Origin of the sequence: Methylobacterium sp. E-005, assembly GCF_022829725.1 — a bacterium.
Classification (GTDB): domain Bacteria; phylum Pseudomonadota; class Alphaproteobacteria; order Rhizobiales; family Beijerinckiaceae; genus Methylobacterium.
The window spans coordinates 1-49,561 of the sequence record NZ_JAKSYG010000116.1 but is presented as its reverse complement, the minus strand read 5'-3'; the positions used below and the strand labels follow the sequence as shown (position 1 = coordinate 49,561).

The 49,561-nt window shown below is 67.9% G+C and carries 50 protein-coding genes; 17 read left to right on the top strand and 33 right to left on the bottom strand.

Going from position 1 to position 49,561, the window contains the following annotated elements:
- Nucleotides 1–285 precede the first annotated feature (285 nt).
- From MKK88_RS14115 to MKK88_RS14100, 4 genes are all read right to left on the bottom strand, one after another.
- Nucleotides 286–1,890, bottom strand: coding sequence for a sulfite reductase subunit alpha (locus MKK88_RS14115; RefSeq protein WP_244000671.1), 1,605 nt, complete (start codon nt 1,888–1,890; stop codon nt 286–288).
- Nucleotides 1,887–3,701: a NirA family protein gene (locus MKK88_RS14110; protein ID WP_244000670.1), complete on the bottom strand. Its 1,815-nt coding sequence runs from the start codon at nt 3,699–3,701 to the stop codon at nt 1,887–1,889. Before MKK88_RS14110 ends, MKK88_RS14115 begins: the two co-directional genes overlap by 4 nt.
- An 11-nt stretch (nt 3,702–3,712) precedes the next feature.
- Nucleotides 3,713–4,981, bottom strand: coding sequence for an NAD(P)/FAD-dependent oxidoreductase (locus MKK88_RS14105; RefSeq protein WP_244000668.1), 1,269 nt, complete (start codon nt 4,979–4,981; stop codon nt 3,713–3,715).
- A 331-nt stretch (nt 4,982–5,312) separates the two neighbouring features.
- The gene (locus tag MKK88_RS14100; RefSeq protein WP_244000666.1) at nt 5,313–6,071 is read right to left on the bottom strand and encodes a DUF429 domain-containing protein; all 759 of its coding nucleotides are present in this window, start codon (nt 6,069–6,071) and stop codon (nt 5,313–5,315) included.
- A 104-nt stretch (nt 6,072–6,175) separates the two neighbouring features.
- On the opposite strand from MKK88_RS14100, the gene MKK88_RS14095 reads away from it, so the two are divergent.
- The 4 genes from MKK88_RS14095 (at nt 6,176) to MKK88_RS14080 (ending at nt 10,098) form a co-directional block, all read left to right on the top strand.
- Nucleotides 6,176–7,057, top strand: a complete 882-nt coding sequence (locus tag MKK88_RS14095; protein WP_244000665.1) for an HpcH/HpaI aldolase/citrate lyase family protein — start codon at nt 6,176–6,178, stop codon at nt 7,055–7,057.
- On the top strand, nt 7,054–7,524 hold the full coding sequence (gene dut, locus MKK88_RS14090; RefSeq protein WP_244000663.1) for a dUTP diphosphatase: 471 nt from the start codon (nt 7,054–7,056) through the stop codon (nt 7,522–7,524). The genes MKK88_RS14095 and dut overlap by 4 nt, the downstream gene beginning before the upstream one ends.
- 441 nt (nt 7,525–7,965) lie before the next feature.
- Nucleotides 7,966–8,583, top strand: a complete 618-nt coding sequence (locus MKK88_RS14085) for a TonB-dependent receptor plug domain-containing protein (RefSeq protein WP_244000661.1) — start codon at nt 7,966–7,968, stop codon at nt 8,581–8,583.
- A gap of 6 nt (nt 8,584–8,589) precedes the next feature.
- Nucleotides 8,590–10,098: a TonB-dependent receptor gene (locus tag MKK88_RS14080; RefSeq protein ID WP_244000659.1), complete on the top strand. Its 1,509-nt coding sequence runs from the start codon at nt 8,590–8,592 to the stop codon at nt 10,096–10,098.
- A 157-nt stretch (nt 10,099–10,255) separates the two neighbouring features.
- Here the strand turns inward: MKK88_RS14080 and MKK88_RS14075 are convergent, their stop codons facing one another.
- The gene (locus MKK88_RS14075; protein ID WP_244000657.1) at nt 10,256–11,932 is read right to left on the bottom strand and encodes a glycosyltransferase; all 1,677 of its coding nucleotides are present in this window, start codon (nt 11,930–11,932) and stop codon (nt 10,256–10,258) included.
- 1,209 nt (nt 11,933–13,141) lie between these two features.
- Nucleotides 13,142–14,017: an ATP-binding protein gene (locus MKK88_RS14070; RefSeq protein ID WP_244000655.1), complete on the bottom strand. Its 876-nt coding sequence runs from the start codon at nt 14,015–14,017 to the stop codon at nt 13,142–13,144.
- Nucleotides 14,018–14,184: 167 nt separating this feature from the next.
- Between MKK88_RS14070 and MKK88_RS14065 the strand changes: the two genes are divergently transcribed.
- The 5 genes from MKK88_RS14065 to MKK88_RS14045 all read left to right on the top strand — a co-directional run bounded on the left by MKK88_RS14065 (nt 14,185) and on the right by MKK88_RS14045 (nt 17,920).
- On the top strand, nt 14,185–14,628 hold the full coding sequence (locus tag MKK88_RS14065) for an OsmC family protein (RefSeq protein WP_244000653.1): 444 nt from the start codon (nt 14,185–14,187) through the stop codon (nt 14,626–14,628).
- Nucleotides 14,629–14,706: 78 nt separating this feature from the next.
- Nucleotides 14,707–15,069 (top strand): YybH family protein, encoded by a 363-nt coding sequence (locus MKK88_RS14060; protein WP_244000651.1) that lies wholly within the window; start codon nt 14,707–14,709, stop codon nt 15,067–15,069.
- Nucleotides 15,070–15,150: 81 nt separating this feature from the next.
- Nucleotides 15,151–16,497 (top strand): serine--tRNA ligase, encoded by a 1,347-nt coding sequence (serS, locus tag MKK88_RS14055; protein WP_244000649.1) that lies wholly within the window; start codon nt 15,151–15,153, stop codon nt 16,495–16,497.
- Nucleotides 16,497–17,261: a 5'/3'-nucleotidase SurE gene (surE, locus tag MKK88_RS14050; protein WP_244000647.1), complete on the top strand. Its 765-nt coding sequence runs from the start codon at nt 16,497–16,499 to the stop codon at nt 17,259–17,261. The genes serS and surE overlap by 1 nt, the downstream gene beginning before the upstream one ends.
- A 62-nt stretch (nt 17,262–17,323) precedes the next feature.
- On the top strand, nt 17,324–17,920 hold the full coding sequence (locus MKK88_RS14045) for a protein-L-isoaspartate O-methyltransferase family protein (protein ID WP_244000679.1): 597 nt from the start codon (nt 17,324–17,326) through the stop codon (nt 17,918–17,920).
- Here MKK88_RS14045 and MKK88_RS14040 read toward each other — a convergent pair whose 3' ends face one another.
- From MKK88_RS14040 to MKK88_RS14015, 6 genes are all read right to left on the bottom strand, one after another.
- Nucleotides 17,921–18,799 carry a phytoene/squalene synthase family protein gene (locus MKK88_RS14040; protein WP_244000645.1) on the bottom strand — a complete coding sequence of 293 codons (879 nt, stop codon included), beginning with the start codon at nt 18,797–18,799 and terminating at the stop codon, nt 17,921–17,923. It lies immediately after the preceding gene.
- Nucleotides 18,799–19,197 carry an Mth938-like domain-containing protein gene (locus MKK88_RS14035; protein ID WP_244000643.1) on the bottom strand — a complete coding sequence of 133 codons (399 nt, stop codon included), beginning with the start codon at nt 19,195–19,197 and terminating at the stop codon, nt 18,799–18,801. The genes MKK88_RS14040 and MKK88_RS14035 overlap by 1 nt, the downstream gene beginning before the upstream one ends.
- A 13-nt stretch (nt 19,198–19,210) precedes the next feature.
- Nucleotides 19,211–20,152 (bottom strand): protein translocase subunit SecF, encoded by a 942-nt coding sequence (secF, locus tag MKK88_RS14030; protein WP_244000641.1) that lies wholly within the window; start codon nt 20,150–20,152, stop codon nt 19,211–19,213.
- 234 nt (nt 20,153–20,386) lie between these two features.
- Nucleotides 20,387–21,991 (bottom strand): protein translocase subunit SecD, encoded by a 1,605-nt coding sequence (gene secD, locus MKK88_RS14025; RefSeq protein ID WP_244000640.1) that lies wholly within the window; start codon nt 21,989–21,991, stop codon nt 20,387–20,389.
- Nucleotides 21,992–22,048: 57 nt separating this feature from the next.
- Complete coding sequence (gene yajC, locus MKK88_RS14020) at nt 22,049–22,381, bottom strand: preprotein translocase subunit YajC (RefSeq protein WP_091719421.1); 333 nt, start codon at nt 22,379–22,381, stop codon at nt 22,049–22,051.
- Nucleotides 22,382–22,513: 132 nt separating this feature from the next.
- The gene (locus MKK88_RS14015) at nt 22,514–23,395 is read right to left on the bottom strand and encodes an alpha/beta fold hydrolase (RefSeq protein WP_244000638.1); all 882 of its coding nucleotides are present in this window, start codon (nt 23,393–23,395) and stop codon (nt 22,514–22,516) included.
- Between the two features lie 123 nt (nt 23,396–23,518).
- On the opposite strand from MKK88_RS14015, the gene MKK88_RS14010 reads away from it, so the two are divergent.
- Complete coding sequence (locus MKK88_RS14010; protein WP_244000636.1) at nt 23,519–23,923, top strand: YidB family protein; 405 nt, start codon at nt 23,519–23,521, stop codon at nt 23,921–23,923.
- 1 nt (nt 23,924) lies between these two features.
- On the opposite strand, the gene MKK88_RS14005 is transcribed toward MKK88_RS14010, so the two are convergent.
- Entirely contained in the window at nt 23,925–24,185 is a 261-nt protein-coding gene (locus MKK88_RS14005) for a hypothetical protein (protein ID WP_244000634.1), read from the bottom strand.
- A 152-nt stretch (nt 24,186–24,337) separates the two neighbouring features.
- Between MKK88_RS14005 and MKK88_RS14000 the strand changes: the two genes are divergently transcribed.
- The gene (locus MKK88_RS14000) at nt 24,338–24,691 is read left to right on the top strand and encodes a YidB family protein (RefSeq protein WP_244000632.1); all 354 of its coding nucleotides are present in this window, start codon (nt 24,338–24,340) and stop codon (nt 24,689–24,691) included.
- Nucleotides 24,692–24,753: 62 nt separating this feature from the next.
- Here MKK88_RS14000 and MKK88_RS13995 read toward each other — a convergent pair whose 3' ends face one another.
- The gene (locus tag MKK88_RS13995) at nt 24,754–26,280 is read right to left on the bottom strand and encodes a peptidoglycan DD-metalloendopeptidase family protein (RefSeq protein WP_244000630.1); all 1,527 of its coding nucleotides are present in this window, start codon (nt 26,278–26,280) and stop codon (nt 24,754–24,756) included.
- Between the two features lie 191 nt (nt 26,281–26,471).
- On the opposite strand from MKK88_RS13995, the gene MKK88_RS13990 reads away from it, so the two are divergent.
- Nucleotides 26,472–27,020 (top strand): GNAT family N-acetyltransferase, encoded by a 549-nt coding sequence (locus MKK88_RS13990; protein ID WP_244000628.1) that lies wholly within the window; start codon nt 26,472–26,474, stop codon nt 27,018–27,020.
- A 314-nt stretch (nt 27,021–27,334) separates the two neighbouring features.
- On the opposite strand, the gene MKK88_RS13985 is transcribed toward MKK88_RS13990, so the two are convergent.
- The 7 genes from MKK88_RS13985 to MKK88_RS13955 all read right to left on the bottom strand — a co-directional run bounded on the left by MKK88_RS13985 (nt 27,335) and on the right by MKK88_RS13955 (nt 33,307).
- Complete coding sequence (locus MKK88_RS13985) at nt 27,335–27,646, bottom strand: hypothetical protein (RefSeq protein ID WP_244000626.1); 312 nt, start codon at nt 27,644–27,646, stop codon at nt 27,335–27,337.
- Nucleotides 27,647–27,920: 274 nt separating this feature from the next.
- Entirely contained in the window at nt 27,921–29,198 is a 1,278-nt protein-coding gene (locus MKK88_RS13980) for a porin (RefSeq protein WP_244000625.1), read from the bottom strand.
- Between the two features lie 223 nt (nt 29,199–29,421).
- On the bottom strand, nt 29,422–30,270 hold the full coding sequence (locus MKK88_RS13975; protein WP_244000623.1) for a 23S rRNA (adenine(2030)-N(6))-methyltransferase RlmJ: 849 nt from the start codon (nt 30,268–30,270) through the stop codon (nt 29,422–29,424).
- Between the two features lie 57 nt (nt 30,271–30,327).
- Complete coding sequence (locus MKK88_RS13970) at nt 30,328–30,990, bottom strand: ribonuclease T2 (protein WP_244000620.1); 663 nt, start codon at nt 30,988–30,990, stop codon at nt 30,328–30,330.
- Nucleotides 30,991–30,992: 2 nt separating this feature from the next.
- The gene (locus tag MKK88_RS13965) at nt 30,993–31,454 is read right to left on the bottom strand and encodes a hypothetical protein (protein WP_244000619.1); all 462 of its coding nucleotides are present in this window, start codon (nt 31,452–31,454) and stop codon (nt 30,993–30,995) included.
- Nucleotides 31,455–31,951: 497 nt separating this feature from the next.
- A complete protein-coding gene (locus MKK88_RS13960; protein WP_244000617.1) occupies nt 31,952–32,215 on the bottom strand; it encodes a type II toxin-antitoxin system ParD family antitoxin in 264 nt (87 codons plus the stop codon).
- A gap of 102 nt (nt 32,216–32,317) precedes the next feature.
- On the bottom strand, nt 32,318–33,307 hold the full coding sequence (locus MKK88_RS13955; protein WP_244000677.1) for an extensin family protein: 990 nt from the start codon (nt 33,305–33,307) through the stop codon (nt 32,318–32,320).
- A 109-nt stretch (nt 33,308–33,416) separates the two neighbouring features.
- Here MKK88_RS13955 and MKK88_RS13950 point away from each other — a divergent pair, with 109 nt between their 5' ends.
- Entirely contained in the window at nt 33,417–34,649 is a 1,233-nt protein-coding gene (locus MKK88_RS13950; protein WP_244000615.1) for an amidase, read from the top strand.
- Between the two features lie 95 nt (nt 34,650–34,744).
- Here the strand turns inward: MKK88_RS13950 and MKK88_RS13945 are convergent, their stop codons facing one another.
- Nucleotides 34,745–35,890, bottom strand: a complete 1,146-nt coding sequence (locus tag MKK88_RS13945; RefSeq protein WP_244000614.1) for an AI-2E family transporter — start codon at nt 35,888–35,890, stop codon at nt 34,745–34,747.
- 203 nt (nt 35,891–36,093) lie between these two features.
- Here MKK88_RS13945 and MKK88_RS13940 point away from each other — a divergent pair, with 203 nt between their 5' ends.
- Nucleotides 36,094–36,243, top strand: coding sequence for a hypothetical protein (locus tag MKK88_RS13940; RefSeq protein WP_244000612.1), 150 nt, complete (start codon nt 36,094–36,096; stop codon nt 36,241–36,243).
- Between the two features lie 6 nt (nt 36,244–36,249).
- Here MKK88_RS13940 and MKK88_RS13935 read toward each other — a convergent pair whose 3' ends face one another.
- Nucleotides 36,250–36,717 carry a molybdenum cofactor biosynthesis protein MoaE gene (locus MKK88_RS13935; protein WP_244000611.1) on the bottom strand — a complete coding sequence of 156 codons (468 nt, stop codon included), beginning with the start codon at nt 36,715–36,717 and terminating at the stop codon, nt 36,250–36,252.
- Nucleotides 36,718–36,860: 143 nt separating this feature from the next.
- Between MKK88_RS13935 and MKK88_RS13930 the strand changes: the two genes are divergently transcribed.
- Nucleotides 36,861–37,880, top strand: a complete 1,020-nt coding sequence (locus MKK88_RS13930; RefSeq protein WP_244000609.1) for a gamma carbonic anhydrase family protein — start codon at nt 36,861–36,863, stop codon at nt 37,878–37,880.
- Nucleotides 37,881–37,889: 9 nt separating this feature from the next.
- Here the strand turns inward: MKK88_RS13930 and MKK88_RS13925 are convergent, their stop codons facing one another.
- The 10 genes from MKK88_RS13925 to MKK88_RS13880 form a co-directional block, all read right to left on the bottom strand.
- Nucleotides 37,890–38,618, bottom strand: coding sequence for an amino acid ABC transporter ATP-binding protein (locus MKK88_RS13925; RefSeq protein WP_244000675.1), 729 nt, complete (start codon nt 38,616–38,618; stop codon nt 37,890–37,892).
- A 151-nt stretch (nt 38,619–38,769) separates the two neighbouring features.
- Nucleotides 38,770–39,462: an amino acid ABC transporter permease gene (locus tag MKK88_RS13920; RefSeq protein WP_244000607.1), complete on the bottom strand. Its 693-nt coding sequence runs from the start codon at nt 39,460–39,462 to the stop codon at nt 38,770–38,772.
- Between the two features lie 51 nt (nt 39,463–39,513).
- Complete coding sequence (locus MKK88_RS13915; RefSeq protein WP_244000605.1) at nt 39,514–40,236, bottom strand: amino acid ABC transporter permease; 723 nt, start codon at nt 40,234–40,236, stop codon at nt 39,514–39,516.
- An 83-nt stretch (nt 40,237–40,319) separates the two neighbouring features.
- A complete protein-coding gene (locus MKK88_RS13910) occupies nt 40,320–41,243 on the bottom strand; it encodes an amino acid ABC transporter substrate-binding protein (RefSeq protein WP_244000603.1) in 924 nt (307 codons plus the stop codon).
- A gap of 396 nt (nt 41,244–41,639) precedes the next feature.
- Nucleotides 41,640–42,761: a branched-chain amino acid ABC transporter substrate-binding protein gene (locus MKK88_RS13905; protein WP_244000601.1), complete on the bottom strand. Its 1,122-nt coding sequence runs from the start codon at nt 42,759–42,761 to the stop codon at nt 41,640–41,642.
- Between the two features lie 49 nt (nt 42,762–42,810).
- A complete protein-coding gene (locus tag MKK88_RS13900; protein ID WP_244000673.1) occupies nt 42,811–43,179 on the bottom strand; it encodes a DUF6867 family protein in 369 nt (122 codons plus the stop codon).
- A 5-nt stretch (nt 43,180–43,184) separates the two neighbouring features.
- Nucleotides 43,185–43,982, bottom strand: coding sequence for an ABC transporter ATP-binding protein (locus tag MKK88_RS13895; RefSeq protein WP_244000600.1), 798 nt, complete (start codon nt 43,980–43,982; stop codon nt 43,185–43,187).
- Nucleotides 43,979–44,887, bottom strand: coding sequence for an ABC transporter ATP-binding protein (locus tag MKK88_RS13890; protein WP_244000598.1), 909 nt, complete (start codon nt 44,885–44,887; stop codon nt 43,979–43,981). The genes MKK88_RS13895 and MKK88_RS13890 overlap by 4 nt, the downstream gene beginning before the upstream one ends.
- Complete coding sequence (gene livM / locus MKK88_RS13885; RefSeq protein WP_244000596.1) at nt 44,887–46,281, bottom strand: high-affinity branched-chain amino acid ABC transporter permease LivM; 1,395 nt, start codon at nt 46,279–46,281, stop codon at nt 44,887–44,889. The genes MKK88_RS13890 and livM overlap by 1 nt, the downstream gene beginning before the upstream one ends.
- Entirely contained in the window at nt 46,281–47,198 is a 918-nt protein-coding gene (locus tag MKK88_RS13880) for an ABC transporter permease subunit (RefSeq protein WP_244000594.1), read from the bottom strand. Before MKK88_RS13880 ends, livM begins: the two co-directional genes overlap by 1 nt.
- Nucleotides 47,199–47,439: 241 nt before the next feature.
- On the opposite strand from MKK88_RS13880, the gene MKK88_RS13875 reads away from it, so the two are divergent.
- Both MKK88_RS13875 and MKK88_RS13870 read left to right on the top strand, forming a co-directional pair.
- Nucleotides 47,440–48,720 (top strand): dicarboxylate/amino acid:cation symporter, encoded by a 1,281-nt coding sequence (locus MKK88_RS13875; protein ID WP_244000592.1) that lies wholly within the window; start codon nt 47,440–47,442, stop codon nt 48,718–48,720.
- 266 nt (nt 48,721–48,986) lie between these two features.
- The coding region (locus tag MKK88_RS13870) for a transporter substrate-binding domain-containing protein (RefSeq protein ID WP_244000590.1) at nt 48,987–49,561 on the top strand (575 nt) is incomplete at its 3' end.

Sequence of the window (49,561 nt, the reverse complement as noted above, 5' to 3'; positions counted from 1 at the left end):
ACCCGACCCCGCAATAGGGGCAGGTGGTCCGCACCGTCTGCGCCGCCACTGGCTGGGTCATGGCTTCTTCCTCGAAGGGTCGTCCTCGGCGGGAGCAAGCTCCGCGCCGTATCTCCCTCCCCCCTCTGCGGGGGAGGGTGGCCCCCGAAGGGGGTCGGGAGAGGGGAGCGACGGTGCCGGATGGAGCACAGCCCGTCCGTTGAGCCTTTTCCGGAACCCGGGTCCCCTCTCCCGCCCCGCATCCGCGGGGCACCCTCCCCCGCAGCGGGGGGAGGGTTGGGCTGGTCAGTACACGTCGGCCTGATACCGCCCGGCCTTCTTCAGCGCCGCAAGATACGCCACCGCGTCCTCGGGGCTCTTGCCACCGAACTGCGCAGCCACGTCGATGATCGCCCGCTCGACGTCCTTGGCCATGCGCTTGGCATCGCCGCAGACGTAGAAATGCGCGCCACCCTCGAGCCACTTCCACAGATCGGCGCCGTTCTCGCGCATCCGGTCCTGGACGTAGGTCTTCTCGGTCCCGTCGCGGGACCACGCCAGGGACAGGCGGGTGAGCACCTTGTCGTCCTTCAGCTTGGTCAGCTCGTCCTTGTAGAAGAAGTCGCTCGCCTGACGCTGGTGGCCGTAGAACAGCCAGTTGCGGCCGGGCGCCTGTGTGGCGGCGCGCTCGCGCAGGAAGGCCCGGAACGGCGCGATGCCGGTGCCGGGGCCGCACATGATCACGTCCTTCGACAGGTCGGCCGGCAGGCCGAAGCCATGCGCCTTCTGGAGATAGATTTTCACCCGGGTCTGCTCGGGCAGGCGCTCGCCGAGATGGGTCGAGGCCACGCCGAGCCGAAGCCGCGAGCGGTGGTTGTAGCGAACCGCGTCCACCGTCAGCGACACGCGTCCGACATCCATCCGGGGCGAGGAGGAGATCGAGTAGAGTCGCGGCTGCAACTCGTCCAAGGCCTCCAGAAACACCTCGGCGTTGGGCCGCGCGCCTGGGAACTTGTGCAGCGCGCCGAGCACGTCGAGGTAGGCGGCATCGCCGTCCGGATCCTCGCCGGAGGCGAGCGCCTGCGCCTTCTTGCGGGCCGGTCCCGAGGTGAGGAGCGACAGGAGCTGGTAGAGGTTGTCGGGCGCGGCACCCAGCGCGTAGTTCATCAGCAGGTGCTCGCGCAGGGTGCGCTCGCCGATCACCCGCTCGGGCCGGGCGCCGAGTTCCGCGATCACGGCATCCACCAGCGCCGGGGCGTTGGCTGGGAAAAGGCCCAGCGAATCGCCGACTTCGTACTGGATCGGCGTGCCGTCGAGGCCGATCTCGATGTGCCACGTCTCTTTCTCGCCGCCCGGATCGTTGAGGCGGCGGCGGGACAGGAACAACGCTTCCACCGGGTTTTCGCGGCAAAAGCCGAGTGGGCCAAGTTCGGCCGCCTTCTTCGGAGTGTCGCCCTCCGCCTTCGGGGCTGCCGGCGCGCCGGACGCGGCGCCGATCTCCTCCTCCAGCTTCTTGAGCATGCGCATCGTCTCCTTGCCGCCGGGCTGGCAAAGATTCAGGCGCTCCTCGTTCTTGAGGAAGATCGCGTTGGCGTAGTCGGCGCAGTTGTAGCCGCACTGGCCGCAATCCTGCTGCGCCATGGCGGCCATCAGCTTCTGCGGCTCGGACCGGTCCTTGGCCATGTCCATCCGCTCGCCGATCGGGACGGAGGGGTCGTGCCAGGGCGCGTCGTCGTTGTCGGCGAGCTTCGGGCCGGTGGCGGGGGCTTCGCCCGGCGCCAGAGCTGTGGCGCCCGCGATGGCGGGGCCGAGCAGAGCCGCGAAATAGCCCGAGAGCCACGCGCGCTGGTCCTCGTTGAACGGCGCGGTCTCGGGGATCAGGACGAGGGGAGGCGAGACGTGCTGGGTCATGCGGCGGCCTTCAGGGCGGGCTGGTCCTCGGCGGCGTCGCGGAGCGCCTCCGCGCCGGTGCGGCTGGTGAAGGCCTGGAAGCTCTCCTCGGGGCCCTGGCGGCGGGCGAGATAGGCGCGCAGCAGCGCCTCGACCCGGGCGGGGCAATCCTCGGCCTTGACGGCCTTCCAGATCTCGGTGCCGATCTTCGGGTTCTCGGCGAAGCCGCCGCCGACCACGATGTCGTAGCCCTCGACGGTGTCGCCCTCCTCGGAGACGACGACCTTGGCGCCGATCAGCCCGATATCGCCGATGTAGTGCTGGGCGCAGCTGTGATGGCAGCCGGTGAGATGGACGTTCACCGGCACGTCGAGGTTCGGCATCGCCGTCTCGATGTGGTCGGCGATGATCAGGGCGTGGCCCTTGGTGTCGGAGGCCGCGAACTTGCAGCCGCGGGCGCCCGTGCAGGCCACGAGGCCGGAGCGGATGCCCGCCGCCTTGGTGGTGAGGCCGAGCGCTTCCACGCGGGCCTCCACCTCGGCGACCTTCGCGTCCGGAACGCCGGAAACGATGAAGTTCTGCCAGACGGTGAGGCGAATCTGGCCGTCGCCGCACTCGGCCGCGATCGTGGCCAGCGCCCGCACCTGATCGCTCGTCATCTTGCCCACCGGCAGGACGACGCCGATCCAGTTGAGGCCGGGCTGCTTCTGGGCATGCACGCCGACATGGGCGTAGCGGTCGGTGGGCTTGCGCGGCGCCACGTGCTCCGGCGCGACCCGGTCGAGCTTGCGGCCGAGCTTGTCCTCGACGGCGGCGAGGTACTTGTCGAAGCCCCAGGCGTCGAGGACGTACTTCATCCGGCTCTTGTTGCGGTTCGTCCGGTCGCCGTTCTCGATGAAGACACGGATGATCGCGTCGGCGACCGCGTTGCAATCCGCGGGCTTGAGCACGATGCCGGTGTCCCGGGCGAGGTCCCGGTGGCCCGAGATGCCGCCGAGGACGAGGCGCATGTAGATGCCGGGCGGAACGGAAGCGCCCTCCAGCACCTCCACGGCCTGGAAGCCGATATCGTTGGTCTCCTCCAGGGTCGGCATCACGCCGCTGCCATCGAAGGCGACGTTGAACTTGCGCGGCAGGCCGTAGAGCGAGCGGTCGTTCAGGATCCAGTTGTGCCAGGACTTGGCGAGCGGGCGCGTGTCCAGCAGCTCCTGGGCGTCGATGCCGGCGGTGGACGAACCGGTGACGTTGCGGATGTTGTCGGCCCCCGCGCCCTGGGCGGTCAGCCCGATATCGGTGAGCCCATCGAGGAAGGGCTGGGCATGCTCGGGGTTGATCTCGCGGACCTGCAGGTTCGCCCGCGTGGTCACGTGGACGTAGCCACCGCCATGCTGGTCGGCGAGGTCGGCGACGCCCGCGAACTGCCAATGGTGCAGGATCCCGTTGGGGATCCGCATCCGGCACATGTACGAGACCTGGTTCGGCGCAACCCAGAACATCCCGTGGTAGCGCCAGCGGAAATTGTCCTCGGGCTTGGGCTGCTTGCCGGCGGCAGCCTCCTGGATCAGGCGGTTATGACCGTCGAACGGGCTCTCGGCGCGCTTCCACTTCTCCTGCTCGCAGAGCTTGCCGCCATCCTTGACGGTCTTGTCCTGCGCCTTGATGTGGATCGCATCCGGGCCGGTGGGCTCGGCGGGCGGGGCGGCCGCGCCCGCACCGCCGGAGAGGCCGCCGGTCATGCGGACGGCGGCGATGCCGGAGGCGAAGCCTTCGAGGTAGCGCTTCTGCTCGGCGTCGAACGAGTTCGGTGCAATCTGAGTGAGGGTCTCGGCCATCCCGTGCCTCCCTAAGCGGCCAGCGGCTCGGGCGCGGGGCACCCGAACATCAAGTCGTCCACGTTCTCGATCGGGTCGCCGGTACGGATCAGGCGCTTGCAGGCCGCCTGCTCGGCGATGTCGCCGACGAACACCGCGCCGATCAGCTTGCCCTCCCGCACCAGCAGCTTGCGGTACAGCCCGGCGCCGGGATCCGAGAGCACGATCGCCTCGGCGTCGTCCGGCGTGTCCACGATGCCGGCCGAGAAGACCGGCAGGCCCGAGACCTTGAGGCTCGTCGCCAGCGATGTTCCCCGGTACGCGGCCGTTTGCCCCGCGAGGTGGCGGGCCAGCGTATCGGCGTGCTCGTAAGCGGGCTCGACGAGGCCGTAGACCAGGCCGCGGTGCTCGGCGCATTCGCCCAGGGCGAAGATGCGCGGATCGGAGGTCGTCATCCGGTCGTCGACCGTGATGCCGCGACCGGTCGCGAGACCTGCGGCCTGCGCCAGCGCCACCGACGGGCGCACGCCCACCGACATCACCACGAGGTCGGCCGGCAGCACCGTGCCGTCGGAGAGGACAAGGCGCTCGACACAGGCCGCACCCTCGACCCGCGCGGTATCGGCCTGAAGAAGAACCTTGATGCCCCGGGCCTCCATGGCGCGTTTGACGAGCCCGGCAGCGTGGTGGTCGAGCTGGCGCTCCATCAGCCGGTCCATGACGTGGAGCAATGTCGTGTCGACGCCGAGCCGGGCGAGGCCGACGGCGGCTTCGAGGCCCAGCAGGCCGCCCCCGATGACGATCGCCCTCGCATGCTGCACGGCCGCCCGGCGGATCGCCGCCACGTCGGCAAGATCGCGGAACGTGATGATCCCGGGGAGATCCATGCCGGGCTTCGGCAGGCGGATGGGCAGGGACCCCACCGCGAGCACCAGCTTGTCGAAGGGTAGGACTTGGGTCTCGCCGACGATAACCAGACCGTTCTCCCGGTCGATCTGTGTGACCGGAGCGCCGGTGATCAGGCGAATGCCGTGGGCTTCGTACCAGTCGAGCCCGCGGAACGCGCAGGCCGCCTCATCGACCTCGCCGCCCAGGAGCGAGGAGAGCAGGACCCGGTTGTAGGCGGCCTGGGGCTCGGCGCCGACGCAGGTCACATCGAAGCGGTTGGGGCAGCCCTCGGTCAGGCGCTCGAGGAAGCGCAGGGAGGCCATGCCGTTGCCGACGACGACCAGCCTCTCGCGCGGCAGGCCGGTCTGGCTACGCGCGTCGTGTATGCGTGTGTCGCTAGGGGATGTCGCCATCGCTCGATCGCGTCTGGAACCTCGATTGCAGGATCGTTGGCGGACCGCCCACGAAAAAGCCGCTGCCGGTGACCCCGTGCAGGCTTCGAGCCCCAGGAGAACCGGATCAGCGGCCTCGCTGACGGCGCTGCCCGTCGCCGTTGACGGACGCGTTTAACCAAGCAGCTTCCGTGCCAGATCGTCGATCCGGGGCTCGTCGCCTGATCCGGCAGGCGAAATGCAACCCGGTCGCAGGGTGCGGTCCGGGCTCGGAATGCCCGGTGCGTTGCACAAAAAGCGGGCGTCCGGCGGCTAAATCATCACGTCCGGCCGTCACGTCGCGCGCCTGTGCCTACGCGGCATCGGGCGCCGGCGGCTCCCGCACGGCCGGTGCCCAGATCACAACGGGCAGACCGTGCCCATCCTGCTCCGGCAGATCGGGGAGTGGCCGGGCACAACCCGCCAGGATATCGCCCGCCACCACCAGGGCGGCCAGCGCATCGAGATGGTCGTCCTCGGGGATACCCTTCGCCCGGGCGTCGAGCAGCGCTGCCGGCAGACCCGCTGCGGACAGGAGCGTGCGTCGCCGATCGAGCCCTCGGCGGGCGTCGCGCCCCTTCTTCGGCAGGCCGAGCGGCCGATCGCCGTTGAGCGCGTGAAACGCCACCTCCGGGTGGACCTCGTGGATCCGCTTGCACAGCTCCGGCCGCGTCCGCAGGAGCGTATCCACCGCGCGGACGTAGCGGAAGATGTTGTAACCCTGGATCGAGGGCGCGAAGGGCGGGTCGCTGGCTGCCCGGGAGGCGGCCTTGGCGGTGTCGTAGTCGTCCGCATAGATCGCGGCCCGCGGCGGCATCGGGAAGACCGACGACCGCGCAGGACCGAGCGTGGCACGCGCCGCGAGATCGGCCGCCCGGCCGCCTCCGAGGATCCGGACGGGCAGGCCGATCGGCACGTCGATCCCGATCACGAGCGGTTGCTCCGGAGCATCGAGGAGTGCGGCCACGTCCGGGAAGAGGGCGCAGCGGTGGCGGTTGGGATCGTCGAGATCGAGCAAGGCCCCCGCCCAGGCGCCCCGGCAGCCGTCGAGTCCGGCGATCCACCGCGCCATCGTGATCCTCTCCCATGCGGAACTCGGTTCGGACTGCGTTCTTGTTCGGGCTGGCGTGGCCGGCTATCGCATCGCGCCGACGCACCGAATCCGGGAGCAGCGTGATGAGCGAGATCCGTCCCCGTCGCAGCGTCCTGGCGATGCCCGGCTCCAACGCGCGGGCACTCGAAAAGGCGCGCACGCTGCCCGCCGACGTAATCCTGATCGACCTCGAGGACGGAACCGCGCCGGAGGCCAAGGAAGCGGCCCGCGCGCAGGTCGCCGCCGCAGTGGCCGCCCGGGGCTTCGGGCCGCGCGAGGTGGTGGTGCGGATCAACCCGCCCGAGACCGATGACGGCGAGGCCGATCTCGTGGCGCTCGCCTCCGCCGCCCCGGACGCCATCCTGGTGCCGAAGGTCCGCACCTCCGATACGCTGATCGCCGTCGGATCCCGCCTGCGCCGGCTCGGCGCGCCACTGGCGACACGGGTCTGGGCGATGATCGAGACGCCGATGGCGGTGGTCAAGGCCGCCGAGATCGCCGGGGCGGCGCGGGACGTCGACGGGCGTCTCGCCGCCCTGGTGCTCGGCCCGAACGATCTCCTGAAGGCGGCCCGGATCCCGCCGCCGGGGCGGGCCGCCCTCGTCCCCTGGCTGATGACGGTGCTGGCCGCCGCCCGGGCCTACGAGATCGAGGCGATCGACGGCGTCTTCACCGACCTGACCGACGCGGCCGGCTTCGAAGCGGAGTGCGCGCAGGGCCGGGCTCTCGGCTTCGACGGCAAGATGCTGATCCACCCGAACCAGATCGGACCGGCCAACGCGGCCTTCGGGCCGAGCGCCGAGACGATCGAGCAGGCCAGACGGCTGATGGAGGTTTTCGAGGCGCCGGAGAATCGGGACCGCGGGGTCGTCGCGCTCGATGGCAAGATGATCGAGCGTCTCCACGTCGAGGCGGCCCGCCGGACGCTCGCCCTGGCTGACGCGATCGCGCAGCTTTCCGCGTGAGCGACCTGCCGGAGGTCGGATTGCGGCTGCTCGACCCGCGGCTCACCGGCTGGGGCTTCCCGCGTTGGGGTTCCGCAGCCGCCGCGGGGGTCGACCTGCATGCCTGCCTGGACGCGCCGCTGCTTCTGCCACCGCAGGGTAAGCCGGTGCTGATCCCGGCGGGGTTCAGCGTGCTGATCCGCGATCCCGCCTGGTGCGGCCTCATTTTTCCCCGCTCGGGTCGCGGACACCGGGAGGGCTTGGTGCTTGGCAACGGCACTGGTGTGATCGATGCGGATTATGAGGGCCCGCTGATGGTCTCCGCCTGGAACCGAGACGCGTCCGAGCCTGTCCGGATCGAGCCCGGCGAGCGGATCGCCCAGCTGGTCTTTACGCGCATTGCCCGGCCGGTCCTGACCGTCCTGGAAGGCCCGGCCGGCCCGGGCTCAGAGCGCGGCGCGGGTGGATTCGGGTCGAGCGGGCGCTGATCCGACGAGCGTCGCTGCGCGGCTCGATCGTTCCGCCGGCGGGGTCATCCTGTCGAGACGGGTTGCAGCGCTCTGCGCGTAGCGTTTCAAAAATGAACGAAACCGAATCTGCGCACCGCAAGCAGGTTTTGGAGCGCCATAACCACTTATGACTGTATTGTCAGATCTACTGCGAAAGTATATATTTATATAATACCGTTACCATTTCCCACAAACCCAATATTACAAGCCTTATCCTGAAATAATTCCAAATCATTGCGCTTGAGTCAGCTTTGCTACCCTGTTAACGGCAAAATCTGCACGGCATCGAAACACAGCACGCCCGCCTGAACTGACTGCTTCGGCAGATCAGATCATGTCGTGTTGCCAGAAGTCGCAGATATGCTCTTAACATCTTCCAAAAAACTTATCGTCCGGCACGCGCTGCGGACAGCTTTGCTGATGTTCCTTCTTCCGATCGCGGCCTCACCGGCACGCGCCGAGGATGCGCCGGGTGCATCGGTCCAGCTCGACACACTCTCCGTGGAGTCGCGCGGCCCAGCGGGGACGGGCGACCTTCCACCATCCTTCGCGGGCGGGCAGGTGGCCCGGGGCGGCCGGATTGGCCTGCTCGGCAACCGGGACTACATGCAGACGCCGTTCAGCACGGCGAGCTACACCGAGAAGACCATTCGCGACCGGCAAGTGATCAGCGTCGGCGATCTCCTGACCCGGACCGATCCGTCGGTGCGAGCGGCGATTGGCAGCGGCAACCGCTACGATGCCGTCACGATTCGGGGCTTTCGCATCGAGAACCGGGAATTCGCGCTGAACGAGCTCTACGGGCTCGTGCCGGATTACCGGATCGACCCCGCGCCGCTGGAGCGGGTCGAGATCCTGAAGGGTCCGGCCGCCTTCCTGTTCGGCGTGCCGCTGAACGGCGGCATCGCCGGCACCGTGAACGTCGTCACCAAGCGTGCCGGCGATGAGCCCCTGAACCGGGTTACGGTCGATTACGCCGCCCCGACGCGCGGGGGCGCCGAAATCGACGTCGCCCGGCGCTATGGCGATGCGAAGTAGGTCGGTGTGCGGATCAACGCCGCGGGCCTCGGCGGCGAGACGCCGATCGACCACACCGGCCAGCGCAACGCCGCCGGCTCGCTCGGCCTCGACTACGCCGGCGAGCGGCTCCGCCTCTCGGCGGACGTGATCGTCCAGCACGACGCCTATGACAGCCAGACGCGGGGCGGCCAGCCGGACAGGCGTCTGATCCGCATCCCGCGGGCGCCCAACCCGCGCCGCAACCTGTCCCAGGACTACGATTTCTCCCGCGCCGACAGCCTCACCGGCTTGGGCCGCGCGGAATACGACCTCACTCCAGACATCACGCTGTTCGGCGCCCTAGGTGCCAACAGCTTCACCTATGCCAAGCGGGAGAACCCGGCCTTCACGCTGCTCGACGAGACCGGCTTGGCGCGATCGAACTCCGTGTTCCAGACCGGGGATACCGCCGCGATCTCGGGCGAGGCGGGGGCGCGGGCCCGGTTCGAGACCGGCGGAATCCGCCACGAGGCGGCGGTCACCCCGACCGCCCTCGACCAATCCCTGTCGCTGGGCCAGATCACCGCCCCGGACTACATCACCAATATCTACGCGCCGGCGCGACGGCTTTCACCCGGTCAGCCCAAGAACTTCCCCGCCACCTTCCCCCGGGGCCGGGCAAGCTACAACCGGCTGACCAGCTACGGCGTCGCCGACACGATGACCTTCGCCGATGGGCTGGTGGCGCTGCTGGTCGGAGTCCGGCGGCAGGAGATCGACGCCGGCAATTACGCACCCGTGACGGGTCGAGTGAGTTCCGCCTACGACCGGAGCGCGACGACTCCGGCCTTCGGCCTTGTGCTGCGGCCGACTCAGGTCCTGTCGCTCTACGCTAACAGAGTCGAGGGCCTGACCGCATTGCGGGCGCCGAGCACGGCGGCCAACGTCAACGAAGTGTTCGCCCCGGCCCGGACCCGGCAATACGAGATCGGCGCGAAGCTCGATTTCCAGACCTTCGGCGTGACGCTGGCAGCCTTCGAGATCACCAACCCGGCGGGCAACACCGACGCCATGACCAACCGGTTCGGCCCCGGCGGCATTCAGCGCAACCGCGGATTTGAGGGGAGCGTCTTCGGCGAAGTCCTGCCGGATCTCCGCGTCATCGCAGGCGTGACGCTCCTGGACGCCCGCTGGGCGAAGTCGCCGGGCGGCACCTACGACGACAGTCCGGCCACGGGCGCGCCGCGCGTCCAGGCGACCACCGGGCTCGAATGGGACCTGCCGTTCCTGCGTGGGCTGACGGGAACCGCGACGGCGGTTTATACCGGCGCATCCTATGCGGGGAGCGCCGCTACGGGTCCGAAGACGATCCCGGGCTGGACGTCAGTCGATCTCTGTCTGCGCTACGCGACGGTTTTAGGCGACAAGCCCGTCACACTGCGGGCGAGCGTGAGCAACATCGCCGACAGCCACTATTGGATCGCCAACCCGAACGGTGCCCTGATCCTCGGGGCGCCACGCACGGTCTGGCTGTCGGCCTCGATCGATTATTGAGAGCGCCGTGCGCGGAAGGGGAGATCGAAACGGCGCAGGAGGGCTCGTCGGCCTGAAGCCGCCCCGTCTGCGCCGAGCCTATGTCCAATTCGGCGACGCAAGCTCTCGGTTTTGGGCCGCGAATGATCGCGGCTCCACCCCTTCGCGGGCTTGAGGCCTACGTCTTGACTGTTCCATGCAGTAAAAACGAGTCTTGATCAGGCGCGGCAATTCCTTCCAGCGATCTCAGATCTTCGCGCTTACCATCCCAATTGCATGTTTGCATTGCATAACCCAAATCGTCGAGCGTTTGCAGAAGCGTTATGATCGGTGTCCCGCGGGCATAGGCTCCGTGCGTGTAGCAATTGATGATCAGCTCCGGTTTGTAAGTCGCGATGGTCCGCCTTGATCCTTGAACGATACGCGCTTCATAGGATGGCTCATCGATAAAAATTGCCGTTGGAATATGCTCAGGATTTTTCTCGATGTATTGATCCAGTGATATCGTTTTTACTTTCTCGGTCCTTGCACCAGCTGAGTCTCCACGGATGACGTGATTATTTGGGCTGAACCACGTCTCCCTTTCCTCATCATCGAAAACAGCGTTGACCACCGACGCGCGATCGATTTTATTATAAGTTATAGTATTTCGGACACACTCCATCATCTTCTTGGATCGATTGAAAAAGCGGACCGTAGCCCCATTATTTGCGCACAGATATCCGAAGAAGCCGAGATCTCTGGCGATATCGAAAACACAACCACCCCTCCTGGCCGCGTTCAACGCCAAATCATGTTTCGCGGGAGCGTAATGTCTGAGTGTCGCAAATCGATGGATAAACTGCCGGGGAATTTCCCACGTCTCCGCCGGGTGTGAGATCGCGACCGTCGTGCCGGCGATCGACATCGGCGTGACCAGCGCGTAGGGCTCGCTCTCCGCACGGGATCTCCGGACTGACGTCACCCGTGTCAGCGGAGCTGCGGCATCGGCGGCAAGCCGACGCCGGCCCCGCGGCGCAGCAGCTACGGCAGCATCGATCACCCTGCTCCAGCGCTCCCGAAACAAGGCGGCACTATTCATTTTCAGAATCGCGTCGCGGCCGCGCAGAGACAGGTCTTTGGCGACACGCTTGTCGTGATTAAGATACTCGACGGCCTCCTTGCAGGAGTTATAGTCCCCTTCATCATAAAGAACGATATTGAGCTTATCATCGAAAAGCGCCGGCCAATCCGAATTTCTGGGCGCGATGACGGGACACCCCAGAAGCATGGCCTCTAAGGGCGCGAATGAGATCGGCGCCGCATCCGCCGTCCACAAAAAACCGGCCGCTTTAGAAACCGCATCGCGAAATTCGCCGACGGAATTCAGCACGCCTGCGCTGTGAGGACCGTTACTGGCGCCATAAAGCTTCTTGTTTACGAAATCGAGGGAGTCCCAGAACTTCGAGCCCACACCCCTTTTCGGAGCATAGAACATGTTGACGACATTTATGAAGTCGCTGCCGCCGGGCTCCCAGACCGGATCTCCGAAAACATGGTCGGGAACGAAGTGCTGGATCACCTGAACACATACATGGGAGTAGAATTTAAATTGTATCGGCTGAAAGTGAGAGACACATACAATCGCGGAATTCGAAACATCCTTCACGAATTGCTCGTACGCAACACCATCGTAGATATGCACCCATAAATCCGGCTGCAAGGCCCAATGAGCAATATAAATAATTCGCTCCCGGGGAATTCCGCGCTCTTCCAGCAGGCAGCTGAGCATCGCAAATTCGAGCGGGCCGTGCGCAAGAAAGAGATCATACTCTTCTAAGCGACGCTCCTTTTTCAAGGAGACGTTCGGCAACATGGGCCGATTCCCAGACCAGGAACCTTCAAAGGTCCATTTTATGTCTGGAAAGACGTAGGCCAAAGAATACTGATAAGACGTATGAAATGACGACGAATAGATATGCATTTCCGCACCGAATTTATTCTGGAAGCGTTTTATTGAATCGAAAACATTCGCATGATACGCGTTGAAAACCGTTCAATTGTGTATGAAGCCCTTGATTTACTGGACCTTAATTTCCTGTGAATCGAACGGCTGCTCTCGATCTGATCCGCAAATATTTTCGCTATCGGGCCGCGCTTGCGGGGGCAGAACAGCTTCTGTTGTTGGCCGGCTTGGCGATCAGGCTCAGGCCCGGATCCGCCGGCCTGAAGCCAAGATTTATGATTGCTTGCCGCCTGATACTGAATACTCGAGCTTGAGATACCTGTGAGTTCAAGAACCATTTTGAAGTTTCCGCAAAATAAAACCCAATTCGCGCGGACAGTTTACATCAAATCATGCCCCGTCATATCAAGCTATTTCAAAAAATCGTTTGCCAGTCAACGTCAAGCAGACGCAGCATCACCTGTTCTCGACTCGAGGACCTGATTTTATCTATCTTTAAACAGATGTAATATAGATTCATGCGATAGTCGAGAGGCACTCCTTGCAGCAGCAATGCGATTGGATCCATTCTTCCTGGCGCCTATGAGTATAGACATTTCGACCAGGACCGGATTCGTCAACTCGTTGTCAGCATCGTGAATTTTCCTCGTGCCCGATGACGAAGACGTCACAAGATCTGTGGCGCGCGCTGTCGCCCATCGCCTTGGCGTCGAGTGGCGCGTGATCCGGCAAGACCCGAACCGCGGTGGCGAGCGGAACGGATTGTCATCGGTGGCCGAGCAGCCGAGTGTGGGACCGATCGCGCCGCCGCGTGAAGGGGCGCGGCGTTCTGCAGCTGAGCGAGATGATCGGGAGGCGTTACGATCGCCGGACGATCCGCAACGGATGGCGGCCGATCTGTGTATCGTCAGACATCATCGTCAGCAGCCGATTGCCCAGCCAGCTGTCTAACTCACTCTCTTCGCGACGTTGACTGTACAATCGGCACCGCGCGCACCACCCTTCGGTGGACGCGTCCAACCCGAATGACGGTTCGATCGCGCCCGTCACGGATTATCGGGGGTTCACGGGGCAGAACGCCGCCGCGATCTTATGGTCTCGCATGCTCTGGACACGCGCTCAGTCCAGCGTCTTGCCAAGCCGCCCCGCGAGATCCTGGATGTACTGGAATGCGGTGCGGCCCGAGCGGGAGCCGCGGGTCGTGGCCCATTCGAGGGCTTCCGCCCGCAGCGTCTCAGGCGGCACGTCGAGGCGATAGCGCTCCGTGTAGGCACGGATCATCGCCAGGTACTCGTCCTGGCTGCATTTGTGGAAGCCGAGCCACAGGCCGAACCGGTCCGACAGCGAGACCTTCTCCTCCACCGCCTCGCCGGGGTTGATCGCGGTCGAGCGCTCGTTCTCCATCATGTCGCGGGCGAGGAGATGCCGGCGGTTGGACGTCGCATAGAACAGCACGTTCCCGGGCCGCCCCTCGATGCCACCGTCGAGGGCGGTCTTGAGCGACTTGTACGAGGTGTCGTCGGCATCGAACGAGAGATCGTCGCAGTAGACGAGCCAGCGGTGCGGGTCCGGCCGCAACAGGGCCATCAGGTCCGGCAGGGCCTCGATATCCTCGCGGTGGATCTCCACGAGCTTCATCGGCAGCGATCCGGCTGGCCGCCGGGCGTTGATCTCGGCATGGGCCGCCTTGACGAGCGACGACTTGCCCATGCCCCGGGCCCCCCACAGCAGGGCGTTGTTGGCCGGCAGGCCGCGGGCGAAGCGCTCGGTGTTCTCCACCAGGGTATCCCGGGCCCGGTCGATGCCGGTCAGCAGCCGCATCTCCACGCGGGCCACCTCGGGCACTGGGGTGAGCCGACGCTCGGGCCCCCATAGGAAGGCGTCGGCGGCGTTCGGGTCGAAGGCCGGCGGGGCCGGGGGCGCGGCCCGCTCCAGCGCGGTGGCGATGCGCTCCAAGAGCGGCATCAGGGCGTCGAGGGTCGGGGCGCTCGTCATCGGATCGCGGGGTTCGGGTTCGCGGAGGTCAGAAGGCCGCTTCTACGGGGAAGATCGGGGGAAAGCATCCGGTTGCAGATGCATGGCGTGGCCGCCCGAACAGGCGCGATGATCGGGCGTTGGTTCGTTCGGTGGGTCGAGGCACGCGCCCCCGCTGGAGGGGAAGAATGGACGCGGGACCGACGATCCGGATTACCCAGGTCGACGCTTACGTCTTCACGGTCGATTTTGGCGCCGTGCTGCCGGCCCTCATGACCGACGAGGCCCCCCCGATCGGCGGCGGGACCGGGCCGTTCCCCGAGCAGATCCTGATCTCCGGCGTCGCGAACTGCCTCTGCGCCAGCCTGGTCTTCGCCCTCGGAAAGTTCCGGCAGGATGCGCAGGGCGTCGCCGCCGAGGCGCAATGCCGGGTCGAGCGCAACGCCGAGGGCCGCCTGCGCATCACCGGGATCGACGTGCGGATCGGCCTGGGCGCGACCGCCGCCGAGATGCCGCGGATCGACCGGGTGCTGGAGCAATTCGAGCGGTTCTGCACCGTTTCGGAGAGCGTGAAGGCCGGGATCCCGGTCTCCGTCTCGGTGACGGATCGCCACGGAACCCGCCTGAAATGAGCCCGCCCGCGGAAAGATTGGCCGCCCGGCGCATTCTTGCAACGCCAACCGGTCGACCGAACCGGAGGAGGAAACGCCATGTCGGATACCCATGAGGCCGCCCGCGCCCCCGAAACGCTGGCCGAACTGTTCAACCAGCGCGCCAATGCGGGCGATGTCGAAGGCCTCGTCGCCCTCTATGAGCCCGACGCAGTGCTGGCGGCGGGCCGCGTGGTGGCCACCGGCCATGCCGAGATCCGCAGCTTCTACACCGACCTGCTGGCGCGCAAATCCGACTTCCCAAGCCCTGAGACCCTGCCGCCCCTGCGCACCGGGGCGCTCGCCATGACCTTCGCCCGGCTGCCCAAGAACGCCTTCTCGGTGGAGGTCGCCCGGGAGCAGCCCGACGGGACGTGGCTCTGGGTGATCGACCAGCTCAAGCTAGCGCCGCCGAAGGACTGAGCCGCGCTTGTCCCACCGGACGCGATGCGGCAAAGCGGGGCGCGCGCGCTCAACGCTGCGCCCAAGGCCCGAGCCGACTCGATGCACGACATCCGCGCCATCCGGGAGAACCCGGACGCCTTCGACCGCGACCTCGCCCGCCGGGGCCTCGCGCCGCTCTCGGCCGCGCTGATCGCCCTCGATGAGGCGCGGAAGGCGTCGGTCTCGGCCGCGCAGGCCAACCAGGAGCGCCGCAACGCGCTCGCCAAGGAGATCGGCGGCGCCAAGAAGGCCAGGGACGAGGCCCGCGCCGCCGCCCTGATGGCGGAGGTCGCGGAACTCAAGGCGGCCGAGCCGGAGCTGAAGGCCGCGCAGGAGGCGGCCGACACGGCTCTGTTCGACCGGCTTGCCGCGATCCCCAACCGACCGAAGGCCGACGTGCCCGAGGGCGCCGACGAGCACGGCAACGTCCTCTATCGCAGCCATGCTTCCGCCCGCGAGCGGCTGACCGAGGGACGGGAGCATTTCGAGCTCGGCGAGGCCGCAGGCCTGATGGATTTCGAGGCGGCGGCCAAGCTGTCCGGCTCGCGCTTCGTGGTGCTCAAGGGCCAGCTCGCCCGGCTGGAGCGGGCGCTCGGCCAGTTCATGGTCGACCTGCACACGCAGGAGCATGGGTATCTGGAAGTGGCGCCGCCGGTGCTGGTGCGCGACGCCGCCATGTTCGGTACGGCGCAGCTGCCGAAATTCGAGGACGACCAGTTCTCGGTCTTCAAGGGACTCGATTACGTCAAGTCGCTTCAGGGACAAGCGGGTGCGGAGTCGGCGCCGGTCAGCGACGAGCATTTCTGGCTCGTCCCCACCGCCGAGGTGCCGCTGACGAACCTCGTCCGCGAGTCGATCCTCCGCGAGGAGGAACTCCCCGTGCGTTTCACCGCGCTCACCCCCTGCTTCCGGGCCGAGGCCGGCGCGGCGGGGCGGGACACCCGCGGCATGCTGCGCCAGCACCAGTTCAGCAAGGTCGAGCTGGTCTCGATCACAACACCCGAGGAATCCGCCAACGAGCACGAGCGGATGCTCACTTGCGCCGAGGCGGTGCTGAAGAAGCTGGATCTGCCCTACCGGGTGATGACCCTCTGCACCGGCGACATGGGCTTCGCCAGCCAGAAGACCTACGACATCGAGGTCTGGGTGCCGGGCCAGCGCACCCACCGCGAGATCTCCTCGTGCTCGGTCTGCGGCGACTTCCAGGCGCGGCGGATGAACGCCCGGTACCGGGGCAAGGACGGCAAGCCGGCCTTCGTCCACACCCTCAACGGCTCGGGCGTAGCGGTCGGCCGCGCGCTCATCGCCGTGATGGAGAACTATCAGAACCCGGACGGGAGCATCACGGTCCCGTCGGTGCTCCACCCCTATATGGGCGGGCTCAACCGGATCGAAGGCCCTCGCTGATGCGCATCCTGGTCACCAACGACGACGGCATCCACGCGCCGGGCCTCGCCACCCTGGAGGAGATCGCCCGCGCGTTGTCGGACGACGTCTGGGTGGTGGCTCCGGAGAGCGATCAGTCCGGTGTGTCGCACTCGCTGTCGCTGAACGACCCGCTGCGGCTGCGGCAGGTCTCGGAGCAGCGCTTCGCCGTGAAAGGCACGCCGTCCGACTGCGTGATCCTGGGCGTGCGCCACATCCTGGGCGATCACGGTCCGGATCTCGTCCTGTCGGGGGTGAACCGCGGCCAGAACGTCGCCGAGGACGTGACCTATTCCGGCACGATCGCGGCCGCCATGGAGGGGACGATCCTGGGCATCCGCTCGATCGCCTTGAGCCAGGCCTACGGGGCGGGGGGGCGCGGCGCGCTCAAGTGGGATTGCGCGCGGACGCACGGGCCGAAAGTCATCAAAAAAATCCTGGAGACCGGGATCGAGCCCGGCATCCTGATCAACGTGAACTTCCCGGATTGCGAACCGGCCGACGTGCAGGGCATCGCGGTGGCGGCGCAGGGGTTCCGCAATCAGGCCCTGCTGTCGATCGACGCCCGGGTCGACGGGCGCGGCAACCCGTATTTCTGGCTGGCCTTCGCCAAGGCCCGATTCGAGCCGGGCCACGGCTCGGATCTCAAGGCCATCGCCGAGAAGCGGATCTCGGTGACGCCCCTGCGCCTGGACCTCACCGACGAGCCGACCCTGACGCGTTTCGCGCAGGCGTTCGCGGAGTGATTGAACGGCCATCGATCGATCTGGGCAGCCTGGAGGCGGCGGCCGGGAACGCGGCCTTCGTGATGGCGCTCCGGGGCCGGGGTCTGCGCGATACCGCGGTGCTCCGGGCGATGGAGCAGGTGCCACGGGAGGCCTTCGCGCCGCCGCAATACCGGGAACACGCTAGGCGGGACATCGCCCTGCCGCTGCCTTGCGGTGCCTCCATGACGGCGCCGTCCACGGTGGCGGTGATGCTGGCGCTGCTGCGTGTCGGGCCGGGCCACCGGGTGCTCGAGATCGGCACCGGCTCAGGCTACGTCACGTCGCTTCTCGCCCGCCTCGGAGCGAGTGCGGTGCTGAGCCTGGAGCGCTCCGTCACCCTTGCCGTCGAGGCGACGCGGCGGCTCGCGGCGCTGCCGGAGGCGCATGTCGTCCGAGCGGATGGCTTAGCCCCGGAGCTGCCGGATGGCGGCTTCGACCGCATCCTCGTCCACGGCAGCGTGGAGGCGATCCCGCCGCATTGGCGCGCGGCACTCGAACCGGGTGGAAGGCTGGTGACGGGCCTCAGCGGCGGCGACCTGTGCCAGGCTGCCGTCCTGACCTCACCGGAAGCCGAGGCAGAGGTCGGCGCGTCGGTCCGTTTGGCAGCGCTGGTGCCGGGGTTGGCGCGGGTTCTCTGACTATCCGATCCGCCGCGCCGCCCGCCACAGGCGCCATAGCCGGCGCCAGCGCGGCAGTTCCACGAGCGTGTTGAGCGGGTCGTAGGACGCCCGTTCCATGGCGGCGAGATAGGGTTCCACCAGAGTCACCGGCAGGAAGGCGGCCCCGGCCGAGGGCGCAACGGTCGGGCGCGCGGCCTCGAAGGCCGTGAGGTGCTGCCGGGCGAGGTCGCGCAGGTCGGCGCAAGCCCGGCGCAGGCCCGGCCCGCCGCGGCCCGTGACGATGTCCTCGCGGGTGACGCCGTAGCGGTTCAGGATGTCGGCCGGCAGGTAGACCTGACCCGAACGGGCGTGCCAGGGCAGGGCGCGCAACAATCCGGTGATCCCGTACGCCACCCCGGCATGCCCGGCCGCCCCCGCGCCGCCCGGCTCGGTGCCGTTACCGATCACGAGGCTCGCCAGCCGGAACAGCGCCGAGGCGGTCTCGCCGCAATAGCCCTCCAGGTCATTCACCCGGGGCATCGGATCCTCATAGAGGTCGAACACCCGGGCGTCGATCAGGTCGACGAAGGGCTGGCGCCCCAATCGGTTCACCCGGATCGCCTCCTCCAGGGCGGCCGCCACCGGGTTGGCGCGGACGTCGCCCCGCGCCTCGCCCTGCAGCGCGTCGCGCCACCATTGCAGGCGGATCTCCCCAGCCATCGGAGCCGAGACGGCCTCGCGCACCCGGGCGATCGTCAACGAGAAAGCGTAGAGCGCGAAGAGATGGGGGCGGGCCGCGGTCGGGGCGAAGAGCGTGGCGTAGTAGCGGTCCGGATCGCCGGCCCGCACGAGTTCCTCGCAGTGGGACTGGGCGAAGGCGAGCCCGGTCTCGGCGGCTTGGCCCTCGACTTCCGGCATCAGGCCACCGCGATCAGCGCAGCCGCGACCTTGCGGTTCTCGGCCACCAGGATGTTGTAGGTGCGTGCGGCCGCCCCGGTCTGCATCACGTCGAGTCCGACGCCGAAATCCTTCAGCCAACCGCGGAGAGCCGGATCGATCGCCGCGATGTCGAGGCCGGTGCCCACGAGCAGCAGTTCGATGTCGCCAGCCTCGGCTTGGACCGGGCGCAGCGCCGTCCGGTCGATCCCCTTCGGCCCCGTCACCTCCCAGGCGCGCACGCCCGAAGGCAGCATCAGGATCGAGCCGCGATGCGACATCCCGGCGAAGCGGAAGCCGCCATTGCCGTAGGTGTCGATGATGTGGCGCCCCGGCACGAAGCCGGAGTCGAAGGTTTTCAGATTCGGCTGATCGGCCATCTCGGAAAAAAGACTATTCCGCCGGTTGCGGGACGCCGGACCGCTCGGACGCCGCGCGGGCGCCCGAGAGCATCAGCCCCAGATAGATCAACACCGGAGTCGAGATGAAGATCGCCGAGTAGGTGCAGATCAGGACGCCGCAGAGCATCACGGTGGCAAAGCCCTTGATCGCCTCGCCGCCGAACAGGACCAGCGCCAGCAGCGAGAGGGCGGACGAGATCGAGGTCATCACCGTGCGCGACATGGTCGAGTTGATCGACAGGTTGAGGAGATCGACGGTGGGTATGGTCTTGTACCGGCGCATCAGTTCGCGGGTCCGGTCGAACACCACCACGGTCTCGTTCAGCGAGTAGCCCACGATGGTGAGGATCGCCGCAATCGAGGTCATGTTGAACTCGATCCGGGTGATGATGAACACGCCGACCGTCAGCACGATGTCGTGGAGCGTGCCCACGATGGCACCGAGCGCGAGTTCCCGCTCGAACCGGAACCAGAGGTAGAGCAACACCGCCACGACCGAGAGCACGACGCCGAGCGTCCCGGACTGGACGAGCTCCCCGGAGACGCGCGGGCCGACCGTCTCGGTTCGGCGGAAATCGTAATCCGTGTCGAAGGCGGCGTGCGCGTTGTTCATCACCGCGGTCTGGCCCTGCTCGCCGGGCTGGAGCGGCAGGCGGACCAGCACGGTGCCCTGGTTGCCGAGTTCCTGCACCTCCGGCTCGCCGAAGCCGAAGCCCGCCGCCGTATGGCGGATCGCGGCGACATCCGCGGTGCCGGACTTCGCCTGCAGCTCAACCAGGGTACCGCCCTTGAAGTCGATGCCGAAATTCAGGCCGATCGTCAGGAACAGCGCCACCGTGGCGAGCGAGAGCAGCGCCGAGAGCGGAAAGGTGAAGCGCCGGAATCGCATGAAGTCGAAATGCGATTCATCGGGCCAGAGGCGGAGCAGGCGCATGGTCGTGTCTCTTCTACAGGAGCCGCGACGCAAGAAACCGGGGCGCGGGTCCCCTCTCCCGTTCGGGAGAGGGACAGGGTGAGGGTCGAGAACTTTGAGGATGAAGCGCGTCCCGTCGGCGCACGCATCCCGAGCTTGATCCTGGGACTTCTCGTCCCTCACCCCGACCCTCTCCCGCACGGGAGAGGGGGTCCGTCGCGTCGCCCGCGATTCCTGCGTCGACCCTCCAAAAAATCAGAACGGCAGGGCCTTCGGTCGGAAGGTCTTGTACCACACCGCGATCATCATCCGGGTCAGCGTCACCGCCGTGATGACCGTGGTGAGGATGCCGAGGATGAAGACCACGGCGAACCCCTTCACCGGGCCCGAGCCGAGGAAGAACAGGATCAGGGCGGCGATCGCCATGGTCGAGTTCGAGTCGATGATGGTGGCGAACGCCCGGTCGAAGCCCGCCTGGAGCGCCGAGATCAGCGAGCGACCCGCCCGCTGCTCCTCACGCATGCGCTCGTAGATCAGCACGTTGGAATCCACCGCCGTGCCGATGGTGAGCACGATGCCGGCGATACCGGGCAACGTCATGGTGGCCTCGAGCACCGACATCAGGCCCAGGATCAACCCGACATGGACCATGAGGGCGATGTTGGCGATGAAGCCGAAGGTCCCGTAGGTCGCGAACATGAAGCAGACCACGAGGCCCGCCGCCACCAGGGTCGCGAGTTTGCCGGCCTCGATCGAGTCGCGGCCGAGGCCGGGGCCGACGACGCGGCGCTCGACCACGGTGAACTTCGCCGGCAGCGCGCCGGCCCGCAGCAGCACCGCCAGATCATTGGCCTGCTGCACGGTGAAGTTGCCGGTGATCTGGCCGGAGCCGCCGGTGATCGCCGAGCGGATCACCGGGGCCGAGACCACCTCGTTGTCGAGCACGATTGCCATGCGCCGGCCGACATTCTCCGAAGTCGCCTGCCCGAAGCGCTGCGCCCCGCGCAGGTTGAACTTGAAGCTCACCATCGGCTCGTGGGACTGCTGGTCGAAGGAGGGCTGCGCGTCGGTCAGTTCGCCGCCATCGGCCATGACCCGGCGCTCGACCGGCACCTTGGCGCCCTTCTCGTCCTTGGACGGCAGCATATCGACATCGCCCGAGGGGCTGTCGGCGAGCATGCGGAATTCGAGCTTGGCGGTGGAACCGAGGAGCTTCTCCAGGCGCTCGGGATTCTGCTCGCCCGGCACCTGGATCAGGATCCGGTCGGCGCCCTGCTGCTGGATCGAGGGCTCGGTGGTGCCGGTGGAGTCGAGGCGTCGCCGGATGACCTCGATGCCCTGGCTCACGGCCCGCCGGGTCCGGTCGGTGATGCCGGCATCGGTAAGCGTCAGGCGGACGAGGCCGCCGGGCTGCTCGGACACGTCGAGGGTGCGAGCCGCGGTCTGGCCCAGCGAGGTGGTGATCGGCTGCGACAGCTCCTGCAGCTTCGGCAGCGCTTTGGCCCGGGCCGCATCGTCCGCGATCTTCACCTGAACGCCGCGCTGGAGCAGGCCGATGCCCCCGTCGGCCCGGACGTTCTCCTGCTGAAGCACGCGGCGCACGTCGTCGCGCAGGGCCTTGGCCTGGGAGGCGATCAGCTCGTTCTGATCGACCTCAAGCAGGAGTTGCGAGCCGCCCTGAAGGTCGAGGCCGAGTACGATGGCCCGCGTCGGCACCACCCAGCTCGGAAACCAGGAGGGCAGGCTGGCCACGAAGCCCTTGCGCTGCTCGGGTGAGAAGAAGCTCGGCACGGCGAGCATCAGCCCCACCAGGATCAGACCCAGCGTCGCGATGATCTTCGCACGGGAGAAGCGCAGCATCGGCCGTCTTTTTCTCTTGTGGGCCGGCGCGTTACGCCGGCCGTTTCAACCGGGAAATCAGGCGGCCTTCACGGTGCCCTTGGCGCGGACCTCGGAGATCATCGACCGGACGACCCGCACGCGGACGTTCGGGGCGATCTCCACCTCGATCTCGGGCTGATCGTCCGCCGCCTTGGTCACGCGCCCGACGAGGCCGCCATTGGTGACGACCGTGTCGTCCCGGCGCACGGACTTCAGCAAGGTCTGGTGGTCCTTGACCCGCTTCTGCTGCGGCCGCAGGATCAGGAAGTACATGATCACGAAGATCAGAACGAACGGGATCACCTGAAAGGCGATCTCCGCTCCGCCAGCGGCCGTACCGGCCCCTTGCGCGAAGGCGGGGGTGATCAACGAGCGTCTCCTGCAAATGGCGATCGGGCCTGCCGCCGGTTTTCGGCGTGTGCAGACCTGTCGAAAAGCGCGCGGACTATAGCCAGGGGCTTCCCGAAAGCAACGTCGAAGCGCGCCGCGCCCGTATCGGCCTCACAGGAGGGCGCGGACCGCCGCCGCGAAGGCGTCCGGCGCCTCCTGGGGAAAGTTGTGGCCCACCCCCGCGACGATCTCCCGCCGATAGGGGCCGGTGAAGCGGCGGGCATCCGTATCGGTTTCCGGCGGCGGACCGACGCCATCGTCGGCGCCGAGCAGAACGATCGACGGCACCGCGATGTCCGGCTGGGTGGCCAGCCGGGCTTCGATCGCGACGAGGGCCGGATCGCTCGGCACGAGGCCGAAGCGGTGGCGGTAGGAATGCACCACCACATCGACGAAGTCGGGATTGTCGAAGGATCGGGCGGTCTGCGCGAAGGTCGCGGCGTCGAAGCCCCAGCTCGGCGACCAGAGCTGCCAGAGCAAGCGGCAAAAGGCGTCGCGGTTCTGCGCCAGTCCGGCGCGGCCGCGCTCGCCGTGGAGGTAGTACTGATACCAGAGGCGATGCTCCGCCTCCGGAGCGGCGGGCTGCCCGGAGGCCGGGATGTTCTGGATGTTGTAGCCGACGCCGCAGCTCACGAGTCCCTGCGCGCGCTCCGGCCAGAGGGCCGAGACGACGCAGGCCGCCCGGCCGCCCCAATCGTAGCCGGCGAGCACGGCGCACGGGATTTTGAGGGCGTCGAGAAAGGCCAGGAGGTCCGCCCCAAGCGCCGCCTGCTCACCCGAGCGGGGCGTCGCCGGATCGAGGAACCGCGTTGGCCCGTAGCCGCGCAGGTACGGGATCAGGCAGCGCACCCCGGCGGCGGCGAGTCGCTCGGCCGCGACGTCGTAGGCGTGGATGTCGTACGGGAAGCCGTGGAGCAGCACGGCGGGCGGCCCATCCGGCGGTCCGGCTTCCCGGTAGACGACATCCAGCACGCCGGCGCGCACGCTTTTCATGACGGGTCTCGCAATTCTGCGGGCCGCAGCTTACGCGATCCGCCGCGGAATTGCCGCACGCGCTTGCCGGCAGCCTTTCGCGCCCGACTTGTGCCCGGGATGCAAGCGTGACGGGGGAGAATGATGGGCCTGCTCGACGGTGCGAAGAACCTCATCGGCGATATCGCGGCCGCGGTGGATCGGGCCCTGGAAGACACCGGCAGCGGCAAGCTCGCCCTCGCGCTGGCAAAATTTTATCCGGGCGGTCTGGTGGCTTTCCTCGATCGCCTGCGCGAAACCGGCCATGGCGGCGCGGTCGAGTCCTGGCTGTCGGCACAGGCGCAGCCGGACGCACGGCAGGTCGTACCGGCCTCCGCCATCGCGGCGTGCCTGCCGGAGGCTGTCACCGAGCGTCTGGCCTACGATCTCGGCATCCCCGCGGGGCGGGTCGCCACATCCCTCTCGGAGTTCCTGCCGGCCGCGGTGGCGGCGCAGAGCGAGAATGGTGTGCTGAAGCCGCAGCCGAACTTCAGCACCCAGATCCGCTGAGCTACGGGACGGCGCATTTCATCAGCGGCGGCGCGGTGGCGCAACTCAGGTAGCAGCTCTGCTTCTGGAAGCAGAACCAGGACAGCTCGCCGCTCTTGAGGCAGGCACCGCCGCAATGCCGGTAGGTCCCGTAGAGCGGGCGGACGAACACCGCATCGGTGAGGGCACGCTCCTGCGTCATGGGCCGACTGGTCTCGGGCGGAACCGCCAGGGCCGCGCCTGCCCAGAGCGCCAGCAACAGGGATGGGGCGAGGGATTTCATGACCGCGCGACCGGGGAGCGGGAACCGGGTCGGCATTCCGGGCCAAGGCAAAGACGCTGTCGACTAAATTGCGGTTCACGCGTCCCCGCTCTCCCCGCGACGCCGGAGCGCCCTAGACTGAGACTGGACGGATCGGTCGACGGGGGGATCGCATGAGCTTGCTCGACTCACTGGGTGGTGCTTTCGGCGGTTCGCTCGGCCAGATGGCGCTGAAGGCGCTGCCCGGGATCATCCAGCAGGTGCTGCCCGGCGGCCTCAACGCGCTGCTCGACCAGCTCCGTCGCTCCGGTTACGAGAGCCAGGTGAATTCCTGGCTCGGCCGCGGCCCGAACGAGCCGATCACCGCGGACGACCTGCGTAAGGTCCTCGACAACGAGCAGGTTCGCCAAATGGCGCAGAAGCTCGGCATCCCGATGGATCAGCTGTTTCCGACCCTGGCTGAAGCGCTGCCGCAGGCGGTGGATCACCACAGCCCGGACGGTACGCTGGAAGTGCCGAAATCCTGAGGCCAGAAACGAAAACGGCGGCCCCTTCGGGACCGCCGCGCGCTCCGGCCCCGATGGGCCGCTCAGTTGCTGGCGAGCTGAGACATCGGGTCCACCGGGGCGCCGCCCTTGCGGATCTCGAAGTGCAGCTGCGGCGAGGTCACGTTGCCCGATGCACCGGACTTGGCGATCACCTGACCGCGCTTGACCTTGTCGCCGGGCTTCACGTCGAGCTCGCCGTTATGGGCGTAGGCCGAGACGTAGCCGTTGGCGTGGCGCACCAGCACGAGCTTGCCATACCCCTTCACGTCCGAGCCGGCATACGCCACGGTGCCCTCTTCGGCCGCCTTGACGGGCGTGCCCTCCGGTACCGCGATGTTGATGCCCTCGTTGCCGGACGTGCCGTAGCCCGAGATCACCCGGCCCTTGGCGGGCCAGCGGAAGCTCTCGGAGGCCGCAGCGTCGGCGACTGAGCCGGTGGCGGCCGGCTCGGGCTTCGCCGGAGCGACGGGCGCCGCAGCCTTCGGCGTTTCCTTGGCGGCAACCTTCTCGACCTTCTCGGCGGCGGCGGCCTTCTGCGCAGCCTCCTTGGCGGCCTTGGCCTCGGCGAGCTTCTGGGCGGCCTCGGCCTTCGCGGCGGCCTTGGCCTCGGCCTTGGCCTCCATCGCCTTCGCCTCGGCCTTGGCTTTCGCCTCGACCTTGGGATCCGGCTTCTTCGCGTCGGCCGCAGCGACCTGCCCGGGGCGGACGTGACGCGCCTTGTCGTCCGTCTTCGCGTCCACCTTGGCGTCCGCCCTGGCGGCCTCCTTCACGGTCTCCTTGCGGGACTTGGCGTCAGCGACCTTGCGGGCGGCGGCGTCGCGGGCCAGCGCCTCCTTGCGCTCCGCCTCCTTGTCGGCCGCCCGCTTCGTCGCCTCCTTGGCAGCTTCCTTGGCGGCTTCCTTGGCTTCCTCGCGCTTGGCCTCTTCGCGCTTCGCCTCTTCGCGCTTGGCTTCCTTGGCGGCTTCCTCGCGCTTGGCCGCCAGCTTGCCTTCGATCTGCTTGGCGTCCTCGCGCTTCTCCTCCGCGGCCCGGGCGGGGCGGGCGGTCATCGGGGCGGCGGCCGGATTCATGCCGGAGGCGTTGTAGACCGGGATCACGATCTGCCGCCCGGGGGTGATCTGGTTCGCGCTGGTCAGGCCGTTGGCGGCCAGGATCGCCGAGGCGGGAACGCCGTAGCGCGTCGACATCTGGTTCAGGCTGTCGTTCTGCGAGACGGTGATCTGCGTGCCGCCCTGGGCGTTCCAGCCGACCTGTCCGGTCGAGGCCACCCGGGTCGCGGGCGCTGTCGCATGAGCTTGAACCGGCGCCGCGACGCTGGCCGCGCGCGGTGCTCCGGGGGCGCTCAGCGCCTCCGACTGGATCCGGCCGGTACGGACCGGCGGCACGGATTTGAGGCTGCCATCCGGCAGGCTGCCGGTGGCCGATGGCTCCGAATCGAACGGGTTCGAGAACGGATTGCTCAGCCGCGAGGCGTCCGACGAGCAGGCGGCCGCCGCCCCACCAATGATGCCGATGAGGGCGATCCGCGACAGCGTCCGCAACATCCGACCCTTACCGCGCACCCGCATCGACGCACCCGTTTGCCTGACGCAACTTGATGCCCCAATGAAGACGGATTCAGGTTAAGCAACCGTTCCCAGCGCGCGCGGCTGCACGCCCTGCGCGAAGAGTACGGCGATGTTTTCGCCATCTCTGAGGGATGAATGCGGGTGGTGCGGCCGTGCCTTTTCCGTATCGCCCGGCACCCCATCTCGAAGGGATGTTTACCATCCGCGCCAGCCGGGCCAGCCTCAGCGACCTACCCGTGATCGAGACCGCGCGCCTCTCGATCACGGCTTTGCGGCGCGAGGATGCCGAGGCCCTGCGCCGACTCACGGACGACCCGGCGATCACCGCGGCGGTGGATTTCCTGCCGACCCCGTTCACGCTGCAGGACGCTCAGGATCTGATCCAGAGCGGCCGGCGGGGGCAGGACCGCTTCCTGGGCGCCTGGATCCGCGGCGCAGCTGGCGAGACCCGCGGATGCGATCTCGCCGGCCTCGTCGGCGTCGTGGGCACGCATCTGCGCGGGGCGGGCGTGATCGAGATCGGCTACTGGATCGGCGGCGCCGCGCGCGGACGCGGATTCGCGTTCGAGGCGGTCTCCGCGATCATCGGGCTTTTGGCCGGACGTTTCCCCGACCGCACCATCGTGGCGGAGTGCCGCCCCGGCAACGTCGCATCCTGGGGGCTTCTCGAGAAGCTCGGCTTCCGCGACACGGGCGAGGAGGGCCACCGTCCAGGTCGGCGGCTGCTCCGGCGGAGCTAGGGCGCCCTCCATCGAAGTGGACACGGGCTCAGCGCAAGACGGCGCGTCACACCACGGAGGCGGGGCCACGCATGAGGCGCCGCGCAGGGTACCGGGCCGCACCTCGTGGCGCGCCATGGGCTGATCCCACCCGCGCCCCGCACCCTGATGTGACCGCGTCAGCAGGCCCCGGAGAAGGCCTCCAGATGGTCCTCACGCTGAGATGATCGGGTTGGACCGCCGATCGGAGGCTTCCGGCCCTGCGTCATGGATCGTTTGCAACGTCACCGGGCACGGCTTGGCGCCCCCTTGTCGGACCCTGCCGTGCGCTCCGCTCACGCCGCCACGGCGGTCTCGGGGACAGGCGTTTCGACGGCACGGCGCTGCTTCTTCTTCCGCCGCTTGCCGATTGTCAGAGGCGGCTCGTCGCCCGGTATGCGCTCGGCCAGGGCAAATCGGTGCAGCGCGTCCAGCGTCTGATCATCAGGGGATCGGGCCTCGATCAGCGCGTAGAACGCGGCGCGCACGATATCCTTCTTTGACGCTTCGGGATGCTTTTCGCGGACGGCGGCGCGCAGCGCTTTCGGCGTCATACCCGGCACCGCCAGGCTCCAAAGGGTCGCGGACAAAGCCTCCATCGCGGTCATCTCCAAGTTCCCCGGCTTGAACACAGCCGGCGAGGGAAGAGAATTACATGACGGGACCATGACCCATCAAGTGCTCGACGGCACTTTAATCAGACCGTCAAATATTCGAAATACAAAACTTTTCAATATTTCAAATCAAAATCACGCCGATCATGAAGTGTTCGAGATATAACTTGACGCATTTGGTCGATTGGAAATGATCGACAAAAAAGCCCCCGGCCTTGCGGACGGGGGCTTCTCGCGCCCGGCCCAGAGGCCAGGATGTGACGTTTTTTCAGAAGGTGATGCCGGTTTCGACCATGTAGCGGTCCTGGGAGGTTCGATTGCCCGTTCGGCCGAAGCCGGTCCCCAGGGTCCCCTCTGCGATGTTGCCCCGGGTGATATTGCCGAGTTCGACATGCGCATACTCGACCCGGAAGAAGTAGCGGTCGAACGTGAAGGTCGGCGTCACGGTGACCGAGAACGCGTTGCTGCCGGGTCCGAACCCGAGGAGGTTCGGGGTCGTTCCACCCCGCGTGCCGCTCTGCTCGGTGTACTCGACGCGCCCGGCCAGGGAGAAATTGTCGGTGAACGAGTAGGCCGCCAGCAGCGCGCCGCCGTAGGTCGACGCGGAGGCATTAATGCCCACGCGCGGATCCCGCTCAACATTCGTGAACTGGAAGTAAGGCGAGATGATCCACGGACCGTTCGCGTAGGTGTAGTTGATGTCGAAGATGCCGCTGTTCTGCTGGAAGCCGGGCGTCGCGAACTGGTAGCGCGGGCTCCGGTCGAAGGCGTTGGTGCGGCCGAGGTTCAGGCCGCCGTTGACGCCGATCGTGTTGTAGTCGTCGAGCTTATAGGCGACGTTGCCGGTGAACCACGTGATCTCGTTGGAGAAGAAGCCGTCCGTCCCGGCGAGCGACACCGAGAGCGGACCGCTGCTGTAGTTGACCTGCACGCCCTGGTTGATGAAGTTCTCCTGCACGAACAGAAGGCCGCGGTTGATGTTCAGGTTCTGGTAGGTGAACAGCAGCTCGGTGCCGATCAGGGTGAACATCCGTCCGCCCTGGACCGACCACTCGTCGTTGATCTGGATCTTGCCGTAGGCGACCGGGACCGGTCCGAACAGGAGGTCGGTCTGCGTGAAGGTCCCGAGGGTCGGGAATCCGAGCTGCGGGATCGAATATCCGCCCGCCTGGATGTAGAACTGGAACCCACCCTCGGGCTTCTGGATGATGCCCTGGATGTTCGAGAAGTCGAACCGTGCGGCCCGGTCCCGGTCGTTCGGCGCAGCGGGCGTGGAGAAGGACGCGAAGGGATTGGTCTGGACGTACCCGTAGCCGGTGACGGCGCCGCCGACATAGAGGTCGCCGAGCGGGCCAGCGGCGAAGCAGGTCGGGGTCGGGTTGGCCTTGATCACGCCGCCATAGGTCGGGCCCAGCAGCGTCGCCTTGCAGGGCTCCACCGGGGCCGGGACGGGCGCCGGCGCTGGGACCGCAAGGTCAGCGGCCAGGATGCTGGTCGAGGACAGCAGGACAGCGGTGAAGCCGGCTAGGGTGGATCGCGTCAGCATGGAATCGCCGCTCGTTGGTGTTCGCCTACGGTCAAGCTGACACCGACGCGTCCGGGGGACAAAATCAAACAAATGGCAATTGCATAGTTTTTGGGCATTTTCACATCCGCGCGATCAGTCATCTCCCAAATGTGTCTTTATCGCAACAAGGACATTCCGGGCTGCACCTTCTGCTTGCCGCTGGAACGAAACCTCTATCCGTTGATCGGCCAAAGCTGCTGAGTCAGGTGCTGGGGCCGATCGGGTCGCAGCGAAATCCTCCGAAGTCCTGTCGGGCCAAGCGTTCAGCGAGGGCCGGGAGAATCACGAGGGCTTCTTCGGCGAGGCGCCAGGGTGGATTGACGACGATCAGCCCGCTGCCGGTCAGGCGCGTCGGATCGTCCGGACGGTCGATCAGCAGGTCGAGGCGCAGTGCCGGGCGGGGCAGCGTGGTGGCGAGATCCCGAACCATGCGGTCCAGGGCGGCCGAGTCCTTGACCGGGTACCAGGCGAGGAACACGCCGGTCGGCCACTTCGCCACCGCCCGGGCGAGGTGGGCGCCGAGCCGATCGATCTCGCCGGGCACCTCGTAGGGCGGGTCGATCAGCACGAGGCCGCGCCGCTCGGGCGGCGGGATCTGGGCGTTGACCGCGGTCCAGCCGTCGAGACTCAGGACCTTCGTGCGCGGATCACGCTCGTAGCGCGCCCGCAAAGTCGCGGCGTCCGCCGGGTGCAGCTCGACGAACACGCCCTTGTCCCCGGGTCGCAGGGCTTCTCGGATCACCGCGGGTGAGCCGGGATAGGCGGTCGCACCACAGCGCGCCTGGACCGCCGCCACCGCGGCCCGGTAGGGGGCGAGCAGCGCTTCCACGGGCGGCGCGAAGGGCGCTTCCATCCGGCCCCAGCCGTCCCGCCACTCGCCGGTGCGGGACGCCTCGTCGGCCATGAGGTCGTAGACCCCGAGCCCCGCGAAGGCGTCGAGCGCCCGGAACGGCTTGTCCTTCAGGCGCAGGTGGTCGAGCACCCGCGCCAGGACGAGGTGCTTGAGCACGTCGGCGTGGTTGCCGGCGTGGAAGGCGTGCCGATAATTCATACGGTTGCCCTGAAGCGGATCCGGCGGCCCGGGTCCAGCGCCCAGAGCCGAAAAAGATCAGCGCGCGGCGTCGACGGTGATCTCAGGTGCGCGGCAATCGCCGCGGGCGACCTCGGGGCAGGGGGTAAAGCCCTTTAGGTCCTTGCCGAAGCAGATCCGGACCTCCTGCAGCTGTCCGCGCGCGCAGGTGACGGCCATCATGTCAGGGCGCAGGCCACGATTGGCCGCAACGAATTGCCGGGCGATCTCGATCGGCGCGAGCGTCTGGGGTGGGCCGCCGCCCTTGAGGGTCTCGGGGATTGTCACGGCCAGCCGGGCGTCCCGGGCGGCGGTGAAATAGGCCGCCGGGTCGAGGCCCGAGCAGGTGCCGTGCTTGCGCCACTCGTAGCGGGCCAGCCCCTCGCTCGGATAGACCTGCCCGGCCAGCGCGATCGCCTGCCGGGTCGGGGCGCGCACCACCGCGGAGCAGTTCTCGGGATAGCCCCGGCTGTATTGCGGCCACAGCCCGTGGACCACGAAGCCGAGCCCGCGGCCCGGCGCGCACTGGACATCGTCCCGACGCTCGCCCGCCCCGGCGCAGTAGGTCGGCGACCACGACAGGGCCAGCACGTAGAAGTCGAACTCGCCGGGGGTGCCGCGGCGGGCGAAGCCGCCGTAATCCTGGGCGGCGGCCGGCCCGGCGAGCAGCAGGACGGCGAGGCAGGCCGCGAGCCCACGCATGGTCAGGGACGCGCCATCCGGCAGGCGGTGGCGTAGGCGTAGGCCAAGTCGCGGTCGAGCCCGTGGACGCAGAACTCGACGCCCCAGGTCGCCCCGATGATGCCGAGGCTCTCGCGGACCGAATAGTCGACCTTGCGGCGCACACCGTCCGAGGTCGTCACGGTCGCGGTGCAGAACCGGCGCGGGTAGGTATCCAGCCCCCAGGGGCGCCACGCGGTGCGCTCGATCGTGTCGAAGGACAGGATCGTCATCGATGAATTCCAGAACTTCGCCTCCTTCTCGGCGAAGTTGGTCGAGACCCGCTCCAGCACCGAGGGGTCCTGGCAGCCGGGGATCTGCGCGTCGAACGGGAATTCCCGCTCTTCGGCGGGCTCGATATCCTCGCGCGCCGTGCGCGCCAGGGCCGGCTGGGCCAGGGCAAGGAGGGCCAGCCCAAGGGCGAGGCCGTGACGGATCGAACGCATGGCGCGAGCCTCGGCGGATGTACGGTCCTGCATCCCCGGACGATGGCTCGGCTGCGCCGCCAGTCAAGCTCCGGCGGGGGTGCGTCGGCGGTTTTGGCGGATGGTGCGGCGCGGCCGCTACACCACCGATGCGGCCTCGGCGACATTGAACAAAGCCGCACGGATCCGGTCACGATCTCCTCGGAGAAGGCAGCGCATGAGTGCCGGCCAGCTCACGACGTCGGCGGCATCCCGGTCGGGATACCGACTGCGGACACGGGCCAGTACGAAGCCGCCGTCCCTCACCCGATAGAACCGGACATGGTTGCCGAAGGGAAGCGGATTGCATCCGTGATTTCGGGGCGGTCCCGGCCGATGAGCGGGCGCTGGGCGAGACGGTTGAGCTTCGACCCGACCCGATCTGATCGAGCAGCCGGTCGGCCGCGTCAGGATCACCCTGCGCGACGGAGGTTCAGATCCGAAGCAGATCCTCCTCCGCACGCGGGCGCCGGAGGATCCTACTTACGGCCCACGGGAAGCGGCCGGCGGCGGCCTTCGGCTTTGACGGCCTCCAGATTTAATGGCTCGGCGACACCGCTCTCGAGACCCTCACGGATATCTCGCTGTAAAACCTCAAGCTCGGCCTGACGATGCTGCTCGCGCGCGGCGACAAGGCGAAGGCCATGACGTCGGACCTCGTCGACCGACGCGTAGCGCCCGCTCGCCACCAGAGCGCGTGCGAAGCTCTCGTCCTGGTCGTCCAGAGTGTAACGCCACGGCATAAGTCTCACGGAGAGACCGAGCGACTAGCCCATCACCCTGAAACCGGAACCGGGGCGATGGGCCTGCACAAAGAATGGACCCGCGAACGCGGCGTGTTCACCTCAGTAGATCGGCCCCGTGCTGGGCGCCGGCGCGCCGAGCTGAAGCGGCTCGTCGTAGGCCTGCTCCGCCTCCTCGGGGAGGGCGGTCGCGACATGCGGCGCGGGTCGGACCGGGGGCGCCGACGTGTAGGCCGTGGCCGCGGCAGGGCGCGCCGGGGCGCGGGCCACCTGCGTCGGGCTTGCCGCCTTCGACATCGGCGAGACGCCGTAGGGGTCATCCTCCTCGATATCCACCGGGGCCTGCGGGGCGGCGGGCTGGCGCGGCGGCGGGACAGGGCGGGACAGGGGCCGCTCGACGCCAGTGCCGAGTTGCGGCGTGAACTTGATCAGCGGCTGGCAGATCCGCCGCAAACCGCGCGGGTCATGGCGGGCGAGGTCCACGTGGATATGGTCGTAGTGGAACACGTTGGAGCCCGGCGCCAGCACCGTGGTGAAGCGCTGGCAGGCGCCCAGAAAGATCTCGCGCAGAAAACCCTGCTCGGCCTCGGTGCCGCGCCAGCCGCCCTTCACGGTGATGACGTGCCCATCGGCGAGCTTCACCGACATCAGGTCGACCGCGTTGCCAAAACCGTGCTCGGAGAGCTTGGCGCCCGGCTGATTGTTGCGGCCGCGGCAGGAATAGGAGCCCGCGTTGATCTCCGCCACGGGCACACCGAAATAGAGATTGGCGGCGGGCTGGATCGTGTCCGCGAGCCACGCCTCGGCCTCGGCCAGGGCCGGGCAGCCGAGCGTCATCCGCTGCTTGAGCACGACGGAGCCGCCGCCGAGCCGCGTCACCCGGAACGGCTGCTGCATGCCGCAGGGGCCGGGGCCATCCATCGCGGCCACCGGCGTGATGAACTCGGTGGGCTCCACCAGCTTCTTGGCCAGGCAGACCTGCTCCGCCTGATCGCGCCACGGATCGCGTCGCTCGAAATGGTTGATCGAGCACGCGGTGAGCCCCGCGCCGAACAGCGCCAGAGCCGATAGAAGGGATACGCCACGCCACATGACCCGGACGATGCGCACGGTCCCGTAAAGCGTTCGTCAACGCCGTTTCCCGAATGCCGCGCCCTGTGGCTCTGTTGACAGAGGCCCCCTCCGGAGCACTGAATACAAAATGCTTTCGCTCCTCGACCTCCGCGCCCGCATCGACGCCGGCACCCTGACGCCCACGGGCGCGATCGATCTCTGTCGGGCGGCGATCGCCGACCGAGAGCCGGAGTTGCACGCGTTCGTCACCCTCGACGGGGCGCCCGCGATCCTGGAGACGGGGCCGCTCGCCGGGATCGCGGTGGGCGTGAAGGACATCATCGACAGCGCAGGCCTGCCGACACAGATGGGCTCGTCGATCTACCAGGGCTGGCACCCGCGGGGGGATGCCGCCGTGGTGGCGCGGCTGAAGAGCCTCGGGGCGGTGGCACTCGCCAAGACCACAACCACGGCTTTCGCCAGCAGCGATCCGACCGCGACGGTCAATCCGCACGATCCGGGCCATACGCCCGGGGGCTCCTCGGCGGGATCGGCCGCGGCGGTCGGCGCCGGAATGCTGCCGCTGGCGCTCGGCACGCAGACGGCCGGCTCGGTGATCCGGCCCGCAAGCTATTGCGGCTGCGCGGCGGTGAAACCGTCGTTCCGGTTGATCCCGACCGTGGGGGTGAAGACGTATTCCTGGGCGCTCGACACAGTCGGCCTGTTCGCCGCCGGGGTCGCGGACGTTGCGCATGCCCTGGCGCTGGTGACGGGCCGGCCGCAGATCGAGGGGGCTGAGACGGGATCCGCGCCGCGCATCGGCCTCGTCCGGCAGGAATTCGCCGAGGCGCCCGAGCCGGAGGCCGAAGCCGCCCTGGCGCGCGCCCGGCAGGCGGCTGAGCGCGCCGGCGCGCGGCTGACCGACCTGATGCTTCCACCGGAGCTGGCCGAGGCCTGGGAGCGTCACCGAATCATCCAGAATTACGAGGGCCGGCTGGCGCTCGCCTGGGAGTACGATACGCAGGCCGGATCGCTGCCGCCCCTCGTCCGGGCGCATCTCGATGCAGGCGCGGCGATCGCACCGGCCGCGTATGACGATGCCCGCCGCCACGCCCACCGGGCCCGGCGGGTGCTGAAGGACCTGTTCGCCGGCTACGACGCGATCCTGACCTTCTCGGCCCCAGGGCCGGCCCCCGTGACGCTGGCTTCGACGGGGGATCCACGCTTCAACCAGCTCTGGACGCTGATGGGCGTGCCCTGCGTGAACGTGCCGGTGCCCGGCGACCGGTTGCCGATCGGCGTCCAGGTGATCGGCCGCTTCGGCGACGACGGACGGGCGCTCGCCGTGGCCCGAATGATCGAGGACGCCTTGCGCAACTGAGGGTTCCAGTCCAGCTCCCCAAAGAGCCTCGCCCTTTGGCGGGGTGTCGGGGCGGAGCCCCGACGATCTGGCTTCGCCCGAGCCCAGCAGGGCTTCTACGTGCTCGGCTGCTCGTGGAGGGTGTCCTCGACGTAGAGCTGTTCCAAGAGGACCTTGATCACCGCCATCAGCGGCAGCGCCAGGGCGATGCCCCAGAGGCCGAAGATCACGCCCAGGATCAGCTGCCCGGCGAAGATCGTGGCCGGAGGGATGTCGAGGGCGCGCTTCTGGATGAAGGGCGTCAGGCCGTAGCTCTCCAGGCATTGCACGGCGAGGTAGACGCCCACCGCGCCGATCACCGCCTTGGTGCCCGAGGCCAGCGCAGCCAGCACGATCACGAGGCCGGCCACGAGCGGACCGACCGTCGGCACGAAGGCGAGCAGACCCGCCTGGAGGCCGAGGATCAGCGCACCGCCGATGCCCAGGAAGGCCAATCCCGCCCAGGTGCACAGGAAGATCACCGCCATGATGATCAACTGGCCGAACAGCCAGTGCCGCAGGGTCTCGCCAGCTCCGTCGAGGACCTGGGACGCCCGCCAGCGCTTCTGCGGTGGCACGAACCGGACGACGCCATCGCGGTAAGCCTGCGGATCGGCCGCGAAGGCGAGCCCCAGGAAGGCGATGACCAGGAGGTTGCCCAGGGCATCGAACAGCCCCAGGATCACCGCGGCCGCCGGCCCCAGCACGCTGCCGGCATCCGAGACGATCGAACCGCTGCCCTTCAGGAGCCCGTTGGCGAGGCCGCCGAGCCCGCCCTCGCGCTGCCCGGATTCCGTCGAGCCGTCCTTGCCACCCCCCTGCGGCGCGAAGCTCGGCACGTCGATGCCGCGCTCGGAGAGCCAGTTGGTCACCGTCCCGGCCTGATCCTTGATCGTGGTGCCGAGGTCGCGCCCCTGCTGAACGATCGTGGCGCCGCCATAGCTGCCGAATCCGATGGCGACGGCGGCAACCGCGAGGCTGGCGATGGTCAGCCGCACGGCCCGGGGGAGAGGCAGGACATGCCCGATCCCACGCGTCAGCCCGTCCAGGAACACGCCGAGCAGCACGCCGGCGAAGATCAGGAGCAGCGTGCCCACCGACATCCAGGCGAGCGCCAGCGCCGCCGCGAAGCAGACGACCGCGATGCCGGAGGCGGCGAGCGGCGCCGCGCCGCGCCAGGGCCCGACCGGGCCTTCGAGATCCTGAATCTTTCTGTCCGACATCATCGCTCCCGCACCGCGGCCCCACGAACGCTGCGGTTCCACTCGGGTCAAGTGCGCCCGGCGCGGGATGTGCGCACGAAGCCCGGCCGTTTCCGCGTGGAACCCCGTGCTCTACCCCATCTTGCGTGGGACCGGAGGCCCGCTCGCGCGTTGGTTGCGGCTGCCCGGCCGATCCAGGCGCCGGTCCCTACAGGAGACACAGGATGAGTGATTATTACGGTGAGACACCGGTCCGTTCCCTGGGCCCCGGCCACACGGTCGACGGCGCCGATCAGCTCAGCAGCGTAGTCCTGATGGGCATCGCCATCGCGGGAGGTGCGCTCGCGGTGCTGCTCAACGCGCTGATCGTTTAAGTCCGGTCAGGACCAGCGGTCGGCTGCAGCGTCGTCCTGCGCGGTCGCCTCGACCCAGGCGCCGATGGTGCCGTCAGCGAGGTGCTCGCGTTTCCAGAAGGGCGCTCGCGTCTTGAGGTAGTCCATCAGGAAGCTCGCCGCCTCGAAGGCGGCGACCCGATGGCTCGACGCCGTGATCACCAGCACGATTCCGTCGCCCGGGCGCACGCGTCCGTAGCGGTGGATTACGCGCAGCGCCTGAAGCGGCCAGCGCGCCGCGGCCTCCGCGGCCACGCGGGACAGCTCTGCCTCGGCCATGCCGGGGTAATGTTCGAGTTCCAGGGACGCCAAGCGGCCGCCCTCGTCGCGGCACAGGCCCGAGAAGGTGACGACGGCGCCGGCCCGGCCGCCGAGATCGGCGGTGACGCGGGCGATCTCGGCCGCGGTGTCGAAGGACTCGGCCTGAATGGCGATGCTTGGGGCGGGCGCGCTCATCCCCCGGTCCATAGGGGTCGGGGACGGTCCCGGCCAGCCCCCTGCCTGTCACAGCGGCGCGTGCCTCTATATGACACGGTCTGCCGCGCCCCGCCGGCCCCGGGACGCGTAGCCCCTCGCCGGCGGTGGAGAAGGATATCCGCGTGACCCCCGAACTGATCCTGGCCTACGACGGCGTTCTGCCGGACTTCGCGAGCCGACCCGTCTGGTGCGGGCGCGGCAGTACGGTGATCGGCATGGCCCGCATCGGCGACCAGGCCTGGATCGGCGACGACGCCGTCATCCGGGCCGATGGACAGAGCATCATCCTCGGCGAGCGGTTCTGGCTCGGTCCGCGCTCCACCGTCCACATCGCCACCCAGGCGCGTGGGACGCAGGTCGGGGACCGCGTGACCGTCGGGCGCAACAGCGTCGTGCATGCCTGCACGGTCGGCTCGGATGTCGTGATCGAGGACGATGTTGTGATCCTCGACGGGGCGGAGATCGGCGACGGCGCGGTGATCGAGGCGGGCTCCACCGTCTTCCCGCGGTCGCAGCTGCCCGGCGGCTTCGCCTATGCCGGGAGTCCGGCCCGGCCGAAGCAACCCGTCAATCCCGACGACGTCGCCGAGCGTGCCGAGCGGCTGCGCGAGCGGATGGGCGAGGGACCGACCCCGCCCGCCGGAGATTCACCGGAGGTCGAGGCCAGCGTGTTCGTTGCCCGCACCGCGACGCTGCGGGGGCGTGTGAGCCTGGGTGCGGGGTCGAGCGTGCTGTTCTGCTGCGACCTCAATGCCGAGGCCGGGCCAATCGTGATCGGCGCCGACACCAACATCCAGGACAACACCGTCATCCGCACCCGCGGGGAGGGCGTGGTGATCGGGCGTGACACGACGATCGCCCACAACGTGCGGATCGCCGATTGCCGGATCGGTGCCCGGGCGCTCATCGGGATCGGCGCCGCGATCGCGCCCGGCACCCTGATCGCCGACGACGTGATGCTGGCCGCCGGCGCCACCACGGATCCCGGGCAGATCCTGGAGGCCGGCTATCTCTGGGGCGGCCGCCCGGCGCGGATCCTCGCGCCCCTCAATGCCGAGAAGCGCGCTACGATGATCCGCATCGTCGAGGGCTATTGCCGGCACGGGCGGGAATACCGGGCGGCGCAGGAGGCCCTGGGTTAGCCGTCCTGCCTAGTGCTGCAGGATCTTCGACAGGAAGGTCTGCGCCCGCTCGGACCGGGGGCTTCCGAAGAAGTCCTCCTTCTTCGCGTCCTCGACGATCTCGCCGCGGTCCATGAAGATCACCCGGTCGGCGACCTTGCGGGCGAAGCCCATCTCGTGGGTCACAACCATCATGGTCATGCCCTCCTTGGCGAGTTCCACCATCACGTCGAGCACCTCGCCGACCATCTCGGGGTCGAGGGCCGAGGTCGGCTCGTCGAACAGCATCACGACCGGGTTCATGGCGAGCGCCCGGGCAATCGCGACGCGCTGCTGCTGACCGCCGGAGAGCTGGCCCGGGAACTTCGTGGCGTGAGCGCCGAGGCCCACCCGGGCGAGCAGGTCGAGCCCGCGCTTCTTGGCGTCATCGGCGCTGCGGCCGAGCACCTTGCGCTGGGCGATGGTCAGGTTGTCGGTGATCGACAGGTGCGGGAACAGCTCGAAATGCTGGAACACCATGCCGACCCGCGAGCGGAGTTTCGGCAGGTTGGTCCCCTTGTCGACGACCTTGGTGCCCGCCACCGTGATCTGGCCCTTCTGGAAGGGCTCCAGGGCGTTGACGCACTTGATCAGGGTCGACTTGCCCGAGCCCGAGGGGCCGCAGACCACCACGACCTCGCCCTTGGCGACCTTGGTGGTGCAGTTCGTCAGCACCTGGAAGTCGCCGTACCATTTGCTGATGTTGTCGATGGCGATCATCGTCTCGCCGGGCGCCGCCGCGGGCACGCCGGAGACGAGATGGCCCGGCTGAAGGCCGGCATCCGCCGGCGCATAGGCCGCGTCGGCGGCGGGCTCGGCGGCGTGCGGGGCCGGCATCGGGGACGAGGTCATACGCGGTCTCCAGTGTCGGTCAGCGGATGATGGCCACGCGGCGCTGCAGGCGGCGCACCAGGAACGAGGCCGAGAAGCAGATCACAAAGTAGACGATCGCCGCGAAGATATACATCTCGACGAGGCGGCCGTCGCGCTGGGCCACCTTCGAGGCGGCGCCCATGAAGTCTGTCAGCGAGAGCACGTAGACCAGCGAGGTATCCTGGAACAGAACGATCGTCTGGGTCAGCAGCAGCGGCAGCATGTTGCGGAAGGCCTGGGGCAGGACGACGTTGCCCATGGTCTGCCAGTAATTCATCCCCAACGCCTGCGCGGCGGCGGTCTGCCCCTTGGGGATCGACTGGATGCCCGCCCGCATGATCTCCGAGAAGTAGGCCGCCTCGAAGGCCATGAAGGTGATCAGCGCCGACGGGAAGGCGCCGACCTGGATCGGTGTCGAAGAGCCGGTCACGTAGGCGCCGATATACGGCATCAGGAAGTAGAACCAGAAGATCACCAGAACCAACGGCAGCGAGCGGCACAGCTCGACATAGCCCTTTGCGAACTGGGTGAGGCCGGGCACGCCCGAAAGCCGCGCCATGGCCAAGAGCGTGCCGATGATCACGCCGCCCACGGCCGCCATGGCGGTGAGCGTCACGGTGAAGACCATGCCCTGCCCGAACAGGTAGGGCAGAGACTGGACGATGACGGAGAAGTCGAAGTTCGAGAGCATCGGCGCCTGTTCGCGGTGGCCGTCGGGCGGGGAAGCGGGGGCGGGCTGTCCTCAGCGCTGGCCGGGGATGGCGACCGCCTTCTCCAGGAAGGTCGCCGCCGTGACGACCACGAGGTTGATGACCACGTACAGCACCGTCGCAGCCGTGAAGGCCTCGAACACCTGGAAGGAGAATTCCTGCATCGAGCGCGCCCGGGCGGTCAGCTCCAAGAGTCCGATGGTCAGCGCCACGGACGTGTTCTTCAGGTTGTTGAGGAATTCCGAAGTCATCGGCGGCAGGATGATCCGGTAGGCGTTCGGCAGCAGCACGTAGCGGTAGGTCTGGTAGGTGGTGAAGCCCATCGCGGTGCCGGCCATGCGCTGGCCCCGGGGCAGCGCCTGGATGCCGGCGCGGACCTGCTCGGCCACGCGCGAGGCGGTGAAGAAGCCCAGGCACACCACCGCCGTATAGAACGGCGCGTCGGGCAATTGCTTGATCGCGTCGCCGAGCCGGGTCGGCACGATCTCCGGCAGCACGAAGTACCAGAGGAACATCTGCACCAGCAGCGGCACGTTGCGGAACAGTTCGACATAGGCCGTGCCGATCGCATTCGCCGGCTTCGACGGCAGGGTGCGCAGCACGCCGATCAGCGAGCCTAGGAAGAACGCGATGATCCACGAGCAGAGCGCGGTGGCGATCGTCCACAGGAGCCCCGACAGCAGCATGTCGAGATACGTGCCGTTGCCCTCGGGCGAGGCATCGAAGAAGATCCGCCAGTTCCAGTTGTAGTTCATCGCGCTGCTTCTACCGTGAACCTATAGAGACGCACCGTGAGCCGGAGCCCACGGTGCGCGTCGTCGCCGTTGGCGTGCCGATCTCAGTAGGCCGCCGGATCAGGGCTGGCGATCGGGGTGGTGAACTGCTTCTTCATCTCCGCGCTCATCGGCAGGTTGAGGTTGATGTTGCGCGGCGGGATCGGCTGCGTGAACCACTTGTCGTAGAGCGCCTTGCCCTCGGGGCTCGTGTAGAGCTTGGCGGTGGCGTCGTCCGCAACCTTCTTGAACTCCGTGTCGTCCTTGCGCAGCATGATGCCGTAGGGCTCGGGCTTCGACAGGGCCTCGGTGGAGATCTCGTAGGCCGAGGGGTCCTTCGACGAGGCGGCGAGCGAGGCGAGCAGCACGTCGTCCATCACGAAGGCGGCGGCGCGGCCGGTCTCGACCATCAGGAACGCCTCGGCGTGGTCCTTGGCCGGCAGGATCGTCAGGCCGAGCTTGCGCTCCGTGTTGGCCTCGTTGATCTGCTTGATGTTCGTGGTGCCCGAGGTCGACACGACGGTCTTACCCTTCAGGTCCTCGATCGTGTGCAGGTTGGCGGACTTCTTCGAGACGTAGCGGGTCGCGGTCAGGAAGTGCGAGTTGGTGAACCACACCTGCTTCTCGCGCTCGGCGTTGTTGGTGGTCGAGCCGCACTCGAGGTCGATCGTGCCGTTGGCCATCAACGGGATGCGGGTGGCGGAGGTGACCGGGTTCAGCTTCACCTCAAGGTTCGGGAGGTTGAGCTTGGCCTTCACGGCGTCGGCGATCTTGTAGCAGATGTCCATCGCGTAACCGACCGGCTTCTGGTCGCCGCCGAGATACGAGAACGGCACGGACGCGTCCCGGTAGCTGATGACGATGGCGTTGGAATCCTTGACCTTCTTGAGGGTGCCGGTCATCTCCTGCGCCCGCAGACTCAAGGGGGCGAGGGCGAGGGTCAGACCCAGCGCCGCGGCAACGCCGCGGCGAGCGATATCAGACTGCATCGGTACGGAACTCCTGGATCGGGCCGAACGGTGTCGGCTGGCGGCTGGACCTGCGGGCCCGCCCGCTCGGGCGATGCCTTTGCAATGATGGTGCCGGGAGGCGGGTCGAGGCGCCGCGCGCAAACGCGGCCAAATACCGACAGGGCGCGGCCAAGCTTGTGACCTCGTCCGAAGACGCGCTCCCTGTCCCCCGCATGGCCTCCTCCGTGACGTCGAGCCGGCTCGCCGCTCGCGCCGGCGGCATCATGCACACTTCTTAGGCGTGCGCACGGGGTCTTGGGGGCGTATCCGCCATCAAAGCTGACGAATTCACCGCGTCTCAAACGACGACGCCGCCCCACGGCGTGATGCGGAGCGGCGTCGGACGGTGTGACGGGACAGCAGAACGCCCGCGTTTTACTTCGTCAGCTCGTTGCCGGTGTAGTCGATCTTGCCGTCGGCGCCCTTCTTCCACTCGTACATCACGTAATCCGGTCGGGTGATGTCGCCCTTCTTGTCGTAGGCGATCGGGCCGACCACGGTGTCCACCGCCTTGCCCTGGTGCAGCCAGTCCGCGAGCTTCTTGCCGTCGCTGGAGCCGGTCTCAGCCATGGCCTTCGCCAGCACCTGAACGGCCGCGTAGGAGTAGAGGGTGTAGCCCTCGGGATCGATGTTTTTCGCCTTGAAGGCGGCGAGCGCCGCTTTGGCGTTCGGGTTCTTGCGGGCGTCCGGCGGGAAGGTGGTCAGCGTGCCCTCGGCGGCCGGGCCGGCGATCGCCACGAGTTCGCGGTCGACCATGCCGTCACCGCCCATCATCGGCGCCTTCAGGCCCTGGTCGCGCATCTGGCGCAGGATCAGGCCGGCCTCGGTGTAGTAGCCGCCGAAATAGACCACGTCGACATTGGCCGACTTCAGCTTGGAGACGAGGGCCGAATAGTCCTTCTCGCCCGGGTTGATGCCCTCGTACATCACGTCCTTGCCGCCCTTGGCCTTGAGGGCCTTCAGGGTCTCGTCGGCCAGACCCTTGCCGTAGGGGGTCTTGTCGTGGACGAAGGCGATCTTCTTCCCCTTGAAGTGATCGGCGAGGTAGGTGCCGGCCACCGCGCCCTGCTGGTCGTCGCGGCCGCAGGTGCGGAAGGTGTTCCACATGCCGCGCTCGGTGAACTTCACGTTCGTCGAGGCGGGGGTGACCTGGATGATGCCGGCGTCGAGATAGACGTCGGAGGCCGGGATCGAAACGCCCGAGTTGTAGTCGCCGACCACCATCTTCACGCCGTCGCTGGCGAACTTGTTGGCCACCGAGACGCCCTGCTTCGGATCGGAGGCGTCGTCGCCGACCGTGACCGAGAGCGTCGTGCCCTTGAGCGTGCCGGCCTTGTTGAGGTCCTCGACCGCCTGGCTCGCACCGTTCTTGAGCTGCGCGCCGATGGCGGCGCTGTTGCCGGTGATCGGCGCGGCGATGCCGAGCTTGACGTCGGCGGCCTGCGCCCCGGCCATCATGGCGCCGAGGGCGAGCCCGGCCAGCAGAATCGATCTCATCGCGTACTTCCCCTTATCGTCAGGACCGCACGTGCGGATCCGGCCGCACTCATCGGACCCCGCCCGCCTCCGGCGCCCGTTCGCGCCACGTCAGCGGAGAGGTCTTCTCGTAGAGCCAGCGGTACTGGCTCGTCATCTGGCGCGTCCGCGTGTAGCGGAAGCCCGCCGCGCCGATGATCATGACCACGAGCGCGTCGACCGCATAGTAGTGCAGCGACAGCAGCGTGCCCGAAAACAGGGCATAGTGGATGAAGCGCACGGCGGCCGCCACGAGGAGCAGCGCCAAAGCGCATTGCCAGAACGGCCGCCAGCCCCGGGCGATGCCGCGCGCGGCCATCCAGCCGGCCCAGCCACCCATCACCACGGTGACGAGCAGGAACAGCCACGCCGATTCCTCCTCGAACACGACGCCCTGCAGCATGCTCATGCCCCGACCGGGCCGGCATGGCCCCCCTCCAGATAGGCGGCCTGGACGTTCGGATCGTCCAGGAGCGCACGGCCCGTGCCGCTCATCGTGACCCGGCCGTTGACCAGCACGTAGCCCCGGTGGGCGAGCTTCAGGGCGTGGTAGGCGTTCTGCTCGACGAGGAAGATCGTCATGCCGTCGGTCCGGTTCAGCTCCCGGATCGCGTCGAAGATGCCCTTCACGACCAGCGGCGCGAGGCCGAGGGACGGCTCGTCGAGGAGCAGCAGGCGCGGGCGGCTCATCAGCGCCCGGGCGATCGCCAGCATCTGCTGCTCGCCCCCCGACATGGTGCCGGCGCGCTGGTTCAGGCGCTCCTTCACCCGGGGGAACAGGACGCAGACCTTTTCCAGATCCTCGGCGAAGAAGCGCCCGTCATGGAGCGCCGCGCCCATCTGGAGGTTCTCGTAGACGCTCATGCGCGGGAAGACCCGCCGGCCCTCCGGCGACTGGGCGATGCCGAGCCGGGCGATGGCGTGGGTCAGCATCCGGGTGATGTCGCGCCCGTCATAGGTGATCGTCCCCGAGCGCGCCTGCGGGCTGCCGAAGATCGTCATCATCAGGGTCGACTTGCCGGCGCCGTTGGCACCGATCAGCGTGACGATCTCGCCCTCGGCCACGTCCAGATCGACGCCCCGGAGCGCGGCGACGCTGCCGTAATAGGTCGAGACGTCGCGCACCGCGAGGAGCGGCGGCTTCTGGCCCGCCTGGATCGCCCGGGTCTCCTCGACCAGAACGTTGATGCCGGCGACGCTCATGCCGGGGCTCCCGTATGGGCGCCGTCGCCGTGCGGCACGCTGATCCCGACCTCGGCCTCCACGGCCTCCACCTCCTCGTCCTCGACGCCGAGATAGGCGGCGATCACCTTCGGATCGCTGCGGACCTCGGCGGGGGTGCCGTCGGCGATCTTCTGGCCGTAATCGAGCACCACCACGTGGTCGGAGATCTCCATCACCACCGACATGTCGTGCTCGATCAGCAGGACCGAGGTGTCGTGCGCGTCGCGGATGTGGCGCAGGAGCCCGTTCAGCTCCGCCGATTCCCGGGGGTTGAGGCCCGCCGCCGGCTCATCGAGGCAGAGCAGAACTGGATCGGTGCACATGGCCCGGGCGATCTCCAGACGCCGTTGCGCGCCGTACGGCAGGGCACCGGCCGGATCGTCCGCCCGCTCCATCAGGTCGATCCGCGTCAGCCACGCCTTGGCGCGCTCGATCGCGGCGTCCTGCGCGTCCCGGAAACCCTTCAGGCCGAGGAGCCCGAGGATCGTATAGCCGGAGGCGCGCATCAGCGGCTTGTGCTGGGCGACCAGAAGATTCTCCAGCACCGTCATGCCCTGGAACAGGCGGATGTTCTGGAAGGTGCGCGCCACCCGGGCGGTGCGGTTCACCTCGTGGTTCGGCAGCCGCTCCAGGAGGTGCGTGGTGCCGTCCGCGTGCGCCAGGGTCAGCATGCCCTCGGTCGGCTTGTAGAAGCCGGTGATGCAGTTGAACACGGTGGTCTTGCCGGCCCCGTTCGGGCCGATCAGCGCGGTGATGTCGCCGCGCTTCGCCTCGAAGGACAGGTCGGAGACGGCCACCAGCCCGCCGAACCGCATGGTGAGATGCTCGACGGTGAGCACCGGCGGGGTCGCGGCCGCCGCCCGGAGATCCGGATGCGTCGCCATCAGCCGTGCCCCTCGCTGACATGGGCGCCCGAGACGGCGCGGCGCTCGCCGAGCGAGACCGAGGGCAGCCGCACCGAGATCAGCCCGCGGGGCCGCCAGACCATCATGGCGACCATGGCGAGGCCGAACAGGAGCAGGCGGTACTCGTTGGGGTCGAAGCCCTCGCCGAACACGGCCTTGAGGAAGCCGAGGTTGCGCAGCATCTCCGGCCCGCCGACCATCGCCACCGCGGCGATCGCGACGCCGACCTGGCTGCCCATGCCGCCGAGCACCACGATCGCCAGGATGATGGCGCTCTCCAGAAAGTTGAAGCTCTCCGGGCTGATGAAGCCCTGGCGCACCGCGAAGAACGAGCCCGCGAAGCCGCCGAAGGCCGCGCCCAGGGCGAAGGCGGTGAGCTTCACCGCCGTCGTGTTGATGCCGAGCGAGCGGCAGGCGATCTCGTCCTCGCGCAGGGCCTCCCAGGCCCGTCCGATCGGCAGGCGGCGCAGGCGCAGGGTGACGAAGTTGGTGATCAGGGCGAGCGCCAGGATCAGGTAGTAGAGAAACACCAGCCGGTGCATCGAATCGTACGGGATGCCGAAGGTCGCGGCGAACCCGTCGTCGCCCGCCGTGAACGGGATCCCGAAGAAGGTCGCGCGCGGGATCGACGAGATGCCCGCGCCGCCCCCGGTCACGTCGGTCCAGTTGATCAGCACGAGGCGGATGATCTCGCCGAAGGCGAGCGTCACGATGGCGAGGTAGTCGCCGCGCAGGCGCAGGACGGGGAAGCCCAGGATCATCCCCCACAGGCCGGCGAACAGCCCGGCGAGCGGCAGGCAGACCCAGAAGGACAGGCCGAAGGTGGTCGAGAGCAGCGCGTAGGAATAGGCTCCGACCGCATAGAAGGCGACGTAGCCGAGGTCGAGCAGCCCCGCGAGCCCGACCACGATGTTCAGGCCCCAGCCAAGCATCACGTAGGTCAGGATCAGGATGCCGAGGTCGATCCAGTAGCGCGCCGAGGACAGGCCGCCGGTGGCGAGCGCCGCGAGGATCGGCAGCGTCAACGCGATGGCGATGAACGCGTAGAGCCCGACCTTCGAGGTCTTCTGCCCGGCATCCGGCTCGCCGTGGACCGCCTCTGTGGCCTGGGCCGGGGAGGGGGTCAGCGCCCGGCGCGCGTCCCGGCGCAGCAGCACCAGCCTTTGCACGATCCGGGCGACGAAGATCGCCGCGCAGAGCGCCGCCACCAGACCCCAGCGCGGCACGAGCACCAGCTCGGTGCCCGGGCCGGGATCGGTGCGATAGGCGATGAGCGGCACGCACAGGCCGAAGGTGACGAGGGCGTAGAGGGCGGCGTCGCGCAGGATGCCGGCCATCGCGGAGCCGGGGAGGGCAGTCTGCGGGGCGGCCATCAGACTTTCTCGACCTCGGGCCGCCCCAGGATGCCCGAAGGCATGAAGATCAGCACGATCGCCAGGATCGAGAAGGCGGCGACGTCCTTGTACTCGATCGAGAAGTAGGCGGACCAGAAGGTCTCGATCAGCCCGATGATCAGGCCGCCCAGCACTGCGCCCGGCAGGGAGCCGATGCCGCCGAGCACCGCCGCGGTGAACGCCTTCACGCCGGGCACGAACCCGTCCGAGAACGACACTACGCCGTAATACATCAGGTAGAGGACGCCCGCGACCGCCGCCAGGGCGGCGCCGAGCACGAAGGTCAGCGAGATCGTCCGATCGACGTCGATCCCGAGGAGGGCGGCCATCTTGCGGTCCTGCTCGCAGGCGCGCTGGGCGCGGCCGAAGGGCGTGCGCTGCACGAGATACCAGAAGCCAGTGAGCAGCACGGCGGTCACCGCCATGATCAGCACCTGCTTCCAAGCCAGGAACACCGCGTAGCCGTCGCGCTCGAACAGGGTGATGCCGCCTGAGAACATCGGCGGGGTCGGCTTGTTGCGCGCGCCCTGCACGACCTGCACGAAGTTCGACAGGAAGATCGAGACGCCGATCGCCGAGATCAAAGGCGCCAGCCGGAACGAGCCGCGCAGGGGCCGGTAGGCGACGCGCTCGATCGCCCAGCCCCACAGGGCCGTGAGCACCATGGCGACCACCAGCACCACCAGGAAGGCCAGCGCGATCGAGCTGATTCCGAGCCAGACCGTCAGCAGCAGGAAGGTGATCAGCGCGATGAAGCAGGAGACCATGAAGACGTCGCCATGGGCGAAGTTCACCATGCCGATGATGCCGAACACCATCGTGTAGCCGATCGCGATCAGGCCGTAGATCGAGCCGAGCGTCAGCCCGTTGATGAGCTGCTGTACGAAGACGTCCATGTACTCTCGCGCGCCGTAGGTTCGAGGCTGCCTACTGAGACAGCAGGCAGCTTGGCAGGGCAAGACCCGTACCGCAGCCGTAGCATGCCGGCCACCGGTTTCATCCCCGCGCAAGCGTCGCGCGAAAACAGTCGAAGATACCAGTAACGGCGCCACTCAGGGCTTGCGCATGGCGCAGTTCGTGCTTCACGTTAACGAACTGTAATGCTTGCTCATCCCGAGCCCAGGCAGGAGCCGTCCGATGACAGGTTCACGACTCACGACGATGATCTTCGTCGGCATGCTCCTGGGGATCGCGGTGGGCTATGCCTGCAGCATCACGTGGCCCGATCCGCAAACGGCGAAGGAGATCGCCGGTTACATTGCGCTGATTTCCGACGTGTTCCTGCGCCTCATCAAGATGATCATCGCCCCGCTGGTATTCTCGACCCTGGTGGTGGGCATCGCGCATCTCGGGGACACGGCCGCGGTGGGCCGGGTCGGCGGCAAGGCGCTGCTCTGGTTCGTCGGCGCCTCGTTCTGCTCGCTGATGCTGGGGCTGATCCTGGTGAATCTCATGCAGCCGGGGATGAACCTGAACCTGCCGCTGCCCGATGTCGGTGCCGGCACGGGGCTCAAGACCGCCTCGCTCTCGCTCAAGGAGTTCGTCACCCACCTCGTGCCCAAGAGCGCCGTGGAGGCGATGGCCAACAACGAGATCCTGCAGATCGTGGTGTTCTCGATCTTCTTCGGCGTGGCGCTCGCTGCGCTCGGCGAGAAGGGGCACTTCCTGGCCAAGGGCATCGAGGGCGTGGCCGACGTCATGCTGAAGGTGACGGGCTACGTCATGATGTTCGCCCCCGTGGCGGTCTTCGCCGCGATCGCCGCGACGATCACCACGCAGGGCATCGGCGTGCTGATCACCTACGGCAAGTTCCTGATCGAGTTCTACATCGGGCTCGCGGTGCTCTGGGCGCTGCTGATGGGCGTCGGCTTCCTGCTGCTCGGGGGCGGCGGCATCGTGCGGCTCATCAACCTGATCAAGGAGCCCTTCGTGCTCGCCTTCTCGACCGCGTCGAGCGAGGCGGCCTATCCGAAGATGCTGACGAACCTCGAACAGTTCGGCGTACCCAACCGCATCACCTCGTTCGTGCTGCCGATGGGCTATTCGTTCAACCTCGACGGCTCGATGATGTACTGCACCTTCGCGGTGATGTTCATCGCCCAGGCCTACAACATCCCGCTGACCTGGGGTCAGCAGCTCACCATGCTGTTCCTGCTGATGGTGACCTCGAAGGGCATGGCGGGCGTGCCGCGCGCCTCGCTGGTGGTCATCTCGGCGACGCTGACGCAGTTCAACATCCCGGAGGCGGGGCTGCTGCTGATCATCGGCATCGACCAGTTCCTCGACATGGGCCGCTCGGCCACCAACGTGCTGGGCAACAGCGTCGCCACGGTGGCGGTGGCCAAGTGGGAGGGGCAGCTCACCGCCACCGACCAGCGGCTGGATCATGTGGGGACCGTGGTGTCGCCGGCGGAGTAGCGGCGAGATCGTCGAAGCCGGTTTCGCGGATCGGCGTCCCCTGATGGGCGTCGCAGAACGGCCATCCCACCCATTCCCGCATCCTGAGGTGACCGCGGAGCGGGCCTCGAAGGAGCGCCCCAGGGACCGCAGTGCTGACCGGAGGGCTCCTTCGAGGCCTCCGTTGCACTCCGGCACCTCAGGATCAGGGGGTGGGTCGGAGAATCCCGGCTCCGGGCGCTCTCGCGTGCGGCGTGGCTTGTGTGGTGCACCTCGGAGGCTGGGTGATGACGATGCGGCTCGTCGCGGTTCTAATCCTGGCGCTGGCGACGACGCCCGCTTCCGCCATCGAGGTGCTGACCGGCACGCTCAAGAGCGTCGCCGAGCGCGGCGAGATCGTGCTCGGTTATCGCGCGAGTTCGGTGCCGTTCTCCTTCGTGGAGGGCAAGAATCCGGACGGCAGCCCGAGGGCGATCGGCTACGCCCTCGACCTGTGCGGCGAGATCGCCGACGACGTCCAGGCGGCGATCGGCCGGCCTGTGAAGATCCGCTACGCGCCGGTCACCGCCGAGACCCGTATCGAGGCAGTCGCCTCCGGCAGGATCGACCTCGAATGCGGCTCGACCACCGCCAATGCCGAGCGGCGCAAACAGGTGGCCTTCTCGCCGGTGGATTACATCAGCGCGACGCAGCTCCTGGTGAAGCGGGGCTCGGGCATCGCGTCCTACCGCGACCTCGGCGGCAAGACCGTGGTGGTCACCGCCGGCACCACCAACGAGAAAGCCGTGCGCGACCAGCTCGCCCGCCTGAAGATCGACGCGCAGGTGGTGACGGCACCGGATCACGCCGCCTCCTACGCGAT

Excerpts from the sequence above, each read along its gene's own strand:
- MKK88_RS13960 (WP_244000617.1), bottom strand. The coding sequence starts at position 32,215 with ATGCCGTGGCGTTACACTCTGGACGACCAGGACGAGAGCTTCGCACGC.
- secD (WP_244000640.1), bottom strand. The coding sequence starts at position 21,991 with ATGCTGCGCTTCTCCCGTGCGAAGATCATCGCGACGCTGGGTCTGATC.
- MKK88_RS14085 (WP_244000661.1), top strand. The coding sequence starts at position 7,966 with ATGTTCCTTCTTCCGATCGCGGCCTCACCGGCACGCGCCGAGGATGCG.
- MKK88_RS14095 (WP_244000665.1), top strand. The coding sequence starts at position 6,176 with ATGAGCGAGATCCGTCCCCGTCGCAGCGTCCTGGCGATGCCCGGCTCC.
- MKK88_RS14010 (WP_244000636.1), top strand. The coding sequence starts at position 23,519 with ATGGGCCTGCTCGACGGTGCGAAGAACCTCATCGGCGATATCGCGGCC.
- MKK88_RS14035 (WP_244000643.1), bottom strand. The coding sequence starts at position 19,197 with ATGGCCGATCAGCCGAATCTGAAAACCTTCGACTCCGGCTTCGTGCCG.
- MKK88_RS14015 (WP_244000638.1), bottom strand. The coding sequence starts at position 23,395 with ATGAAAAGCGTGCGCGCCGGCGTGCTGGATGTCGTCTACCGGGAAGCC.
- MKK88_RS14115 (WP_244000671.1), bottom strand. The coding sequence starts at position 1,890 with ATGACCCAGCACGTCTCGCCTCCCCTCGTCCTGATCCCCGAGACCGCG.
- MKK88_RS14075 (WP_244000657.1), bottom strand. The coding sequence starts at position 11,932 with ATGTTGCCGAACGTCTCCTTGAAAAAGGAGCGTCGCTTAGAAGAGTAT.
- livM (WP_244000596.1), bottom strand. The coding sequence starts at position 46,281 with ATGGCCGCCCCGCAGACTGCCCTCCCCGGCTCCGCGATGGCCGGCATC.
- MKK88_RS13890 (WP_244000598.1), bottom strand. The coding sequence starts at position 44,887 with ATGGCGACGCATCCGGATCTCCGGGCGGCGGCCGCGACCCCGCCGGTG.
- MKK88_RS14100 (WP_244000666.1), bottom strand. The coding sequence starts at position 6,071 with ATGGCGCGGTGGATCGCCGGACTCGACGGCTGCCGGGGCGCCTGGGCG.
- MKK88_RS13990 (WP_244000628.1), top strand. The coding sequence starts at position 26,472 with ATGTTTACCATCCGCGCCAGCCGGGCCAGCCTCAGCGACCTACCCGTG.
- MKK88_RS13925 (WP_244000675.1), bottom strand. The coding sequence starts at position 38,618 with ATGATCGCCATCGACAACATCAGCAAATGGTACGGCGACTTCCAGGTG.
- MKK88_RS13915 (WP_244000605.1), bottom strand. The coding sequence starts at position 40,236 with ATGAACTACAACTGGAACTGGCGGATCTTCTTCGATGCCTCGCCCGAG.
- MKK88_RS14110 (WP_244000670.1), bottom strand. The coding sequence starts at position 3,701 with ATGGCCGAGACCCTCACTCAGATTGCACCGAACTCGTTCGACGCCGAG.
- MKK88_RS13965 (WP_244000619.1), bottom strand. The coding sequence starts at position 31,454 with ATGCGTTCGATCCGTCACGGCCTCGCCCTTGGGCTGGCCCTCCTTGCC.
- MKK88_RS13980 (WP_244000625.1), bottom strand. The coding sequence starts at position 29,198 with ATGCTGACGCGATCCACCCTAGCCGGCTTCACCGCTGTCCTGCTGTCC.
- MKK88_RS14005 (WP_244000634.1), bottom strand. The coding sequence starts at position 24,185 with ATGAAATCCCTCGCCCCATCCCTGTTGCTGGCGCTCTGGGCAGGCGCG.
- MKK88_RS13895 (WP_244000600.1), bottom strand. The coding sequence starts at position 43,982 with ATGAGCGTCGCCGGCATCAACGTTCTGGTCGAGGAGACCCGGGCGATC.
- MKK88_RS13940 (WP_244000612.1), top strand. The coding sequence starts at position 36,094 with ATGAGTGATTATTACGGTGAGACACCGGTCCGTTCCCTGGGCCCCGGC.
- MKK88_RS14000 (WP_244000632.1), top strand. The coding sequence starts at position 24,338 with ATGAGCTTGCTCGACTCACTGGGTGGTGCTTTCGGCGGTTCGCTCGGC.
- MKK88_RS13905 (WP_244000601.1), bottom strand. The coding sequence starts at position 42,761 with ATGAGATCGATTCTGCTGGCCGGGCTCGCCCTCGGCGCCATGATGGCC.
- MKK88_RS13945 (WP_244000614.1), bottom strand. The coding sequence starts at position 35,890 with ATGTCGGACAGAAAGATTCAGGATCTCGAAGGCCCGGTCGGGCCCTGG.
- MKK88_RS13995 (WP_244000630.1), bottom strand. The coding sequence starts at position 26,280 with ATGCGGGTGCGCGGTAAGGGTCGGATGTTGCGGACGCTGTCGCGGATC.
- MKK88_RS13880 (WP_244000594.1), bottom strand. The coding sequence starts at position 47,198 with ATGGACGTCTTCGTACAGCAGCTCATCAACGGGCTGACGCTCGGCTCG.
- MKK88_RS13975 (WP_244000623.1), bottom strand. The coding sequence starts at position 30,270 with ATGAATTATCGGCACGCCTTCCACGCCGGCAACCACGCCGACGTGCTC.
- MKK88_RS14065 (WP_244000653.1), top strand. The coding sequence starts at position 14,185 with ATGGACGCGGGACCGACGATCCGGATTACCCAGGTCGACGCTTACGTC.
- MKK88_RS13920 (WP_244000607.1), bottom strand. The coding sequence starts at position 39,462 with ATGCTCTCGAACTTCGACTTCTCCGTCATCGTCCAGTCTCTGCCCTAC.
- MKK88_RS13910 (WP_244000603.1), bottom strand. The coding sequence starts at position 41,243 with ATGCAGTCTGATATCGCTCGCCGCGGCGTTGCCGCGGCGCTGGGTCTG.
- MKK88_RS13950 (WP_244000615.1), top strand. The coding sequence starts at position 33,417 with ATGCTTTCGCTCCTCGACCTCCGCGCCCGCATCGACGCCGGCACCCTG.
- MKK88_RS14045 (WP_244000679.1), top strand. The coding sequence starts at position 17,324 with ATGGCGCTCCGGGGCCGGGGTCTGCGCGATACCGCGGTGCTCCGGGCG.
- secF (WP_244000641.1), bottom strand. The coding sequence starts at position 20,152 with ATGCGCCTGCTCCGCCTCTGGCCCGATGAATCGCATTTCGACTTCATG.
- MKK88_RS13985 (WP_244000626.1), bottom strand. The coding sequence starts at position 27,646 with ATGACCGCGATGGAGGCTTTGTCCGCGACCCTTTGGAGCCTGGCGGTG.
- MKK88_RS14060 (WP_244000651.1), top strand. The coding sequence starts at position 14,707 with ATGTCGGATACCCATGAGGCCGCCCGCGCCCCCGAAACGCTGGCCGAA.
- MKK88_RS13970 (WP_244000620.1), bottom strand. The coding sequence starts at position 30,990 with ATGCGTGGGCTCGCGGCCTGCCTCGCCGTCCTGCTGCTCGCCGGGCCG.
- MKK88_RS13935 (WP_244000611.1), bottom strand. The coding sequence starts at position 36,717 with ATGAGCGCGCCCGCCCCAAGCATCGCCATTCAGGCCGAGTCCTTCGAC.
- serS (WP_244000649.1), top strand. The coding sequence starts at position 15,151 with ATGCACGACATCCGCGCCATCCGGGAGAACCCGGACGCCTTCGACCGC.
- surE (WP_244000647.1), top strand. The coding sequence starts at position 16,497 with ATGCGCATCCTGGTCACCAACGACGACGGCATCCACGCGCCGGGCCTC.
- MKK88_RS14070 (WP_244000655.1), bottom strand. The coding sequence starts at position 14,017 with ATGACGAGCGCCCCGACCCTCGACGCCCTGATGCCGCTCTTGGAGCGC.
- MKK88_RS13955 (WP_244000677.1), bottom strand. The coding sequence starts at position 33,307 with ATGTGGCGTGGCGTATCCCTTCTATCGGCTCTGGCGCTGTTCGGCGCG.
- MKK88_RS14040 (WP_244000645.1), bottom strand. The coding sequence starts at position 18,799 with ATGCCGGAAGTCGAGGGCCAAGCCGCCGAGACCGGGCTCGCCTTCGCC.
- MKK88_RS14105 (WP_244000668.1), bottom strand. The coding sequence starts at position 4,981 with ATGGCGACATCCCCTAGCGACACACGCATACACGACGCGCGTAGCCAG.
- MKK88_RS13875 (WP_244000592.1), top strand. The coding sequence starts at position 47,440 with ATGACAGGTTCACGACTCACGACGATGATCTTCGTCGGCATGCTCCTG.